We start from the raw sequence: 56892 nt of genomic DNA, 5'->3' as shown, positions 1-56892 counted from the left end.
GCTCGCCGCGTGCGGCGGCGACAGCCTGGAGTCGGACGGCGGGTCGGACAAGGGCTCGGGCTCCGACAAGAAGGGCTCCCTCGTCGTCGGCGCCGCGGCCTTCACCGAGTCCAAGGTGCTGGCCGAGCTCTACGCGCAGATCCTCGGTGACGGCGGATACGACACCTCCGTCACGACGGTGAAGAACCGCGAGCTGTACGAGCCGTCCCTGGAGAAGGGTGAGATCGACGTCGTCCCCGAATACGCGGCGACGCTCACCGAATTCCTCAACGCCAAGGTGAACGGCGCTGACGAGGCCCTGAAGAAGCCGCTCGCCTCCAGCGACACGGCCGCCACGGTCGGCGCACTGGAGAAGCTGGCGGAGCCGCTCGGCCTGAAGGTGCTCCCCGCCGGCAAGGCGGTCGACCAGAACGCCTTCGCGGTGACCAAGGAATACGCCGAGAAGAACAAGCTCAAGACGCTCTCGGATCTGGGCGCGTCGAAGCTCAAGGTGAAGATCGCCGCGGGTGACGAGTGCGAGGTGCGGCCGTTCTGCGCGCCCGGTCTCAAGGAGACGTACGGAATCGACGTCACCGGCATCGACCCGCAGGGCGTCGGTACTCCGCAGGCCAAGCAGGCGGTCAAGGACGGCAAGGACCAGCTGGTCCTCAGCACCACCACCGACGGCACGCTCGACAGCTTCGGTCTGGTGGTCCTGGAGGACGACAAGAAGCTGCAGAACGCGGACAACGTACTTCCCGTGGTCAATGCCAAGGACGCCGGTTCTCAGGAGATCGCGGACATTCTCGGCAAGCTCACCGACACCCTCACGACAGACGATCTCGCGAAGCTCAACCTGAAGGTCGACTCCGAGCGCGCGAAGCCCGCGGATGTCGCCAAGGAGTATCTGGAGTCGAAGGACCTGATCGGCAAGTAGCCGCAAGTTAGGAGGAAGCGGCGGGAAGTAGAGGGACCGGAGTGGAGTCGGCAACGGACGGGGAAAGATTGTCCGGCCGACCCCCATTCCGGGGCGACGCGCGGTAAATTTCTGGCCATGCCACGTGGACGCCACCGCCATTCCCCGCCCCTCCACAGGATTCTGCCGCCGTCGGCCGTGGCCGGGGCCGCGGCTCTGTGCGCCGCGGGTGCCTGGCTTCTCGCGGAACCCGTGGCGCTCCGCGGCCTGGTGTTCGTCACCGCGGCCACCGCCGCCACCGGCGCCTATCTGATGCGCAGTTGGGACCGGGCCGCGGGCCGGCGCGTCGCCGAGCTGCTGCACGCGCAGGCGAACGAGGAGTGGAAGAGCGAGGAGCGAATAGCCGAACTCGAAACGGATATCGACGAATCACGCGAGATCCGCACCCGCCTCGACACCAAACTGCGCGCCAAGCGGGTGGAACTCGCGAAGCTGCGCGGCGAGCACGCCGCGCTCCTGCGGCGGTACGCCACGGCGGAGACCGCGCGCGCCAGCGCGCTGGAGGGCCGGCGGCAGCTCGCCATCGAAGCGGCCACCGAGCCCAAGGCGCTGCCGCCCGCGGGCAGTACACCCACCGCGTCGGCGTACTACCGCGCCGCGCAGGCCCTTGAGGACCTGACGCGCAACGGCGTGACACAGAACACGAAGCGCATCCTCGAAGACGCCCGTCGGCGTGAACTCGCCGAGCGCGCGGCCCGCGAGGCCGCGGCGGAGGCCGAGCGGGAGAAGCAGGCCGAGAAGGCCCGCGCCGAGAAGGCCGAGCAGGAGAAGGAAGCCGGGAAGCGGCGCGCGGCGGAAGCGGCGGCGGCCACCGAGCACACCCGTCCCTCGTCCGCGCTTCCGTTGAAGTCCCGGCCGTCGATGTCCCTGCCGGCCACCCGCCCCCACCCGGGCGCCTCCGCGATCGTCCCGTACAACCGGCGGCACCGGCTGCAGCGGGGTCCCGAGGGAGGTTTCGACTTCTTCGGTACGCAGAAGGACGGGGCGTCGGCGACCGAACCGCCCGCCGCCGACGCGGAGGACGGCCCCGCCGACCCGGAGGCCACGCGGACCGAGGCCGGACAGCCCGCGCCGGCGGAGCTGGAGCGGGCACAGGGCGAGGACCTCGCCGATGTCACCGGCGACGAGGCCCTGGCGCAGCGCAGGACCGACGACCGGGCGGTGGGCCAGGTCATCGACCTGACCGAGCACGACGAGGCCGAGCCGCTGCCGCTCGGGCAACTGCGCAGCGCGATCGGCTCCTGAGGGCTGTCCCGGGGGCCTGGTCCCGGCCACACGCTCCGGGGCGCCCGTTCGCGTCCGACGGTGATGCCGCCGGATCCGGGCGCGCTCGCCGTTCTCAGCCCCGCATCCGCTGCCGGTAGCCGTCGAGGAAGGGAGCTTCCGCCGGGTCGGGGCGGTCGGCGGCGTTGATGATCCGGTGCCAGTACGGGTAGTACGCCGGGAGCTGGGTGGCCTCGTTGATACGGGCCGTCTCCTCGTCGGTCAGCCGCAGATCGGGCGCCGAGAGGTTGTCGAGCAGCTGCTGTTCGGTGCGGCCGCTGATGACCAGGCCGGTGATACCGGGCCTGGCGAGTTCCCAGGCGAGGATGAGGCGCGGGACGGAGACCTGCCGGGCGTCGGCGATCTCGGCGAGCAGATCGATGATGTCGTACGCGCGCTCCCGGTCCACCACATGCGGTTCCGGCCAGTCGGTGCCCTGCCGGGTGGTCGAGGCGACGTCCTGGCCGCGCCGGACCTTGCCGCTGAGCAGTCCCTCGCCCAGGGGACCCCAGACAAGGGTGCCGAGTCCCTGGTCGAGCGCCGCGGGGATGATCTCGTACTCGGACTCCCGGGCCTCCGGCGTGTAGTAGACCTGCTGGACGACCGGTGTGCCGAGGTGGTGCAGACGCGCCGTGTACATGGTCTTCATGATCTGCCAGCCGTTGAAGTTGGAGATCCCCAGGTAGCGCACCTTGCCGGCGGCGACGAGCCGTTCGAGAGCGGTCAGCGACTCCTCGATCGGTGTCTGACCGTCCCATTGGTGCAGGTAGAGCAGGTCCAGATGGTCGGTGTCGAGGCGGCGGAGGCTTTTCTCGACCTCGCGGACGATGTGGTACGCGGACGCCCCGCCGTCATTGGGCCCGTCGGCCAGCCGCGCACGTACCTTGGAGGCGATGAGGACGTCGTCGCGTTTGCCCCGGAGCGCCTGGCCGATGATTTCCTCGGACTGCCCGTAGGAGTACATGTTCGCCGTGTCGATCATGTTCACGCCCGCGTCCAGGGCGACATCGAAGAGTCGGCGGGCTTCATCGAGTCCCAGCCCGCCGATCTGCGTGAACTGCTTGCGGGAGCCGATGTTCATCGAACCGAGCACCAGTCGGGACACTTTCAGACCCGAATTGCCGAGAGTCCGGTATTCCACGTCTCCTCCTCGTGTAGCCAGGATTCCGACGTCCACCCCGGCGCCCCCGGGGCTCTGAATCTCCCGGCCGACGCGGGAACGCCTCGGACACCTGTCCGCGCCCCCTCATCCAGCCTCAGGCCGACGCGCGGATCTCGCACCACGGCAGCGGCACCGGCGGGATACGGGGGAGTGGCCCCTGCGGGCCCCGCTACTTGTCGATGTCGCCGACGACGAAGAAGAGCGAGCCGAGGATCGCCACCATGTCGGCGACCAGGGTGCCAGGCAGCAACTCGGTCAGCGCCTGGATGTTGTTGAAGGAGGCCGAGCGGAGCTTCAGCCGGTACGGGGTCTTCTCCCCCTTCGACACCAGGTAGTAGCCGTTGATGCCGAGCGGATTCTCGGTCCAGGCGTACGTGTGTCCCTCGGGCGCCTTGAGGACCTTGGGCAGCCGCTGGTTGATCGGACCCGGCTCCAGGTCGGCGATGCGGTCGAGGCACGCGTCCGCGAGGTCGAGCGAGTTGTGGGTCTGGCCCAGCAGGCACTCGAAGCGGGCCAGACAGTCGCCCTCCTCGCGCGTGACGACCTCCAGCGTGTCCTGGAGTTCGCCGTACGCGAGATACGGCTCGTCGCGGCGCAGGTCGAAGTCGACGCCCGAGGCCCGCGCGATCGGCCCCGAAACCCCGTACGCGTGCACGGTCTCCGCCGCCAGGACGCCCACGCCGCGTGTCCGGCCCCGGAAGATCTCGTTGCCGAGGACCAGCCTGTCGTAGACGTCCATCCGGGAACGGACCTCGGCGACCGCGTGCCTGGCGCGGTCCAGCCAGCCCGCGGGCAGGTCCTCCTTGAGACCGCCGACCCGGTTGAACATGAAGTGCATCCGGCCGCCGGAGATCTCCTCCATCACGGCCTGGAGCTCCTCGCGCTCCCGGAAGGCATGGAACACCGGGGTGATCCCGCCCAGTTCGAGGGGGTAGGAGCCGAGGAACATCAGATGGTTGAGCATCCGGTTCAGCTCGGCGAGCAGCGTCCGCGTCCAGACGGCGCGCTGCGGCACCTCCATGCCGAGCATGCGCTCGACCGCCATCACCACACCGAGCTCGTTGGCGAACGCCGACAGCCAGTCGTGACGGTTGGCGAGCATGATGATCTGGCGGTAGTCGCGCGCCTCGAACAGCTTCTCGGCGCCCCGGTGCATATAGCCGATGACCGGCTCGGCCTGCCGGATCACCTCGCCGTCGAGCACCAGACGCAGTCGGAGCACACCGTGCGTCGAAGGGTGCTGGGGCCCGATGTTGAGCACCATGTCCGTGCTCTCGGCCGCGCCGCCGATGCCGACCGTCGTGCGGGTGGTCTCCGTCATGCGGGCCAGTCTCTCAGAGCCGTGCCCACCGGAAGCATCAGCCAGCCGAAGTCCCCGAGGCCGCCCCTCGCGGTCAGTTCGGCGGCCTCGCCGGCGGTGGCGAGCGCGCGTACGTAGGAGGCGGGGTCGGTCGTGGCGAGAGAGAGCGGCGGGCGTTCGCCGCTGACGCCGAGCCGGTGCAGAGCCTCGCGCTGGCTCAGTACGAAGGCCCCGCCGCCCCGGGCGTCGCCCGGGTCTCCGGCCGCCGCGCACGCGTCCAGCGCCACATGGGAGGTGATGTCGCAGCTGCCGTCCGGCACCGGCCGCACCTCCCGGCCGTCCCGGAACCCGGTCAGCGTCCCGAACGGCGGCCGGTCGCCCCGTACGTGCGCGTAGTCGACGGCCACCGCGAGGCCCTGGTCCAGCGTCGCGACGGCGGCGGCCCACGCCTCGTCACGGGTCCGGCCGATCTCCGCCCGCGCGCCCGGCTCGGCCATCGGCCACCAGCGCGCCAGCCACTGCGCGTCCGGGCCCTCGACCGGGGCGCCGGGCCGCTCCGTCCCGTCGGGGCCCACCAGGACGTACCGCACCGTCCCGTCGGGCCCGGCCTCGGCGACGTCGACCGGCACGTTGTCCAGCCACTCGTTGGCGAACAGCAGCCCCCGGACCCCGTCCGGCGGCCTGTCGGTCCACTCGACGCGCGGATCCAGCCGGGGCGGGCGCACCGCCCGTTCGACGGCGTACGGCCGCACGGACAGCCCGTTCGGTACGGCGGCCAGGACCCCCGTCAGCAGTTCCCCGCGCCCCGCCCCCATGTCCACCAGGTCGATCTCGTCGGTCTCCAGCGCCTCGGCGGTCGCCACCAGGAGCCGGGCGACGGCCGACGCGAAGAGCGGTGAGGCGTGCACGGAGGTGCGGAAGTGCCCGGCAGGCCCCTCAGGGCGCCGGTAGAAGCCCTCCGGGCCGTACAGCGCGCTCTCCGTCGCCGCGGCCCATCCGCGGGCCTCCACGCCCCACAGGGCCTCCTCGGCCCCGTCGTGCTTACACGTCTCATCCGTCACGGGCCCAAGTCTCCACCTTGGGGAGTACGCGCCGGCCGACCGGATCGGCCCTCCGGTTGACCCTTCTACCTTTCTGGCATCCCTACGCTGGGTTACGTGCAGCGTCTCTATGACTTTCTCCGTAGACACCCGACGGGCGTCGACAGCTTCTGGGCTGTGGTGCTCTTCGGGTTTTCCATGCTGTGGGTGGTCGCGGAGGCGGGTGACGGCGGCACCGAACCGGCGATCGTGGCCGGGGTGATCGTTCTGCTGCTGTCGCTGACCGTCGCGCTGCGGCGTCGCGCTCCGGAGAAGATGCTGCTGCTCGTGGCCGGTCTGGGCGTGGTCCAGATGGTGACGGACGTACGGCCCAACCCGGCGGACTTCGCCATGCTGGCACTCATCTACACGGTCGCCGCGCGGGGCGGCCCGCGCTGGGCCACCCAGCTGGGGCTGATCGGCGGGCTGGCCGCGGCGCCGCTGGCCCAGATCCGCTGGCCCGCGAGCGAGGAGAGCGCCAGTGGGCAGTTCTTCCTCACCGTCGTGCTGGCGGTGCCCTTCGCACTCGCCTGGGTGCTCGGCGACTCCGTCCGCACCCGCCGCGCGTACTTCGCGCAGCTGGAGGAGCGCGCCACGAGGCTGGAGAAGGAGCGGGAGGCGCAGGCGAAGGTCGCGGTGGCCGCCGAGCGCGCGCGGATCGCCCGCGAGCTGCACGACGTCGTCGCGCACAACGTGTCGGTGATGGTCGTCCAGGCCGACGGCGCCGCCTATGTCCTGGACACCGCGCCCGAGCAGGCCAGGCAGGCCCTGGAGACCATCTCGGGCACCGGACGGCAGGCGCTGGCGGAGATGCGCCGGCTGCTCGGCGTGCTGCGGACCGGGGACGTCAAGGAGAGCGGCGAGTACGTGCCGCAGCCCGACGTCCAGCAGATAGAGGACCTGGTCGAGCAGGTCCGGTCGGCGGGGCTCACCGTCGACTTCAAGGTGGAGGGCACCCCCCGGTCGCTGCCGAGCGGGGTGGAACTCACCGCGTACCGGATCGTGCAGGAAGCGCTGACGAACAGCCGCAAGCACGGCGGACCCGACGTGGGAGCCAGCGTCCGTCTGGTCTACTTCGACGACGGGCTGGGACTCCTGGTCGAGGACGACGGGCGCGGCGCGGGCCATGATCTGTACGTGGACGGTGGCGCGGACGGCCGGGGGCACGGCCTCATAGGGATGCGGGAGCGCGTCGGCATGGTCGGCGGCACGCTCGACGCGGGGCCGCGGCCCGGGGGCGGTTTCCGGATCAGCGCGCTGCTTCCGTTGAAACCCGCGCACTGAACACCGGCCTCGCCACCGATGTGCCACCGACCGCCCGCCCCGACGGAGAAGGAACCCGCCGATGTCGATCCGCGTGATGCTCGTCGACGACCAGGTGCTGCTGCGCACCGGTTTTCGCATGGTGCTGGCCGCACAGCCGGACATGGAGGTCGTCGCGGAGGCGGGCGACGGCGCGGAGGCGATCGAGAATCTCCGTTCCACCACCGTGGACGTCGTCCTCATGGACGTACGCATGCCACGCCTGGACGGTGTGGAGGCGACCCGCCGTATCTGCGCGGAGCCCGGCGCGCCCAAGGTGCTCATCCTGACGACGTTCGACCTCGACGAGTACGCCTTCTCCGGGCTCAAGGCGGGCGCCAGCGGCTTCATGCTCAAGGACGTGCCGCCGTCCGAGCTGTTGAGCGCGATCCGGGCCGTGCACAGCGGCGACGCCGTCGTCGCGCCGTCCACGACGCGGCGGCTGCTCGACCGCTTCTCGGCCATGCTGCCGAGCGCCCGGGAGAACAGCGCGGCAACCGGCGCGCTGGAGCGGCTGACCGGCCGCGAGCGCGAGGTCATGCTGCTGGTCGCCCAGGGCCTGTCGAACGGCGAGATCGCCGCCCGGCTCGTCCTCTCCGAGGCGACCGTGAAGACCCACGTCGGCCGCATCCTCACCAAGCTCGGTCTGCGCGACCGGGTGCAGGTCGTGGTGCTCGCGTACGAGTCGGGACTGGTGCGTGCCGGAGGCGGCGCCGTCTGATGCTCCTGTGGATCAACGGGCCCTTCGGCGGCGGTAAGACGCAGACCGCGCACGAGATCGCGCGGCGGCTGCCGGGGAGCGTTATCTGCGATCCGGAGCGGGTCGGGTTCGGGCTGCACCGCATGATGCCCCCCGGGCTCCGGGGTGACTTCCAGGACCTTCCCGCCTGGCGGCAGGGGGTACACGACGTGCTCGATCTGGTGCTGCGTGAACACGACGGGACAGTGATCGCCCCCATGACCCTCGTCCACGACGGCTACTTCGAGGAGATCGTCGGCCGCCTGCGCGGGGAAGGGCACGACGTACACCACTTCGCGCTGCTCGCCGAGCGCGAGACCGTCCTGAAGAGGCTCACCGAACGCGGGCTCGGGACGGGACTCAAACGCGAGAGCTTCGCCGTCGCCAAGCTGGACCACTGTCTGGAGCGGCTGTCCCGCCCGGAGTTCGGCGAGCACATCCGTACGGACAGCGTGACGGTCCCCCAGGTCGCGGACACCGTCGCCGCGTCGGCGGGGCTGCGGCTCGCCCCGAACACCGACAGCGCGTTCCGTCACCGGCTGCGCCGCGCGTGGATCGGCGTCAAGCACATCCGCTTCGGCTGAGCCCCCGGCCGGGCCGGTGCGGCGAAGCGGCCCTCATCGCAGCACACCTTCGAGGAAGTCGCTGCCGAGCCGGGCCACGAGGGTGACGTCCAACTGGTGCAGCACATAGCGCCCGCGGCGGCGGGTCGTCAGCAGCCCGGCCTTTCGCATGACGCTCAGATGCCGGGACACCTCCGGGGCCGATATCCCGTACGCGTCGGCCAGCTCGCCGGTCGTGTACGGGCTCCGCGCGAGACTGCGGCACAGCCGCATCCGCATGGGGTGCGCGACGGCCTCCAGACGCAGCTTGACTGTTTCCACCGAGGGCGCGCCGCCCGAAGGTTCCGGGCTGCCGACCGGGTACTGCACGACCGGCTGCCAGCCGGGCGCGTGCAGCGCGAACAGATGTGGCCAGCCGAAGGCGGTGGGCAGGAGGGTGAGGCCCGAACCGACGGCGCTCGTGCGGCCCGACATGAGCTTGTCCACGACGACCGCCGCGCCCTGTGCCGTCTCCTGGAGGCTCACGGCGGACGAGACGGCGGCGAGGGCTTCGGCGAGGCCCTTGCGCCGCAGCAGGTCGGTCTTGTGCCGGGCGTCGGCGGCCAGCTGGACCCGGACACGCTGCCAGGTCTCGGCGAAGAACGCCTGGTCGCAGTCTTCCAGCCGCCGCCTTATCCATGCCCGGACGGCCGGCGGGTCGGCCAGCATGCGCCGTACGAAGGCGGACTGGCGCGGCCCGCGCGCCGCCGCCAGCTCCAGCGCGCGCTCACGCGACCGGTCGTCCACCAGCGGGGACGGCGCGCCCGTGTCGTACTGACTCGCGCAGGAGATCTCCAGCGCGGCCGCCACGTACTGCTCGTCGGGCATCCGGTCGAGGTCGTCCAGCTCTTCGGCCAGCGTCTCGCGGGGACAGGGCGGCAGCAGGATGTCCGAGCGGGTGGACCGCCACAGGAACTCCGCCTCGTGCAGCCGGTCGGCCAGCTCGGGCTTGAGCCCGGCCGACGTGGAGGTGACCCAGCCGTGCAGCCGCGCGTGGTGGCCCGGCTCGGACAACGCGTGGAGGGCGGCGCCGAGTTCGGCGAGCGGGGACGGTCCGAAGACGATCCGCTCGTGGGTCAGCCCGGTGATGTCGATGGTCACGCTCATGCACCCATGCTGCACGCCGCCACCCACAGCGCGGCGGACGATTGACGGCGGCGGTCAATCGGCGGGCCCGTTCCTGCCTCAGCCCGCCTGCGTCTCCGCTCCGGCCTCCGCCTTCACGCGGGCCATGAACTCCCGTACGGCCTGCCGGACGTCGTCCGCCGTCCACTCCAGCCCGGCCTGCGCGACCGTCACCTCCGTCACGGAAACACCCGGCGGGCCGGAGCCGGAGTCGAACCAGCGGCGGAAGAGGACCACACCGGTCTCCTCGGCCTGGCGCACGGCCGCCTCGTTCAGCACCCGGGCGTCGTACGGAAGCCAGACCTGGAACTGGTGGGTGTGCGGCTGCCGGGGATGCACCCGGAACCAGGGCGCGGCGGGCACGGCTCCCGATCCGCTGCCGGCTCCCGATCCGGTGCCGGCTTCGGATCCCGTCACCCGCACCGGCTGGGCGAACTCCTGCGCCAGCGCCGCCGCGACCACGCGCGCGTGGGCGACGTACGACGGCAGCCGGGGCAGCTCCCGCTCCAGCCCCAGCAGCGCGGACAGCGCCGCCGGATACTGCTGGAAGACCTGTCCTCCGTACCGATGCCGCCACACCCGCGCCTCCTCGACCAGCGTCGAGGACCCCACGAGCATCGCCCCGGACATCCCGCCGAGGGACTTGTAGAAGGACACGTACACGCTGTCCGCCAGCCCCGCGATCTCCTCCAGGGGCCGGCCGAAGTGCGTCGTGCTCTCCCACAGCCGCGCGCCGTCGAAGTGCACCACCGCGTCGCGCTCGCGCGCCGCCGCCACGACGGCGACGAGCTCGTCCCACGTCGGCAGGACGAACCCGGCGTCCCGCAGCGGCAGTTCCAGCATCAGCGTGCCGAACGGTTCGTCCGTGGCCTGGATCTCCTCGGCCGTGGGCAGCCGGGGCTCGGACGTCGGATGGATCGTCCGCAGGCCGCTCACGACCGACAGGGCGCCGCCCTCGTGCACCTCCGGGTGCGCCATCGGATGCAGGGCCACGGTCGCGTTGCCGGTGCGACCCGCCCAGCACCGCAGTGCCACCTGCTGCGCCATGGTGCCGGTCGGGAAGAACGCGGCGGCCGCGAAGCCGAGGAGGCCCGCCACCCGGCTCTCCAACTCGGCGACGACCCCGTTCCCGTACACGTCCGCCCACTCGTCGAGGTCGTGGACCGACGACGCGTCGGCCGCCAGAGCGGCCAGTTGTTCACCGAGGGGCCGGTCGGCGTGGCTGCGCCAGAGGATCCGTCCGGAGGCGTGCCAGGCGGCCAGCCGCCGCCGTCGTTCGTCCTGCTCGCTCGTGTCTGCCATGGGGCGATCATCGTCCACGGGGCGCGGTCCGCCCAGTGCTTTTACCAGGGCCGCCCACACCCTGTGGACAGTCGGGGAATGCCACGAAACGCTGGCGTAGCATGGCGAGAAATCGTCCGGTACCCGTCGCGGACTGGAACGGAAGGCCCCGCCGCGTGAACGCATCAGCAGTCCCCCTCGATCCTCGTGACCCCCGGGACAGGCCCGCCCGGCTCACGGTCGGAGTCGTCGGTTCCGGGCGGGTCGGACCGGCGCTGGCCGCGGCTCTCCGGCTCGCCGGTCACCGCCCGGTCGCCGCCTCCGGCGTCTCCGACGCCTCCGTACGGAGGGCGGCCGTCCTGCTGCCCGAGGTGCCCCTCGTGACGCCCGCCGAAGTGCTCGCCCGCGCGGAGCTGGTGCTGCTGACCGTGCCGGACGACGCGCTGCCCGGTCTGGTCGAAGGGCTCGCCGAGACCGGAGCGATCCGTCCGGGACAGCTCCTGGTGCATACGTCGGGGCGGTACGGCACGAAGGTGCTGTCGCCCGCGCTCCACGCGGGCGCGCTGCCGCTCGCGCTCCATCCCGCGATGACGTTCACGGGCACCTCCGTGGACGTCCAGCGACTGGCGGGCTGCTCCTTCGGGGTCACCGCTCCCGACGAACTGCGGCTGGCCGCGGAGGCGTTGGTCATCGAGATGGGCGGCGAGCCCGAGTGGGTCGAGGAGGACGCCCGCCCGCTCTACCACGCGGCCCTGGCGCTCGGTGCGAACCATCTGGTCACCCTCGTCGCCCAGTCGATGGAGCTGCTGGGCAAGGCGGGAGTCGAGGCGCCGGACAGGATGCTCGGCCCGCTCCTCGGCGCCGCCCTCGACAACGCGCTGCGCTCCGGCGACGCGGCGCTCACCGGCCCCGTGGCGCGCGGCGACGCGGGCACGGTCGCCGCGCACGTCGCCGAGCTGCGGGAGCACGCGCCCGCCGCCGTCCCCGGCTATCTGGCGATGGCCCGTACGACGGCCGACCGGGCGCTCGCCCACGGCCTGCTCAAGCCTGAGCTGGCCGAGGACCTGCTGGGCGTCCTCGCCGACGGCGACAGCCGGCCGGGAGGCGAGCGATGAGCCTCGAACTGGCCTCCACGCGCGCGGAGCTGGACGGGCTGCTCGCCCGGCACGGCAGCGCGCGGACAGCCGTACGGGAGCAGGCAGCCACACCGGAGGGATCCTCCTCCGCCCGTACGGCCGTCGTCATGACAATGGGCGCCCTCCACGACGGCCACGCGGCGCTCGTGCGCGCCGCCCGCCGGCACGTCGGCCCGGCCGGCTTCGTGGTCGTCACCGTCTTCGTCAACCCGCTCCAGTTCGGCGCGAACGAAGACCTGGACCGCTATCCCCGGACCCTCGAATCGGACCTGAAGACGGCGGAGGCGGCAGGCGCCGACGCCGTGTTCGCGCCGTCCGTCGACGAGGTGTACCCGGGCGGCACGCCCCAGGTACGGATCTCCGCCGGGCCCATGGGCGAGCGCCTCGAAGGCGCCGTACGGCCCGGGCACTTCGACGGCATGCTCACCGTCGTCGCGAAGCTGCTCCACCTCACCCGCCCCGACGTCGCCTTCTACGGACAGAAGGACGCCCAGCAGCTCGCGCTGATCCGGCGGATGGCCCGCGACCTGAACTTCCCGGTCGAGATCGTCGGCGTACCGACGGTCCGCGAGGACGACGGTCTCGCGCTCTCCAGCCGTAACCGCTACCTCTCCGCCCCCGAGCGCCGGACCGCGCTCGCTCTCTCCCGCGCGCTCTTCGCCGCGAGCGACCGCCTCGGCGCCCAGCACGCGCTGCGCGCACGCGCGGATTCCGCGCCCACGTCCACGGCCCGCGCGGCGGCCCTCTCGGCGCTCGGCGAGGCCCGTGCCGCCGCCGACAGCCACGCCGTCGCCCACGCGGCGTCCCGTACGCCGCGGACGGCCTGTGGCGCGCACGCCGTACGGTCCGCGGCCCGCGTCGTCCTCGACCAGGCGGTGAGGGACAGCGACTCCTTCACGCTCGACTACCTCGCCCTCGTGAACCCCGCGGACTTCACGGAGGTCCCGGACGACTACACCGGCGAGGCGATCCTCGCCGTGGCCGCGCGTGTCGGCGCGACACGGCTGATCGACAACATCCCACTGACGTTCGGAGCTTCCCAGTGACCGCCGAGTCCGTACGGGAGCCGAGGCCCGCCCGCCCGGCCGGCATCCAGCTCACCGCGCCCGTGCCCGGCTGGGCCGTCGACGCCGACGTGGTCGTGGTCGGCTCCGGTGTCGCCGGGCTCACCACGGCCCTGCGCTGCACGGCGGCCGGGCTCAGGACGGTCGTCGTCACCAAGGCCCGCCTCGACGACGGCTCCACCCGCTGGGCGCAGGGCGGCATCGCGGCCGTGCTCGGTGAGGGCGACACCCCCGAGCAGCATCTGAGCGACACACTCGTCGCGGGCGCCGGTCTCTGCGACCAGGAGGCCGTACGCACGCTGGTCACCGAAGGGCCCGACGCCGTACGCAGGCTGATCGGAACGGGGGCGCGGTTCGACACGTCGGCGGCCGGCGATCTCCAGCTGACCCGCGAGGGCGGCCACCACCGCCGCCGTATCGCCCACGCGGGAGGCGACGCGACCGGCGCGGAGATCTCCCGTGCCCTGGTCGACGCGGTGCGCGACGCCTCCCTCCGTACGGTCGAGAACGCGTTGGTCCTCGACCTCCTTACGGATGAACACGGCAACACCTCCGGCGTCACCCTCCATGTGATGGGCGAGGGCCAGCACGACGGCGTCGGCGCCGTCCACGCCCCCGCCGTCGTCCTGGCCACCGGGGGCATGGGCCAGGTCTTCTCGGCGACGACCAACCCGGCCGTCTCCACCGGTGACGGTGTCGCTCTCGCGCTGCGCGCCGGGGCGGAGGTCTCCGACCTCGAATTCGTGCAGTTCCACCCGACGGTGCTCTTCCTCGGCGCCGGGTCGGAGGGCCAGCAGCCGCTGGTGTCCGAGGCGGTACGGGGCGAGGGCGCGCATCTCGTGGACGCGGACGGTGTCCGCTTCATGCTCGACCAGCACGAACTGGCCGAGCTGGCGCCCCGCGACATCGTCGCCAAGGGCATCATGCGCCGGATGCGGGAGCAGGGCGCCGAGAACATGTATCTGGACGCCAGGCACTTCGGCGCGAGGATGTGGGCGACCCGCTTCCCCACGATCCTCGCCGCCTGCCGGTCGCACGGAATCGACCCGGTCACCGAGCCGATCCCGGTCGCGCCCGCCGCGCACTACGCGTCCGGCGGCGTCCGTACGGACCTGCGCGGCCGTACGACCGTGCCGGGCCTCTACGCCTGCGGCGAGGTGGCCTGCACGGGCGTCCACGGCGCCAACCGGCTGGCTTCCAACTCCCTCCTGGAGGGCCTCGTGTTCGCCGAGCGCATCGCGGCGGACATCGCCGAGGTCGCGGCGGCCCCCCGCCCCGCGCCGCCCGCCACGTCACCCGCCGACCGGCCCTCCCTCGCGCCCGCCCCCGCCGCGCTCCTGCCGCTCATCGCTCCCGAGGCGCGCCTGACGATCCAGCGGATCATGTCCCAGGGCGCGGGGGTCCTCAGGTCCGCAGGGAGCCTGGGCGTCGCCGCCGATGCCCTGGAGGCCGTGTATCAGGACTCCCTGCGCCCGACGGACCCGGCCGACCCGGCGAACCCCGGCAAACCCGCTCAGCCGGGCGTCGAGTCCTGGGAGACCTCCAACCTCCTCTGCGTCGCGCGCGTCCTGGTGGCCGCCGCCCTGGAGCGCGAGGAGACCCGCGGCTGTCACTGGCGCGAGGACTTCCCGGAGCGGGACGAGACCGACTGGCGACGCCACCTCGTCGTACGCCTCGGTACGGGCCGCGTCCTGGAGCTGAGCCGGACCGACACCCCCGAATTTCCCGCCGCAATCCCCGTAGATCTCTCCGTCCCCAGGGAGCCGTCACCGTGAGCACGCCCGAAGACAGTCCGCGCCCCGAGGCCGTGGACGTACCGCTCATCCAGATCGGCGCCCCGGCGTCCGCCGCGGGGGGCTGCGGCGACGGCTGCGGCTGTTCGGACGGTGAGGAATCCCTGGAGTGCGGCCTCGACCCCGCGCTCGCCGAGCTGCTGGCCGAGGCCGGACTCGACCCCGTCCAGGTCGAGGACATCGCCCACGTCGCCATCGGTGAGGATCTCGACCACGGCCTGGACGTGACGAGCGTGGCGACCATTCCCGCCGACGCCGTCGCCACCGGCGACTTCACGGCCCGCAAGAGCGGCACGGTCGCCGGACTGCGTGTCGCCGAGGCCGTCCTGTCCATCGTCTGTACGGAGGACTTCGAGGTCGAGAGGCACGTCGAGGACGGCGCCCGCGTCGAGGCCGGCGACAAGCTCCTCAGCGTCACCACCCGGACCCGTGACCTGCTGACCGGGGAGCGCAGCGCGCTCAACCTCCTGTGCAGGCTCTCCGGCATCGCGACCGCCACGCGCGCGTGGGCCGACGCACTGGAGGGCACCGGCGCGAAGGTGCGCGACACCCGTAAGACGACACCGGGGCTGCGCGCCCTGGAGAAGTACGCCGTGCGCTGCGGCGGCGGTGTCAACCACCGGATGTCGCTCTCGGACGCCGCGCTCGTCAAGGACAACCACGTGGTCGCCGCCGGCGGGGTCGCCGAGGCATTCAAGGCCGTACGGGAGCGGTTCCCCGACCTCGCGATCGAGGTGGAGACCGACACGCTGGAGCAGGTCCGCGAGGTCCTCGACGCGGGGGCCGACCTGATCCTGCTGGACAACTTCACCCCGGAGCGGACCGCGGAGGCGGTCGCTCTTGTCGCGGGCCGGGCACTGCTGGAATCGTCCGGCACGCTCTCCCTGGAGAACGCCCGCGCGTACGCCGAGACCGGCGTCGACTATCTCGCCGTCGGCGCCCTCACGCACTCCGCCCCGATCCTCGACATCGGCCTCGACCTGCGTGAGGCGGCGCTCTGATGCTGCTCACCATCGACGTCGGCAACACGCACACCGTGCTCGGTCTGTTCGACGGCGAGGAGATCGTCGAGCACTGGCGGGTCTCCACGGACGCGCGCCGTACGGCCGACGAACTGGCCGTCCTCCTTCAGGGACTGATGGGGATGCACCCGCTGCTCGGCGAGGAGCTGGGCGACGGCATCGAGGGCATCGCGATCTGCTCCACCGTGCCCTCCGTCCTGCACGAGCTGCGCGAGGTGACCCGCCGCTACTACGGAGACGTGCCCGCCGTCCTGGTCGAGCCGGGCATCAAGACCGGCGTACCGATCCTGGTGGACAACCCGAAGGAGGTCGGCGCCGACCGGATCATCAACTCGGTCGCCGCGGTCGAGCTGTACGGCGGTCCCGCGGTCGTCGTGGACTTCGGCACGGCCACGACGTTCGACGCGGTCAGCGCGCGCGGGGAGTACACGGGCGGGGTCATCGCGCCCGGCATCGAGATCTCCGTCGAGGCGCTCGGCATAAGGGGCGCCCAGCTGCGCAAGATCGAGCTGGCGAGGCCGCGCAGCGTCATCGGCAAGAACACGGTCGAGGCGATGCAGTCGGGCATCGTGTACGGGTTCGCCGGCCAGGTCGACGGGGTCGTGGCCCGGATGGCGCGAGAGCTGGCCGAGGACCCGGGCGAGGTCACCGTGATCGCGACGGGCGGTCTGGCGCCGATCATCCTCGGCGAGGCGACGGTGATCGACGAGCACGAGCCGTGGCTGACGCTGATCGGGCTGCGACTGGTGTACGAGCGCAACGTGTCGCGCATGTAGCCCGCGGCCGGTCCGTCATCGAGCGCCGGGCGGCCCGCGGGGAGCTCGTCCGGCGGTCGAGCCCCAGGTGGCGCCGGAGATCCCGGCGCGCCGCAGCCGTCGCGTTTAGACGATTTTGTGCGATTCGTGAGTATCGTCACCCCATGCCCACGCCCTACGGATCCCGCGGCGGCATGGCGTTCGGCGCAGACGAATTGCGTGTGCTCCGAGGCGCCCTCGCCGTAGCCCTCCACCCCGCCCCCCTCCCCGACGAGGACGTCCAGGCCTGCCTGCGGCTCGCCGAGTCCGTGGACGAGGCGGTCCGCGAGGCCGGCCGGCTGCGCGCGTTCCTCCTCGCCGATCTCGCCCGCTACCGCGCCGCGCTTCCCGGCTCGGCCGTCGGCTATCTGGAGCTCCTCCAGGACGCTCTGGCGGCCGGGTACGACCCACGCCCGGAGGACCTCATGGCCCTGCGCACCCTGCGCGCCGCACCCCTCGCCGCCGCGCTGCTCGAACACTGTCAGCGGGCCGCGGAAAGCTCCGTACGGGCCCGTCTCGCGGGCCGGTCGCCCGCCGCCCCCGCGCCCCGTACCCGGCTGCTCGCGCTCCAGGGAGGCCGTGCCGAGGCCGACGACCCGCAGCGGCCCAAGGAGGAGCCCGGCAAGGCTCCTGGAAAGGCGCCGGGGAAGCAGCCCGCGCAGCCCGCGCCGCCGCGCCGCCCGACGGCCCCCGGGCGCCCCTCCACGGAGCGTCCGATGCCCAAGCCGTCCGAGGTCTTTCCGCCACGCCGTAAGCCCACGCCCCCGGCGGAGCGGCGGGCCGCCGGATAGCTACTCTGTGGCCATGGACTACGTATCCGCTCTCCTGCCTCCCGTGGTGATGGCCGCATTCTTCATCGGCCTGGTCGTGACGATCGTCAAGAGCCAGGGCGGCGACAACAAGGCGAAGGAGGACGCGGCCGTGGACGCGGCGATCGCCCGCGCGGAGGCCGTGGAGCAGCAGGGCAGGCCGTCCGGCGCCTGACGGCGCCACTGCCGTGGATCAGGACGTACGACTTCCGTGAGGTCGTACGTCCTTTTGTAATGTCAATAACCGACCATTCGGACATCTCGCACTATGGTGACGATGTGCCCCGTCAATTGGGAGACCTGGAAGACGCCGTCATGAGCCGCGTCTGGGAATGGAACCGTCCGGTCACCGTCCGGGAAGTCCTGGAAGACCTTCAGCGGGAACGGTCCATCGCCTACACGACCGTCATGACCGTAATGGACAATCTCCATCAGAAGGGCTGGGTACGCAGGGAAGTCGACGGCCGCGCCTATAGATATATGGCCGTGTCCACGCGGGCCGCCTACGCGGCCGCGCTGATGAACGAAGCCTGGTCGAAGAGTGACAACCCGGCGGCCGCTCTTGTCGCCTTCTTCGGGATGATGTCGCCGGCGCAGCGCGAAGCCCTGGAGGACGCGGTCCGGATGGTGAGCGGCGACCGGGCGGACACCGCGGGCGAAGGCGCGTCCGAGGCGGCGGCGGAAGGTTCACCGGAGGCCTCGCGGGAAGCGAGCCCCGAAGTGCCGGGCGAAGTACCACCCGAAGTCACGCCCGAAGTGGCCCGCGAAGTCCCCGCCGAGGGCGCCGACCGAGAGCATCCCGCCGGGCGATAGCGTCCAGTCATGTCCTCCGAGCTTCGAGAAGTCGATGTAAATGCCATCACCGTCCGGCGGGCCAGGACGAGCGATGTGTCAGCGGTCCGTCGTCTCCTCGACCCGTACGTGAGCGAAGGCATCCTGCTCGACAAAGCGCCGGTGACTCTTTACGAGGACATCCAGGAGTTCTGGGTCGCCGAACGCGACGACGACGCGGGTGTCGTCGGATGCGGCGCACTCCATGTCATGTGGGAAGACCTCGCCGAAGTGCGCACACTCGCGGTGGATCCCCGCTTCCGGGGCGCCGGCATCGGACGCCATGTGCTCGACAAGTTGTTGCGGACGGCCCGCTGGCTCGGGGTGCGGCGCGTATTCTGTCTGACCTTCGAAGTGGACTTCTTCATCAAGCACGGCTTCGTGGAGATCGGTGAGACTCCTGTCGACGGAGATGTCTACAGTGAGCTGCTGCGTTCCTATGACGAGGGTGTCGCCGAGTTCCTCGGTCTCGAACGGGTGAAGCCGAACACCTTGGGTAACAGCCGGATGCTTCTGCACCTGTGAGGGGCGGAAGAACCCGGAACCCTATGTCCGAATCGCGCACGTTTCCCGTGTTCTTGTGCTACTGAACCTCTGCCGGGGGTTTGTGTTTTCCTGAGAAAAGCGGTTTCCTTTCGGCGTACTGCATTTTCGATGAAAGGAAAACCGGTGGCACAGAAGGTTCAGGTCCTTCTTGTTGACGACCTCGACGGTGGCGAGGCTGACGAGACCGTCACGTTCGCGCTGGACGGCAAGACCTACGAGATCGACCTCACGAACGCGAATGCGGACAAGCTTCGTGGGCTCCTCGACCCGTACACCAAGAGTGGCCGTCGCACCGGTGGCCGCGCCGCCGGTGGCCGTGGCAAGGGCCGCGCCGCCGCGGGTGGGAACAAGGACACCGCGGAAATTCGCAAGTGGGCCAAGGAGAACGGCTACAGCGTCAACGATCGCGGTCGCGTTCCGGCCGAGATCCGCGAAGCCTACGAGAAGGCCAACGGCTGAGATTTCGTACCCGTCGATTCTCCACGAAGCAATCGGGCCCGGTGGCACTCCGTCGCCGCCGTGTCCACGAGTCGAACGAGATCGGGGACACCCCCACCCCTGTCCCCGAGTCCGGCACTGCCTCCGGGTCCGTGTCCGAAATGAGTGAGAGCCGGCAGCGTCGGCTCCACCTCGCGTCCAGGCTCGGGGGGCCGCAGCCATACGGCGGCCCCCTGCTCGGCCCGCCGACGCGCGCTCCCCACCCCGTCACCGCCTCGTCGCGCGATCCCCGTCGGACCCCTGGGCCTCCGAGGACCTCTCGGCCCCGGCGCCCCTCCGGGCGGCTCCGGAGCGGTCATCCGGCCGTCGGTGCCGGTCGCGGTCAGATCGAGCGCGATGCCGCCCCATTCCAGCCAGTCGAGCAGCCCCGGCAGTTCGTCGGCACTCCCCGCGGCCACCAGCAGCCGCATCCGGCCCGCCACGAGCGCCACCGGCCCGGTCCCGGCCGCGCCGAGGCGCCGCAGCACCGCCGCGCCGGCGTCGGCGGGCAGCTCCAGAACGTCGAATCGCAGCCCGGTCAGCAGAGCGACGGGCGGGCCCGCCACCGTGGCCCAGCCCAGCTTCCGCTCGTACCAGAGGGCGCTGGCGTCTTCGGCCGGCAGCGGCGCGCGCGGGGACGGAACGGGGAGAGCCATGCTCGGACCAACTCCCCGCCCTGGCATTGAGTTACGCAGAGTCGACGTGCGCTCGCTCTATGTGCTCATCGCAGGGGCGTGCGGAAGCATTCGGGAGTGCAAGGGTGTTCGCCCGTAGCGGAGCGAACGGGGGTGCGCCGCATGGAGTGTCAGTGCTTACGGGTAAGACATTCCTAGTGGGGAGGGGCGACACGCGGTCCTGGACGTCTCACGTTCGCCATCGGCGTACCGATAGCGGGGGTATCTGTCTGGCCTGCGGGAACATCGTCTCGCACCATCAGGTTGGAGCAGGTGTCGGCTGTTCGTGAGGAAAGTTCGCCGCCGACGGCGGGGTGATCACGGCGGATGTCGGCAGTTGGAATGAGCGGTCCCCGCTTGCGGGACTAAGCTGCGGAAGGACAGGGAGGGGACCGACCCCTTTACTGCCTGACCGCTCTGAGGAGCGATTAACGATGTTCGAGAGGTTCACCGACCGCGCGCGGCGGGTTGTCGTCCTGGCTCAGGAAGAAGCCCGGATGCTCAACCACAACTACATCGGCACCGAGCACATCCTCCTGGGCCTTATCCACGAGGGTGAGGGTGTCGCCGCTAAGGCCCTGGAGAGCCTCGGGATTTCGCTCGAGGCGGTCCGCCAGCAGGTGGAGGAGATCATCGGGCAGGGCCAGCAGGCCCCGTCCGGCCACATCCCCTTCACGCCCCGTGCCAAGAAGGTCCTGGAGCTGTCGCTCCGCGAGGCCCTTCAGCTCGGCCACAACTACATCGGCACCGAGCACATCCTGCTCGGCCTGATCCGCGAGGGCGAGGGCGTCGCCGCCCAGGTCCTCGTGAAGCTGGGCGCCGATCTCAACCGGGTGCGGCAGCAGGTCATCCAGCTGCTCTCCGGCTACCAGGGCAAGGAGGCCGCCACCGCCGGCGGCCCGGCCGAGGGCACGCCCTCGACCTCCCTCGTCCTGGACCAGTTCGGCAGGAATCTCACCCAGGCAGCTCGTGAGTCCAAGCTCGACCCGGTCATCGGGCGCGAGAAGGAGATCGAGCGGGTCATGCAGGTGCTTTCCCGCCGTACGAAGAACAATCCGGTCCTCATCGGCGAGCCCGGCGTCGGCAAGACGGCGGTCGTCGAGGGACTGGCGCAGGCCATCGTCAAGGGCGAGGTGCCCGAGACCCTCAAGGACAAGCACCTCTACACCCTGGACCTCGGCGCCCTGGTCGCGGGCTCCCGCTACCGAGGTGACTTCGAGGAGCGCCTGAAGAAGGTCCTCAAGGAGATCCGCACCCGCGGCGACATCATCCTGTTCATCGACGAGCTCCACACCCTGGTGGGTGCGGGCGCCGCCGAGGGCGCGATCGACGCGGCTTCGATCCTGAAGCCCATGCTCGCCCGTGGAGAGCTCCAGACCATCGGCGCGACGACCCTCGACGAGTACCGCAAGCACCTGGAGAAGGACGCCGCGCTGGAGCGCCGCTTCCAGCCGATCCAGGTGGCCGAGCCGTCGCTGCCCCACACCATCGAGATCCTCAAGGGTCTGCGGGACCGTTACGAGGCGCACCACCGCGTGTCCATCACGGACTCCGCGCTGGTGGCGGCCGCGACGCTCGCCGACCGGTACATCTCGGACCGCTTCCTGCCGGACAAGGCGATCGACCTGATCGACGAGGCCGGCTCACGGATGCGCATCCGCCGGATGACCGCTCCGCCGGACCTCCGCGAGTTCGACGAGAAGATCGCGAACGTCCGCCGCGACAAGGAGTCGGCCATCGACTCCCAGGACTTCGAGAAGGCAGCCTCGCTCCGCGACAAGGAGAAGCAGCTGCTGGCCGCGAAGACCAAGCGGGAGAAGGAGTGGAAGGCCGGCGACATGGACGTCGTCGCCGAGGTGGACGAGGAGCTGATCGCCGAGGTCCTGGCGACCGCCACGGGCATCCCGGTCTTCAAGCTCACTGAGGAGGAGTCCTCGCGGCTGCTCCGTATGGAGGACGAGCTCCACAAGCGGGTCATCGGCCAGAAGGACGCCATCAAGGCGCTCTCGCAGGCGATCCGGCGTACGCGGGCGGGTCTGAAGGACCCCAAGCGGCCCGGTGGCTCGTTCATCTTCGCCGGCCCCTCCGGAGTCGGTAAGACCGAGCTCTCCAAGACGCTCGCCGAATTCCTCTTCGGCGACGAGGACGCGCTGATCTCCCTCGACATGTCGGAGTTCAGCGAGAAGCACACGGTTTCGCGTCTCTTCGGTTCTCCCCCCGGATACGTGGGGTACGAAGAGGGCGGCCAGCTCACCGAGAAGGTGCGCCGGAAGCCGTTCTCCGTCGTCCTCTTCGACGAGGTCGAGAAGGCCCACCCCGATATCTTCAATTCCCTTCTGCAGATCCTGGAGGACGGTCGGCTGACCGACTCCCAGGGCCGCGTCGTGGACTTCAAGAACACGGTCATCATCATGACGACCAACCTCGGGACCAGGGACATCTCCAAGGGGTTCAACCTGGGCTTCGCGGCCCAGGGCGACACGAAGTCCAACTACGAGCGGATGAAGAACAAGGTCAACGAAGAGCTCAAGCAGCACTTCCGGCCCGAGTTCCTCAACCGAGTGGACGACACCGTCGTCTTCCACCAGCTCACCGAGGAAGACATCATCCAGATCGTCGACCTCATGGTGCACAAGGTGGACGAGCGCCTGAAGGACCGGGACATGGGCCTTGAGCTCAGCCCGAGCGCCAAGGCGCTGCTCGCCAAGAAGGGTTACGACCCCGTTCTGGGCGCCCGGCCGCTGCGCCGGACGATCCAGCGCGAGATCGAGGACATCCTCTCCGAGAAGATCCTCTTCGGTGAGCTGCGCCCCGGTCACATCGTGGTCGTGGACACCGAGGGCGAGGGCGAGGAGAAGAAGTTCAGCTTCCGCGGCGAGGAGAAGTCGGCACTGCCCGACGTCCCGCCGATCGAGCAGGCGGCCGGCGGAGGCGCCGGGCCGAACCTGACGAAGGAAGCGTAGCGGGAGCTCAACCAAGGCTGAGGCGAGACTGAGCCCAGCCCGAGGGGTGGCCCGGGACCGTAACTGGTCCCGGGCCACCCTTCTGTCATGCTCCGGGGCAGCCTCCGCCGGGGGCTTCTGCCACCCTCTCCGCCACCTCCTCCGCCACCCCGATTCGCCCCTCCGACCGTCTTCCGTCGTGACAAGCCGCACACCCGTTTCCGGGCCTACGACCAGGAATAGTGGTGAAGGGGATGATTCCGGTGGGACCTTCGGAAAGGTCCGCCTCGGGACCTTGGTCCTGAGGGCCCGGGACCTGGACCCGGCCCGGGGACGCGGTGGGCATGCGCACCTCTGACGTGCGGATAAACAGTATTTAACTCGGACATTTAGGATCGGGCCAACGGGATGCTTCAGGTAGTCAAGGGGTCGAGTTACCAGTGTGACAGCTACGACGTCATGTCGTAGATGGGCGGTTTGGGCCGTGATGGGCGGTCGGGTTACCAAGGGATGGCACGCCAGCTCCCGGTGCTCCGAGCGCCGGGTCCATTGATGCCCGGAGGTTTCTCAATGTCGCAGCGCACCACGCCCCGCCAGTCCACGCTCCGTACCCGTGCCGCCATCCTGGCCGCCGGACTCGGAGTGACGACGGCGCTCGGCGCGGGGGTCGCGTTCGCCGCGAACAGCAGCGGCGACGCGGGCACCCACGCGTCGGCCGCCGCCGCCGTCGAGAAGAAGGCCCCCGGCGCCGAGAAGGCGAGCGTCACCAAGGCCGCCGACAAGGCGAAGGCCAAGAAGTCGCCCACCTGGGGCAAACCGGTCTCCAAGTACGAGCTGAGCGCCTCGTTCGGCATCGGTGGCGGCAGGTGGGCCCACAAGCACTCGGGCCAGGACTTCGCCGTCCCCGTCGGCACGAACGTCAAGGCCGCGCACGACGGCACCGTCGTGAAGGCCGGACCCAACGGTGCCGGTGACGGTCCCGCGTACGGCAACGCGATAGTCATCAAGCACGGCACCAAGAACGCGAAGTACTCGCAGTACGCGCACCTGTCCAAGGTGAAGGTTCACATCGGCCAGAAGGTCAACAAGGGCGAGAACATCGCGCTCTCCGGCAACACCGGCAATTCGAGCGGCCCGCACCTGCACTTCGAGATCCGTACGACCCCGAACTACGGCAGTGCGATCAACCCGCTGACCTTCCTGCGCGCCGCGGACGTCACTGTGTGACCCCGTGAGCCTGCACCAGCAGATCGATGGCGACCCCGAGGATGGCTTCACGCTTCTCCTCGGGGTCGCCTTCGACGTCCGTGAGGGCGAGCATGCCGGCGTGCATCGTGAAGATCGCGGTGAAGCAGCGCACGCGGTCCGACATCGAGCCGTCGGGCTTGTTGAGGAGCTCCATCAGCCGCAGCATGCGCCCCTTGAAGGTCTCTCCCACGCTCAGGTCGCGCATCGTGGCCTGGTTCTCCTGCATGAAGCGGAACAGGGGCGCGGCCGCGCCGAGCGCGTCGCTGTAGCGGCGTAGGAGCTCCTTCTTCACCTCCAGGGTCCTCGGCTGCGTCTCGCCCCAGACGATCAGGTCGTCGATCGGCCGGGCCAGATCATGGAAGAGGCTGACCACGATGTCTTCCTTGGTCTTGAAGTGGTAGTACAGCGCGGCCTTCGTCACATCCAGGTGCTCGGCGATCTCGCGCAGCGAGGTCTTCTCGTAGCCCTGCTCGGCGAAGAGTTCCAGCGCTACGTCTTGGATGCGCTGGCGGGTGTCGCCCCGACGCGGCTGCGCTGTGCTGCCCATGACTGCTCTCCCGAAAATTACTTACTTGACGACCGGCAAGTGACAGGTCTACTTTCCCCAGTGTACTTAGCTTGCCGGTCGGCAAGTAAGTAGCGGGGCAGACACAGAAACACTGAGCAGACCAGGAATCAGGGGAGTGGGGGCCATGTCGCTCGACGCGGTGGGGTCGGAACAGAAGAAGAAGGCTGAGCCACAGCCACGCAGTGTGCGAGTGGTACTGCTCGCGCTCATGATCGCGATGCTGCTCGCCATGCTGGACAACATGATCGTCGGCACCGCGATGCCGACGATCGTCGGCGAACTGGGCGGTCTGGAGCACCTCTCCTGGGTGGTCACCGCCTACACCCTCGCCACCGCGGCCTCGACTCCGATCTGGGGCAAGGTCGGCGACATGTACGGGCGGAAGAACATCTTCCTGCTCTCCATCGTCATCTTCCTCATCGGCTCCGCGCTCAGCGGCATGGCCCAGGACATGGGCCAGCTCATCGGCTTCCGTGCCATCCAGGGCCTGGGCGCCGGCGGACTCATGGTCGGCGTCATGGCGATCATCGGTGACCTCATCCCGCCCCGTGAGCGGGGCAAGTACCAGGGCATGATGGCCGGCGTGATGGCCCTCGCCATGATCGGCGGACCGCTGGTCGGCGGCACCATCACCGACCACCTCGGCTGGCGCTGGAGCTTCTACATCAACCTGCCGCTCGGCGCCGTCGCCCTCGCGATGATCGTGACCGTGCTGCACCTGCCCGCGGTGGAGCGGAAGAAGCAGAAGGTCGACTATCTCGGCGCCGCCCTGCTCACGGTCGGCATCACCTCGATCGTGCTGGTCACCACCTGGGGCGGTACGGAGTACGCCTGGAGCTCCTCGGTGATCATGGAGCTGATCGCGATCGGTGTCGTCACCCTCGTCTCGTTCGTGTACGTGCAGACCAAGGCGCCCGAGCCGATCATGCCGCTGCACATATTCCGCAACCGCAACTTCAGCCTGATGCAGGTGATCGGCTTCCTGACCGGCTTCGTCATGTTCGGAGCCGTCCTTTTCCTGCCGCTCTACCAGCAGTCCGTGCAGGGTGCCTCGGCGACCAACTCCGGGCTGCTCCTGCTGCCGTTGCTGCTGTCGATGATGGCCGTCTCGCTGTTCGCGGGCCGGGTCACCACCAACACCGGCAAGTACAAGATCTTCCCGATCGCGGGCGGCGCCCTGATGGTCGTGGGGCTCTTCCTGCTCGCGCAGATGGACACCGAGACCTCCAGGCTCACCTCCGGCCTCTACATGGCCGTTCTCGGCGCCGGTATGGGCTTCCTGATGCAGATCACCATGCTCGTGGCGCAGAACAGCGCCGAGCCCCAGGACATGGGCGTCGCCTCGTCCTCGACCACCCTCTTCCGTACGCTCGGCAGCTCCTTCGGTGTGGCCATCATGGGCGCGCTGTTCACCAGCAAGGTGCAGGAGGAGATGGCGGCGCGCGGCGGTGACGCGGTGACGCAGCAGTCCGCGCAGCTCGACGCGGCGAGCCTGGCCAAGCTGCCGGACGCGGCGCGTGAGGCGTACCAGGTCGCGGTGTCGTCCGGTACGCACGTGGCCTTCCTGCTGGCCGGTTCGGTCGCGGTGATCGGGTTCGTCGCGGCGTTCTTCGTCAAGGAGGTCCCGCTGCGGGGCGCGGGGCCCCAGAAGGCGGGCGAGTCCGGTGACGGCGCGGAAGCGTCCGAGGGCGGCAAGGTCCCGCAGTCCGCTTAGTCCCGCGGTCCGCTTGGTCGCGCGATCGGCTTGGTCGCGCGGTCGGCTTGTAGGACCGCCTTGGCGTGCTGTGGACGGCGGGGGGCCGTTGTCGGTGGGGCGTGCCAGCATCGAAGACGTGGACAGTGAACAAGCAGGTCAGCCGCCGCAGGTGCCCCTCACGCACCTGCGGCAGCTGCGTCTGGCCAAGGACGCCATGGACCGCGACTGGGCGGGCCCGCTCGACCTGGACGCGGTCGCCGCCCACGCCGGGTATTCGCGGTATCACTTCGTGCGCGCCTTCAAGGCGGTGTACGGGCAGACGCCCGGCCGCTATCTCTCCCGCAGACGCATAGAGCGCGCCGAGGAGCTGCTGCGCTCGGCGAATCTCAGCGTGACCGAGATCTGCGTCCTCGTGGGCTTCAGCAGCCTGGGCACGTTCTCCAAGCGCTTCAAGGAGCAGACGGGCAGCAGCCCGAGCGCCTATCGCGCGAAGCACGCGGGCCGCGGAGCAGCGCTCATACCGGGGTGTTACGCGCTGCTGTGGGCCGGTGGCTTCCCGCCCAGGGACACCACGGCGCCGGCGCCGGACCGGCCCGGTGACGACAGCAATTCTGGAGAAGCTCACTGAGGGTGCCGGTGCCTACGGTGGAGACGGAAGCGGGGGCCGCGGTGAGCGGCCCGTGTACGGCACATCTCTCCGAGGAGCACGTCATGATCAAGGGTCTCGCCATCTCCACCGTCTGGGTGCTCGACCAGGACCGGGCCAAGGAGTTCTACGTCGACAAGCTCGGCCTTGAGCTCCGCACCGACATGACGCTGGGCGAGGGCGGGATGCGCTGGCTGACGGTCGGCGCCAAGGACCAGCCGGACGTGGTGCTGACCCTGATGCTGCCGGGCGGGCACTCGATGGACGAGGAGTCCGCCGCCGCGATCAAGACGCTCATCAGCAAGGGCATGCTGGGCGCGGGCGTCCTCGCCACGGACGACATCCAGGGGGACTACGAGAAGCTCAAGGCGCGGGGTGTGGAGTTCCTCCAGGAGCCGCAGGAGCGGCCGTACGGCACGGAGGCGATATTCCGCGACGACTCGGGCAACTGGTTCTCGTTCACCCAGGCCAAGGAGGGCGACCTCGACCTGGAGAAGGAGTGGTCGTAGCCCTCGGGGCCCGGGAGCGGTGACCGGGGCGTGAGCGCGGTCGTGGCTTCTCGGACCGTCACTCCGGGAGTTTGATCATCGGGAAGCTGCCGGTCGTCGTCGGGGCGTGCTCGGGGAGCCAGAGGACCGCTATCGCGCCGCCTGTCTCGTCCGGGGCGGGGGTCAGACTCTCCGGCGCCGCGTTGCGGAAGGTCAGCCGTGCCCCGAGGACGCGTGCCTGACCTGCGGCGATGGTCAGACCGAGACCGTGGCCGTGGCCCGCGCGGTCGCTCGCACCCGTACGGAACCGGCTCGGCCCGTCACGCAGCAGTGCTTCCGGGAAGCCGGGGCCGTGGTCGCGGACGCGCACCACACGGCCCTCGACGGTCACCTCGACCGGGGTGCCCCCGTGCTTGGCCGCGTTGGCCAGAAGATTGCCGAGAATGCGCTCCAGCCTGCGCGGATCGGTGTTCACCCAGCTGTCGTGCACGACATGGATCCGCACATCGGGATCGAGCAGCGCCACCCTCCTGCTGACGAACTCGCCGAGTGCGATCTCCTGAAGCTCGGCGCGTTCCGACGCGCTGTCGAGCCTGGCGACTTCCAGGACGTCCTCGACCAGTGTCCGCATGGCCTGCGCGCGGTCCCTGACCAGCTCGGTCGGGCGGCCGGGTGGCAGGAGCTCGGCCGCCGTCAGCAGGCCCGTCACCGGCGTACGGAGCTCGTGCGCGATGTCGGCGGTGACCCGGCGCTCGGCCTCGATACGTTCGTGCAGCGCGTCGGTCAGGGCGTCGACCGCGCGTGCCAGCTCGTCGGTCTCGTCCCGTACGACCCCGCCCACCGCCTCCCGTACCCGCACATCCGTATTGCCCTGGGCGACCTTGCCCGCGGCGGCCGCCGCCTTGCGCAGCCGGCGCGAGAGCTGCCCGCCGATCAGCACGCCCAGCGCACAGCCCCCGACGACCACGCAGACCGAGCCGATCAGCAGGGCCCGGTCGAGATCCTTCATGATCGTCACGGAGCGGTCGGCGAACTTGCTGTGCAGGGAGAGCACACCGTTCTCCAGCGGTACCGCCGCCCAGACGTCCGGTGTCCCGGCCGCCGAGTCACGCACATACGTGGCCCGTCTGCCCTGCTGCGCCTTCTCCCGCAGGTCGTCGGGGAGCGCGGGGTCGTTCAGCTTCGTACCGAACTTCAGCTCATGGGTCGAGTCGTACATACGCTGCGCGAACAGCAGCCGCTCCAGCTGCACCTCACGCGCGTTGTCGAGCATCGAGACCTGGGCAGCGTTGTGCACGACAAGGCTCAGCGCCATCGCGGTGAGGGCGCCCACCGCCGCGATCGCGATGCTGATCTTCCACCGGACACCGGTGCGCAGGGCGAGCCGCTTCATGCCTTGAGCTTGTAGCCGAAGCCGCGGACCGTCTCGATCCGATCCTGTCCGATCTTCGTACGGAGCCGTTGCACATGGACGTCGACCACCCGCGTGTCACCGCCCCAGCCGTAGTCCCAGACGCGTTCGAGCAGCTTGTCACGGGACAGGACGGTGCCCGGCGCGGCCGAGAACTCGATCAGCAGCCGCATCTCCGTCGGGGTCAGCGCCACGGGCTCGCCCCCTTTGCGCACCTCCATGCCCTCCGTGTCGATCTCCAGATCGCCGAAGGAGCGGGCGCCGCCCTCGTCCACCCGGTCCTGCCCGCCGTGCTCCCCGGCGGGTCCGCCCGCGTGCCCGAAGCGGCGCAGCACGGCACGTATCCGGGCGACCAGTACCGCGCCGTCGAAGGGCTTGGTCACGTAGTCGTCGGCCCCCGCCTCCAGGCCCAGCACCACATCGATCGAGTCGGCGCGTGCCGACAGCATGATCACGGGCACGGTCGACTCGTCCCTGATACGGCGGCACAGACTCACACCGTCCAGGCCCGGCACCATCACGTCGAGCAGCGCGATGTCCGGCCGGTCGGCCCGGAACGCCTCCAGACCGGAGAGACCGTCCGGCATGGCCGTCACCACGAAGCCGTCGCGCTCCAGCGCGAGTTGGGTGGCCTCGCGGATGACGTCGTCGTCCTCGACGAAGAGGACATGGGTCTCCACCATCCGACAGCTCTCAGCTCTCTCAGTCGTCGTTGTCGCTGGTCGTGGACGGCGCGGGGGCGTCCACCGGGCCGTTGCCGACCGCTCCGCTGTAGTTGTTGCGCACCCGGTAGCGCTCCGCGAACCTCGTGTCCGCCCAGGTGTAGGTCACGACGTCCTCGCCGGAGGGGTACGAGACCGGGTCGCCCTTCGCGTACACCTGGCGGGTCACCACCAGCTCACCACGGTCGATCGTGGCGTATACGGCGGGTTCCTCGGCGACGAAGACGTTCTCGTACCGCCGGTCGGACTCACGGTAGACGTACGTCCCGAGCCCGACGGCGTCGTCGCAGGTCATCACGTTGATCACCACATCGGGCGCGGTGCCGCCGGTCAGATTCCCGTACGAGGTGTCCACCGGGTACGCGTCCCTGGCGCACGGCTTGAGGTCGGCCTTGACCTGCCCGCTCACCTTGGGGTCCCGCCGGAGCAGGGCCACCGGGTCGATGTCCTGGGCGGGCAGGGCGGAAGGCTCGGAGGTCGGCGGTGAGACGGGCTCGGCGGTGGCGACGGAGGCCGCGCCCTCGTCCCTGGTGCCGGTCGCGCTCGTGGAACAGCCGATGACGAACAGGCCGAAGCCGATGAGCGCGGCCAGCGCCACACCGCCGGTGGCGGTCGTCACTGTCAGCGTCACCGTCTTCGGGAACCGCTTCGGCGGGGACGCGTCAGCGGTCGCCGGGCCTGCCGCGCGCCACTCGTCGTCGGCGCGCCACTCGTCGTCCGCCCGGTCGTCGGCCGCCCGCTCGTCCGCCGCCCGGCCGGTCGTTCTCGGGGCAGGCTTGCTCTCCCCATCGCGCCTCAGGCCGCGCACCGCTCCTGCCCCCGTCCGTCGCGACGACAACCAGCACGCTGCGGAGCGCGGGCGCGCGGCGTGCGGTGCTCGGGCTGCCGGATCCCCGGCTTCGTCCGCCGCTCCGCGTCGCGGCGCTCCAGCTCCCGGGCCTCCAGCTCCTTGCGGAGTCTGGCGAGCGCCCGGTGCAGCGTGCTCTTCACGGTACCGGTAGACATCCCGAGCGCCGCCGCCGTCTCCTCCGTACTCATCTGCTCCCAGTGCCGGAGCACCACGACGCTGCGCTGCTTCGGCGCCAGGACCCCGAGGATGTCGATGAGCAGGGCGCGGTTGGCGCGCTGGTCGGCGCCGTCCTCGACGCAGGCCTCGGGCAACTGCTCGGTCGGCACCTCTTCGAGCCTTCGCGCCCGCCACCACTCGGTACGGGTGTTGATCATGACGCGGCGCAGATAGGCGTCGGCGAGCGACTTGTCGGCGATGCCGTCCCAGCGGCCGTACGTACGGGCCAGGGCGGTCTGGAGCAGATCCTGGGCGTCGACGGGATTGGGGACCAGACGCCGGGCACTGCGCAGAAGTGCCTCCTGCCGGGTCCTTACGTACTCCTCGAATTCGAGCACCTCGCCGTGCGCCATGCCAACCGCCTCCACCCCGTGAACTGCACCGTGTGCCGCGCTGCCGTGTTCTTCACTGACGTTCCAGAAGTTACGGAGGGGTTGTCACGAGGCCGTGCGCGCCAGCCGTCGGCGGGCGCACGGACATCCATCGGTTGTGTAACGGCGGGGATGGAACGGGCGAACGAGTAACGAGCGAAGTAACGAGCGAAGTAACGGACGAAGCAGCGGACGAAGCAGCGGACGAACGGCGGGACGAACGGGCGCCGGGACAGACGAACGGCCGGCCCGGAGGGGGCCGGCCGAACCGGCCGATTGGGGCGGCGCGGTCCAATCAGGTGGGGCGCGGCGGTCAGGTCAGCGGCAGCCGGTACAGATCGTCCGCCATCGGTTCGACCAGCCCGTCGGCCACGAGCCCGTCCAGCGCCCTGGCCCGCTGCACCGGTTCCTCCCACACGGCGTCGAGCACCGCGAGCGGTACCGGCGCCACCGCCTCGCGCAGCACGGCGAGCAGCTTGCCGCGCACCTGCCGGTCCGTGCCCGCGTAGGTCTGGCCGCGCCGGGCCGGCCCCTGGTGCGCGGGTTTGCCGGCCAGCCGCCAGGCGCACTGCGAGGCGATCGGGCAGCGTGCGCAGTCCTCGTTCTTCGAGGTGCAGACGAGTGCGCCGAGCTCCATGGAGGCGGCGGCCCAGCGGGCGGCCGTCGGCTCGTGGGCGGGCAGGAGCGCGCGGGCCAGTTTGCGCTCGGCGGCCGTCGTCGCGTTCGGCGGGTACTGGATACCGGCGGCCGCGCGCGCGAAGACGCGCCGCACGTTCGTGTCGAGGACGGCGTGCCGTTGCCCGTACGCGAACGAGGCCACGGCGGCCGCCGTGTACTCGCCGATCCCGGGCAGCGCGAGCAACTGGCTGTGCTCGCGCGGTACGTCGCCGCCGAACCGCTCCGTTATCGCCAGGGCCGCCCCGTGCAGCCGCAGCGCCCGGCGCGGATAGCCGAGTCTGCCCCAGGCGCGTACCGCTTCGCCGGGCGCCTCGGCGGCCAGGTCGGCAGGGCGTGGCCAGCGCGCGAGCCACTGTTCGTACACCGGGAGCACCCGGGCGACCGGGGTCTGCTGGAGCATGAACTCGCTGACCATCACGCCCCAGGCGCCCGTGTCGGGGCGGCGCCAGGGCAGGTCGCGGGCGTGCGCGTCGAACCACGCGATGACGGGGTCGTGAAGGGCGGCCGGGGCGATGGCCGGCGCCGTGGTCGCGGAAGTCGCAGGAGTCGCAGTCATGACAGAGCCGATCCTGGCACGTTCGACGGTGGGGGCGGTGCAGCCGCCCGCTGTGGGCCGGTCGTCGCGGGGTGGTGACGGGGGCGCGAAGGGGGCGCGTCGGGACTCGTACGGTACCGGCCGACCGGGGGTGAGCGGTGTGCGGACCGCACATGAACCGGGTGGGCTCAGAAGCGCGAATTGGGCCTTTCGCCCTGTCGGCCGAGCGCGCCGGGGTCTTCCGCCGCCCCGTTTCCGGGCCGGCCCGCCGCGCGGTAGTCCGCGGCGTGGCCCTGCCCCGAGCCCATTCCCTGCCCCGAGCCCGGTCCGGACCCCGAGCCCGAGCCCGGAGCGCCGGTGGCCAGTCCGGTGACCCGCGGAACACGCGGCCCCGGTCCCGCGAACCAGACCACCACTCCCGTACGGCTCATCCGCATCGTCTCGATCAGCACCCGCGCGGGTCGCGTCAGCGCCAGGACCACGAGCGTCGCGACCAGCCCGCCGAGCAGCAGCCCCACCGCCACGTCATGCGGATAGTGCACGCCGACGAAGACCCGCGAGAAGGCGGCGAAGAGCGCCAGCGGGATCGTCAGGAACGCGATCGCCCGCCAGGCGATGGCGAGCGCGATCGCCGAGGCGGCGGCGATGGTCGAGTGGTTGCTGGGGAACGACCAGTCGCCGACCGGCGGGCAGGTCGCCAACGACGCGGCGGCGCCGGAGACCGCGCGACACGGCCGCTCCTCCTGGATGGCGCTCTTGGCCAATTCGCTGCACACATAAGCGACGGCGGTCGCCAGCGGCCCAACTACCGCCCTGGCCATGGCCCGTGAGTCTGCGGAACGCGTGCGCCACCAACTGGCGAGAAACAGAACTCCCAGGATGACGATCACGGCCTCCGTCCCGATCTCGACGAAGTGCCGTACCCATGACGGCGATTGATGGGCGAGATCGGTAATGTCGCGGTAAAGGCCGCTGGTGACGGAGGGGTCCATGGGCACGGACCGTACCCTCCGACCCACCGCTCACGCATCTTGCCATCGGCGGCCGAACCCCTGACGAAAGTGATAAGTGGGGCCAGGCCGGGCGCCCTTCGCATGATGATGATCCGTAAAACTTGCGAGACGAGCGCCATGTGGGGCGGGAGTTGGCGCTGAACTCTCGTAGAGTTGCGCCGTGGGATCTATGCGCAATCCGGTCGGGCCGCTTCCCTCCTCCATCTACTGGCGACGGAGGGCAGTAGCGGCGACTCTGATCGCGCTGCTCGCGTTGCTCGTCGTATGGGTCGTCACCTCCGGTGGTGACGACGGCGGAAAGAAGCGCGACGACGGCGCGAACGGCGATACTCCCCCTCCCTCGATCACCCCCGGACCCTCCGGATCCGGACCCGCGATCAGTGAACAGCCGGGCGGGCGCGACGAGTCGGGCGAGACCGGTGGGAGCGACGGCCCCGGAAGCGGCGGTACGGACGCGGGCGCGGGCTCCGACGGCGGCGCCGGTGGCGGCAACGGCGGCGCTGGTACGGGCGGTTCGGCCGGCTCCGGCGGCGGCGCGGCGAGCGGCGGCAGCGGCGGCAGTGCCGGTGACGGCGCGAACGGCAGCACCACCGGTGAGCAGGTACCGGTCGGATCGAGTCTTCCCAACTGCGCGCCGAGTTCGCTGACCGTGAAGCTGGAGAGCCGCAAGGTCGCCTACGAGCCCGGCGAGAAGCCCTCGTTCAGGCTCGTGGCCACCAACGGGTCGGGGAAGGACTGCAAGGCGGACCTCGGGCCGAAGTCCGTGGTGCTGACCGTCACGAACTCCGAGAGCGACGAGATCTGGTCCTCCAAGGACTGTCCCAAGATCGGCCAGTTGCTGCTGAAGGTGCCGGCGGGCGGGACGGTGACGCGGACCGTGGTCTGGGACCTCACGCGGAGCGTCCCGCAGTGCGCCACACCCCCGCCCGGCAAGGCCAAGCCCGGCACGTACCTGGTCGAGGCGGCGGCGCCCGGCGCGACCGTGAAGCAGGGCCAGACGTCGATCCGGCTGGACAAGGACTGACCACTCGGCGACCCGCTGACGACAACCGCCCGCCGACGAGGCGACCCGCGTACGTGAGGAGGGCCGCACCACCGCGCATTGCGCGGTGGTGCGGCCCTCCTCACACACGCGGGCGCCTGCCCGTATGTCAGACGTACCGCTCCAGGATGGACGACTCCGCCAGCCGCGACAGGCCCTCGCGCACGCTGCGCGCCCGCGCCTCGCCCACCCCGTCCACCGTCTGGAGATCGTCGACGCTCGCCGCGAGCAGCTTCTGCAGCCCGCCGAAGTGCTCGACCAGCCGCTCGATGATCGCGCCCGGCAGCCGCGGCACCTTGGCCAGCAGCCGGTAACCGCGCGGCGAGACCGCCGAGTCGAGCGTCTCGGGCGATCCGCTGTAGCCCAACGCCCTCGCGACGACGGGCAGTTCCAGCAGCTCGGTGTGGGAGAGCGCGTCCAGCTCCGTCATCGCCTCGGCGACCGTACGAGACCGCTTCGCCGTCGGCTCGGGCACGTAGTCCCGTACGACCAGCTCGCGCTCCGGCTCGACGCCCGCGATCAACTCGTCGAGCTGGAGGGCGAGAAGCCGCCCGTCGGTGCCCAGCTCGACCACGTACTCCGCGATCTCCGTGGCGATCCTGCGCACCATCTCCAGGCGCTGCGAGACCGCCGTCACGTCCCGGACCGTCACCAGGTCCTCGATCTCCAGCGCGGAGAGCGTGCCGGCGACCTCGTCCAGCCGGAGCTTGTACCGCTCCAGGGTCGCCAGGGCCTGGTTGGCGCGCGACAGGATCGCCGCCGACTCCTCAAGGACCCGTCGCTCCCCGTCCACGTACAGCGCGATCAGCCGCATCGACTGCGAGACCGAGATGACGGGGAACCCGCACTGCTTGGACACCCGGTCCGCCGTGCGGTGGCGGGTGCCGGTCTCCTCGGTCGGGATGGAGGCGTCGGGGACGAGCTGGACACCGGCCCGCAGAATCTTGGTGATGTCTTTGTCGAGGATGAGCGCGCCGTCGAGCTTGCACAGCTCACGGAGCCTCGTAGCGGTGAATTCCACGTCCAGCACGAAGCCGCCCGTGCACATCGCCTCGACGGTCTTGTCCATGCCCAGGACGATGAGACCACCGGTGTTCCCCCGGAGGATCCGCTCCAGGCCGTCACGCAGCGCCTTGCCGGGCGCTACGGCGCTCAGTGAGGCGCGCATCAGCGCTTCGGTGCCGGATCCACCGGAGCCGGCACCGGATTTTCCGGGTGCTGCTGCCCGGTCGTTGGCTGCCACTGCACTCCTCCGGCTCGTACGGATGGGCGAGACCAGGGCAAAGTCTACCGGCGGTCCTTGCCGTCCCGTGGGGCCTCCGCGCGACCCCGGCGCGGAAGCACGCTGAGAGCCGCCCCCATGTCGGCGACTTCCGTGACCTTCATACCGGCCGGGACCTTCCCCGGATCGGTCGGGACGAGGGCGTGCGTGAAGCCCAGCCGGTGCGCCTCGGCGAGTCGGCGCTGGACGCCCGTCACCCTCCTGACCTCGCCCGCGAGGCCCACCTCGCCGATCGCGACGAGGTTCTTCGGCAGCGGGGTGTCGCTCGCCGCCGAGGCCAGGGCGAGCGCGATCGCCAGGTCAGCGGCCGGCTCCGAGAGCTTCACACCGCCGACCGTCGCGCTGTAGATGTCGCGCTTGCCGAGCGCGCTGATCCGGCCGCGCTGCTCCAGGACGGCCAGCATCATCGAGACGCGGGAGGTCTCCAGGCCCGAGGTGGTGCGCCGGGGTGAGGGGATCTGGGAGTCGACCGTCAGCGCCTGCACCTCGGCGACGAGCGGGCGGCGGCCTTCCAGGGTGACCGTGAGGCAGGTGCCGGGGACCGGCTCGTCCCGGCGGGTGAGGAAGAGGCCGGAGGGGTCGGCCAGGCCCGTGATGCCCTCGTCGTGCAGCTCGAAGCAGCCGACCTCGTCCGTCGTCCCGTATCTGTTCTTGACGCCCCGCACCAGCCGCAGCCGCGCGTGCCGGTCGCCCTCGAAGGAGAGCACGACGTCCACCAGGTGCTCCAGCAGCCGGGGACCGGCGATCGCGCCGTCCTTGGTGACATGGCCGACGAGCAGGGTGGACATGCCGCGCTCCTTGGAGACCCGGATGAGCGCGCCCGCCACTTCCCGGACCTGGGCCATGCCGCCGGCCGCCCCGTCGATCTCCGGCGATGCCACCGTCTGTACGGAGTCCAGGATCAGCAGCGACGGCTTGACCGCGTCGAGATGCCCGAGGACGGCGGAGAGGTCCGTCTCGGCCGCGAGATAGAGATGGTCGTCGATGGCCTTGATGCGGTCCGCGCGCAGCCGTACCTGGCTCGCGGACTCCTCGCCGGTGACATAGAGCGTGCGGTGCTCGGAGTCCGCCGCCTTCGCCGCGACGTCCAGCAGGAGCGTGGACTTGCCGACGCCCGGTTCACCGGCCACCAGCACGACGGCTCCGGGCACGAGGCCGCCGCCGAGGACGCGGTCCAGCTCGTCCACGCCCGTCGAGCGGGCGGTGGCCGTCCGGCTGTCGACCTGGCCGATCGGCAGGGCGGGCGTGCTGACGCGTCCGACCGCCGTGGTCCGTACGGCGGGCGCGCCGTACTCCTCGACGGTGCCCCAGGCCTGGCACTCGGGGCAGCGGCCGAGCCACTTGACCGTCGTCCAACCACAGTCGGTGCAGCGGTAGGACGGCCGGTCCTTGGCGGATTTCGTACGGGCGACAGCCATGGCGCCACCGTATAGGCGACCACTGACAACCCTTGCCGCGGTGGTCACTTCACCCGCCGACGGCTCCCGGCCGGGAGCCGTCGGTGAGGAAGATACGGGCATGGCGGACGTTTCATCCGTACGGATTAAATGTAGGCAAGCGTCGGGAAGGTTGTGCGCTCCCCTGTCTACCGTCGGCGGGTGACGAGCAGCAGACTGGAGCCCCCCGCACACACCACCGGCGCACACCGTGCGCCCCGTCGCGCGCCCCGATCGGGTTCGCACCGGTCGGGAACCCACCGGCCGGAGCCGCACAGCCCGGATACGAACGCGCCGGACACCCGCCGGCCCCCCGTGCGGTACGAGCCCTATCTGGACGGGCTGTTCACGTACTGCCTCTCCGTGCTCTGCGACCACGACGCCGCGACCGAGGTGCTGGGCCAGGTCCTGGCCATCTCCGAACGCCACTACGGGCGTTGCCCCGGGGGCGAGGGGGAGCGCAGGGCCTGGCTCTACGCACTCGCCCGGTGGGCCTGTCTGCGCCGGCTCGGTGAACAGCGTGCGAGCCGCCCGGGGGCGCACACCGGCCGTCGAGAGCCGGATCCGGCCGAGAGCAAGTCCCACGACTCCCTGCCGCCGGAGCTCGCCGCCCGCCGTCGGCGTGAACTCGCCATGCTGGCCTGGCCCGAGGCCGCCGGCACGACACCCGAACAGCGCGAAGCGCTCGAACTGGCCGTACGCCACGGGCTCAGCGCGCGCGACGTCGCCGCGGTCCTGTCCATGGAGCGGCTGCCCGCGGGCGAACTGCTCAACTCGGCCGCCTGTGAGGTCGAGCGCACCAGGGCCGCGCTCGCCGTGGTCGAGACGGGCAACTGCCCCGCCGTCGCCCAGCTCACCGGCGACGACCAGGTGCTTCTCTCGGCCGCGCTCCGCCGCGAGCTGGTCCGGCACGTGGACGACTGCCCGCGCTGCCGCCGCGCCGCCGACCGCGCCGAGGCCACGGGCCCCTGGCCCGGCTCGGCCGCCTCCAGGCGCGCCGCCCGGCCCAGCTCGTCGGGCGTGCCCTCCTGGGCCTCGTCACCCGCCGTCCTGCCGCTGGTCGAAGCCCCTCGGCAGGCGGCGTACCACGCCATGACGAACACCCCGCGCGCCCGTGCCACCACCCCGCGGTTCGGCCGCAACGGCTTCCCCATGGACCCCAAGGACCGCGCCGCCCGCCGTGACCGGCTGCGCGCGCGGGCCGTCACGACCACCGTCGTGGCGACCGTCGTCGCCGCGCCCGTGCTCGCCCTGTGGGCGGCGTACCGGGGCGCGCCGCCGACCGGGGAGGGCCACGGCGGGACATCGGTCAGCGCCGGTGACGCGGAGCGGCGCGGCGCGCAGGGCGCCGATCCGTACGACATCTACGAGAACGCGGGCAACGCCGAGACCCGCTCCGGCGGCCCCTTCGACGGTGGCAGCCAGGACCCGGACGTCTCCGTCGAGGTCATCAGCGACGGCACGGGCGGCCCGCCCGGCACGCCCGGAGCCGGTTCGGGACGGCTCGCCGTGACGGCCGAGTCGACCGGCGACCGTACGAGGATCACGCTCACCGCGACCGGCGGCGAGCCGGTCTCGTGGTCGGCCTGGACCGGCGCGTCCTGGCTGCGGCTGAGCCGTACGTCCGGCACGCTCGCCCCCGGCAGGTCGGTGACCGTCCACGTCCACGTGGACCACTCGCGCGAGCCCTCCGGCCCGTGGCGCGCCCGTATCGGGCTGAGCCCGTCGGGGTCGGCGGTCGCGATCAGCGGTTACGGTGCCAGGCCGCCGTCCTCGTGGGATCCAGGCCCGGGACCGGGTCCCGGCCGGCCGACGCATCCGACGCGCCCGCCCTCCTCACCGCCGCCGGGCACGGGCGGCCCCGGCCCGAGCGACCCGGGCGGCCCGACCGATCCGGGGCCGACCGACCCCACCGATCCGCCTCCCGGCACGGGGGATCCGACTGACCCGCCGCCCGGCACGGGCGACCCGAGCACGCCCGGAGACCCGTCCGGGCCGACCGACCCGGGCGGCCCGGACGGGGCGGACGGGTCGGACAGGGCTCCCGAGTCCACCTGAGCCGTCCGAAGCCGCGGAAGCCGTGGCCGACGACGACCGCCGTACGTATCGCGTAGCCGTCCTCGGTGCCGGGGTCGGCGCCCCGGCCCTCAAGACGGCTCTGCGTCCCTGCGGAGACCGCCGTCCTCCGCCGTCAGGCCGAGGGCGCGGTCGCGGGCGTTCCCGGGTCGGGGTCCGCCGGGTGCGGAGCGACGAGCGGCAGCGCGCTCGCCAGCCGTGCCTCACAGAGCTCGACCAGCGTGTCGTACCCCGCCTTGCCCATCAGCTCCGTCAGCTCGGGCCCGTACGTCCGGTACACCGGCTCGCCCGCCCCGTGCGCCGACGTCGCCGATGTGCACCACCAGTGCAGATCGTGCCCGCCGGGGCCCCAGCCCCGCCGGTCGTACTCGCCGATCGTCACCTGGAGCACCCGCGACTCGTCCGGCCGCTCGATCCAGTCGTACGTACGCCGGACCGGCAACTGCCAGCAGACGTCGGGCTTCGTCTCCAGCGGCTCGCGGTCCTCCCGCAGCGCCAGGATGTGCAGCGCGCAGCCCGCGCCGCCCGCGAAACCGGGCCGGTTCTGGAAGACGCAGGAGCCGTCCCAGCGGCGCGTCTTGCGGGCGCCCTCGTCGTCCGTCTCCACCCAGCCGCTTTCGGCCCCCACGTCGTGGAACTGCCACAGCTCCGGCGTGAGCCGTTTCACCTGCCCGGCGACCCGTTTCTCGTCGTCCTCGTCGGAGAAGTGCGCCCCCAGCGTGCAGCAGCCGTCGTCGGCGCGGCCCGCCTCGATGCCCTGGCAGCCGCTGCCGAAGATGCAGGTCCAGCGTGAGGTGAGCCAGGTCAGGTCGCACCGGAAGACCTGGTCGTCGTCCGCCGGATCAGGGAATTCGACCCAGGACCGCGCGAAGTCCAGCCCCTTCTCGTCGGGCGGAACCTGCTCGTGCTGCTTCTTGGCGCGTCTGGCTTTGCCCGGCTTCGCCTTGTTCGTCTTTGGCACGGGTCCAGCGTATGCGTGTCGTCGCAGTAGCGTTCGCCCATGAGACTCGGAGTTCTCGACGTCGGTTCGAACACCGTCCACCTTCTGGCGGTCGACGCGCATCGCGGCGCGCGCCCGCTGCCCGCCCATTCCCACAAGACCGAGCTGAGACTCGCCGAACTGCTCGACGCGGACGGCGCCATCGGCCCCGAGGGCGTGGACCGGCTGGTGGCCACGGTCGCCGAGGCGCTCCAGGCGGCAGAGGACAAGGGCTGCGAAGCGGTGCTGCCGTTCGCCACGTCCGCCGTGCGGGAGGCGAGCAACGCCGATCAGGTACTCGCGAGGGTCAAGGAGGAGACGGACGTTGACCTCCACGTCCTGACCGGCGACGAGGAGGCCCGGCTGACGTTCCTCGCCGCCCGGCGCTGGTTCGGCTGGTCGGCGGGGCGGCTGCTGGTCCTGGACATCGGCGGCGGCTCGCTGGAGATCGCCTACGGCATCGACGAGGAACCGGACGCCGTGGTGTCCCTGCCCCTGGGCGCCGGCCGTCTCACGGCGGGCTGGCTGCCCGGCGATCCGCCCGATCCGGCGGCCGTACGGGACCTGCGCCGCCATGTGCGGGCCGAGATCGCCCGCAGTGTCGGTGAGTTCACCCGCTTCGGCGAACCGGACCATGTCGTGGCCACCTCGAAGACCTTCCGCCAGCTGGCGCGGATCGCCGGGGCCGCCCGGTCCGCCGACGGGCTCTATGTACAGCGGGAGCTCAGCCGTAAATCGCTGGAGGAGTGGGTCCCCAAACTGGCGGTGATGCCCGCGGCGCGCCGTGCCGCGCTGCCCGGAGTGTCGGAGGGGCGGGCGCCCCAGCTGCTGGCCGGCGCGCTGGTCGCGGACGCGGCGATGGATCTCTTCGGCGTCGATGAGCTGGAGATCTGCCCCTGGGCGCTGCGCGAGGGCGTGATCCTGCGACGGCTGGACCAGCTGCCGATGACGGAGGTCGGAGCGCCGACGGTGCGCTGAGCTCCGACCGCGTCGAACCGCTCGCCCTCCTCAGGAGGGCGAGTCGTTGCACTCGTCACTTTCCCCTCCGGTGCCCGCGAAGCCGCCCGCCGCTGCCCGTACCCTGTCCCCGTGGCAGAACCAGTGGTGCGCATCCCGGATGCGAAGGTCGCGCTGTCGACAGCCTCCGTCTATCCGGAGTCCACGGCGACGGCCTTCGAGATCGCCGGGCGCCTCGGGTACGACGGCGTGGAGGTCATGGTCTGGACCGACCCCGTCAGCCAGGACATCGAGGCACTGCGCCGGCTCTCCGACCATCACCGCGTGCCGATCCTCGCCATCCACGCGCCCTGTCTGCTGATCACGCAGCGCGTCTGGTCGACCGACCCGTGGACCAAGCTCCAGCGGGCGCGGGCCGCGGCGGAGCGGCTGGGCGCCTCCACCGTCGTCGTACACCCGCCGTTCCGCTGGCAGCGCCAGTACGCGCGCGACTTCGTCACCGGCATCTGGCGCATGGCCGACGAGACGGACGTGCGCTTCGCCGTCGAGAACATGTACCCGTGGCGCTACCGGGACCGTGAGGTGCTCGCGTACGCCCCCGACTGGGACGTGACGAAGGACGACTACCGCCACTTCACCGTCGACCTGTCGCACACCGCCACCGCCCGCGCCGACGCGATGTCCATGGTCGGCCGCATGGGTGACCGGCTGGGACACATCCATCTCGCCGACGGCAACGGCTCCGCCAAGGACGAACACCTGGTGCCGGGACGCGGCAGCCAGCCCTGCGCCGAACTGCTCGAACAACTGGCGGGCTCCTCCTTCGACGGGCACGTCGTCATCGAGGTCAACACCCGGCGCGCGATGTCCTCGGCCGAACGCGAGGCCGACCTGGCGGAGGCGCTGGCCTTCACCCGGCTGCACCTGGCGTCGGCGGGAGCCGCCGCCCCTTCCGCGGGATCGCCGCCGGGATCGTCGTCGTCCCCGGACTCCCGCCCGCCGCAGCCGCGTGTGTCGTACGGCCGCCCGCGACTCCGCCGCCCATGACGAGTACGGCCCCGCGCCGCCGTGGCCGCCCCGCACGCTCGGACACGGACACCGGCCCCGGCGCGCGCGAACGGATCCTGGAGGCGGCCCGTACGGAGTTCGCCGAGCGCGGCTTCGACAAGACCTCCGTAAGAGGCATCGCGAAGGCGGCAGGCGTCGACCCCGCCCTCGTGCATCACTACTTCGGTACGAAGGAGGAGGTCTTCGGCGCTGCCATCGAGGTCTCCTTCGAGCCGGCGATGGTGCTCCCCGCGCTGCTGAGCGGGGGAAAGGACGGGATCGGCGAGCGGCTCGCGCGCTACTTCATCAGCGTGTGGGAGAACCCGGTCTCCCGGGCCCCGCTGCTCGCGATCATCCGTTCCGCCGTGACGAACGAGGCGGCGGCGGCCCTGCTGCGTAAGTTCGTACTCCGGCGGCTGCTGGAGCGGATCGCGGTGGAACTGGACGTACCGGACCCCACTCTCCGGGCCGAGCTGGCCGCCTCGCACATGATCGGGATAGCGATCCTGCGGTACGTGATCAAGGCGGAGCCGCTGGCCTCCGTGGACACGGAGGAGATCGTCCGACTCGTCGCGCCGACCCTCCAGCGGTATCTGACCGAGGCCTGACCGAGTCCGGGCGGCTCCGGCGCGAGTCCGGCGCGAGTCCGGGCGGGGAGTGCGCGGAACCTGAACAGGTGTCCCGCATTCCGGACGGACCGTCCAGATCTTGGAGCGGTGGGCGTAGGCTCGAAAAAGTCATTCCCACCGAAGGATCTGCCGAAGGAGCGAGCGACGATGCCCGAGCTGAGGTCCCGCACTGTCACCCACGGCCGCAACATGGCGGGCGCACGCGCCCTTATGCGGGCGTCGGGCGTAGCGAGCGAGGACATCGGCAAGCCGATCGTCGCCGTGGCCAACTCCTTCACCGAGTTCGTCCCCGGCCACACCCACCTCGCCCCCGTCGGCCGGATCGTCTCCGAGGCGATCAAGGCCGCCGGAGCCGTCCCGCGTGAGTTCAACACCATCGCCGTCGACGACGGCATCGCGATGGGCCACGGAGGCATGCTCTACAGCCTGCCGTCCCGCGACCTGATCGCCGACTCCGTCGAGTACATGGTCGAGGCGCACTGCGCGGACGCGCTGATCTGCATCTCGAACTGCGACAAGATCACGCCGGGCATGCTGATGGCCGCGATGCGCCTCAACATCCCCACGGTCTTCGTCTCCGGCGGTCCGATGGAGGCCGGCAAGGCCACCCTGGTCGACGGCACCGTCCGCAAGCTGGACCTGATCAACGCGATCTCGGACGCCGTGGACGAGTCGGTCTCGGACGCGGACATGCTCCGTATCGAGGAGAACGCCTGCCCGACCTGCGGCTCCTGTTCGGGCATGTTCACCGCCAACTCGATGAACTGCCTCGCGGAGGCCATCGGCCTCGCCCTGCCCGGCAACGGCTCGGTCCTCGCCACGCACACCGCGCGCAAGGCGCTGTACGAGAACGCGGGCCGCACGGTCGTCGACATCGCCCAGCGCTACTACGAAGGCGGCGACGAGACCGTCCTGCCGCGCAACATCGCCACCCGCGCGGCCTTCGACAACGCCATGGCGCTCGACATCGCCATGGGCGGTTCCACGAACACGATCCTGCACCTCCTCGCCGCCGCCCAGGAGGCCGGTCTCGACTACGGCCTGGACGAGATCGACGCCGTCTCGCGGCGCGTCCCGTGTCTGTCGAAGGTCGCGCCGAACGTCGCGCCCGGCGGCACGTACTACATGGAGGACATCCACCGGGCCGGCGGCATCCCCGCCATCCTGGGCGAGCTGTACCGGGGCGGCCTCCTCAACGAGGACGTGCACTCGGTGCACTCCGACTCGCTCGACGAGTGGCTCAAGACCTGGGACGTGCGCGGCGGTTCACCCTCCGAGGAGGCCGTCGAGCTGTGGCACGCGGCGCCCGGCTGCAAGCGCTCGGCGACCGCGTTCTCCCAGTCCGAGCGGTGGGACACGCTCGACCTGGACGCGGAGGGCGGTTGCATCCGCTCGCTGGAGCACGCGTATTCGAAGGACGGTGGACTCGCCGTGCTGAAGGGCAATCTGGCCGTCGACGGCTGTGTGGTGAAGACCGCCGGTGTGGACGAGTCGATCTGGACCTTCGAAGGCCCCGCCGTCGTCTGCGAGTCGCAGGAGGACGCCGTCGAGAAGATCCTCCGTAAGGAGATCGCGGAGGGCGACGTGATCGTCATCCGCTACGAGGGTCCGCGCGGCGGCCCCGGCATGCAGGAGATGCTCTACCCCACGTCGTATCTGAAGGGACGCGGCCTGGGCAAGGCGTGCGCGCTGGTCACCGACGGCCGCTTCTCCGGCGGTACGTCGGGCCTGTCGATCGGCCACGCCTCGCCCGAGGCGGCGTCCGGCGGGACGATCGCGCTGGTGCGGGACGGCGACCGGATCCGGATCGACATCCCGGGGCGCTCTATCGAACTGCTCGTCGGCGACGAGGAGTTGGCGGTCCGGCGGGACGCGCTGAACGGTGTGTACGAGCCGGTCGCCCGCGAGCGCAAGGTCTCCGTGGCGCTGCGCGCGTACGCGGCGATGGCGACGAGCGCGGACAAGGGCGCGGTCAGGGACGTCTCCCTGCTGGGCTGAAGCGCGAGGCCGGTGCCGAACGCGACCCCGTCACCCGGTGCGTGTCACCAGGTGGCGGGGTTCTCGCTGTCCACGGCGAAGACGGATCCGTCGGGCGCACCGGCGTAGACCCGCCCGGGTGCGGTCGCGGGGGCGGGCAGCGTCGACATGAAGGCGAGCTTGCCCGACAGCAGACGTGGCTTCGTACGCCCGACCAGCGAGCCGTTCGCCGTGTCGACGGTGATCAGCTGTCCGTCGGCGGCGGAGAAGTAGAGCCGGTCGCCGCCCGTCACGACGGGGCCGGACGAGCGGGCGACGTCGGTCTCCAACTCCCAGCGGGGCTTGGCGCTCTTCCCCTTGGGAGTGGTGTCGAGAGCCACCAGGGTCCCGCCGCGCGCCAGCAGATACGCGGTGTCGTCGCGCACGGCGAACTGCGCCTCGGCCATGGTGTAGGGCAGCGGGACCCGGCGCGCGTCGCCGCTCGCGGGGTCGTAGCGCACGACCGCGTCCGTCATCGAGTCCGGATCGAGCGACGTGAGGAACAGGACGCCGCCCTCGGTGCCCACCGGATCGAGGTTTCCCTCCAGCCGCCGCTGCCAGGCGAGATCGCCGGTCTCCGGGTCCACCGCGCTGACCAGGGTGGTGCGGCCGTCCGCCGAGGACTCGGCGGCGTAGGTGTGACCGGTCGCCGGGCTGTGGAGAGCCAGGACCGGGTCGGTGTGGCCGGGCAGCGGACGCTCCCAACGCTTCTTCCCCGTCCGGCCGTTGAGCGCCTCGACCCGGCCGTCGTTCCTCACGAGCAGGACGGTGTCGCCCGCGTGGTGGACGCCGCCCCGGTGGCCCGAGACGTCCGCGCTCCAGACCGGTGTGCCGTCGTCCTTCTCGTACGCCCGCAGCCGCGCGCTTTTCGCCGAGGTGAGAACGGTGTGCACGAGGCCGCCGGAGACGACGGGGACGGACGCCGTCCCGCCGCCCGAACCGTGCGACCAGATCACCTGTCCGTCGGCCGGGTCGAGCCGGGCGACGGCGACGCCCGCCGTGGAGCAGAGCAGGGTCGCCGAGACGCCGGAGACGCTCGGTGTGTACGAACACGCCGGTGCGGTACCGCGCTTGGCGGTCTTCCCGATGGTCGGTGCCAGCCACGGCTCGAAGGCCACGTCCGCCGTCTCCGCGGCGCCCGAGCCGCGCGGGGCGGACGAGGACGCCCGCGTATCGCCGAATCCCTGCGCGGCCCAGAGGCCGCCGTACACGAGCACCACGGCGCCGATCGCCAGCGCCGGCCACTTGACGTGCTGACGCCGGCCGCCGGCCGCGGTCTTCGGCTCGCCGGACTCGCGCCTCCCGGGCCGCTTCCCGGCGGGCCGGGAAGAAGGTTTCTGCTCGGGCGCGCTCCCCGGCGCGGACGCCGAATGCGCCCCGACGTGGGTGCGCTGCTCGCCCCCCGGCACCGCCAACGGCCGCTCCACGGAACGCCGTTGCGCCGGTATGAACGCGTCCGCCTCGTACGAGGGCGGGCGCAGCTCCGACATGATCTCGTCCGGCGTGGGACGTTCCGCCGGATCCTTGGCCAGGCAACGCCCCACCAGCGGCGCCAGATCCGCGGGCAGCCCCACCAGATCTGCCTCGTCGTGGACCACCTGGTAGGCGACGATGTACGGGCTGTCCGAGTCGAACGGCCCCCGCCCGGTCGCCGCGTGCACCAGCAGCGACCCCAGCGCGAACACGTCGGCCGCGGGCCCCACCTCACGCGGACGCTGGAACTGCTCCGGTGCCATGTACGGCGGCGAGCCGATCAACTTCCCCGTCTCGGTGCGCAGATCGCTGTCCACCGGCCGCGAGATCCCGAAGTCGATGACCCTGGGGCCGTTGTCGGTGAGGAGTACGTTGCCGGGCTTGAGGTCCCGGTGGACGACACCGGCCCGGTGGATGTCCCGCAGCGCCTCGGCGAGCCCTGCCGTCAGCCGGCGCAACTCGGCGGGAGCCATGGGCCCGTTGCTCCTCACCTGCTCGGCGAGGGTCGGACCCGGGATGTATGAGGTGGCCATCCAGGGACGCTCGGCATCCGGGTCCGCGTCGACGACGGGCGCGGTGAACGCACCGCTGACCCGGCGGGCGGCGGCGACCTCCTGACGGAAGCGGGCGCGGAACTCCGGGTCCGCCGCGTACTGCTGGTGCACCACCTTCACGGCGAGGCGCAGTCCGGACGCGGAACGTGCGAGATGTACGACGCCCATCCCGCCGGAGCCGAGGCAGGCCTCCAGGCGGTAACTGCCGGCGTATTCCATGTGTGATTCCCCCGTGTCGCTTTCAGCGAGCGCGACTCACCGAGCCTAGTCGATGGTGCGGCTGTGGCTGAAGGGTGTTGCTAGCCTGCGCGTCGCGGAGAGTGAACATTCAACAAGATCAACAAGGGGGAGGTCAGCGATGGCTGTTGACGAGGCAGGGGAAGTGGCGGAGCTCGCGCGGACGGACGCGGACACCGATGCCGGGGGCGCCGACGCCGAGGCGGTGGCACTCGCCGCGGCGGTCGTCAGATACCCGATCGCGCCGGGCTACCGCGTCAATGTGCGCTCTGGTCCGGGCACGCACTACTCGGTGGTCCGCACCCTTCCGTACAACGTGAAGGTTCCCGTCTACTGCCAGAAGCCCGGCACGTCGGTGAACGGGCCGTACGGGACGTCGAATCTCTGGGACAACATCGCCAACGGCGAGTTCGTCTCGGACGCGTACGTGAAGACAGGCAGTGACGGGTACGTCGCCCCGCGCTGCGCCTGAGGGGCCGAGCCGGCCCCTCGGCCCGTGCGACGGCTCGCGGGGATAATCGTCCTGTGAGCCGGAGAAAGAGTGTGAGCCCGAACCAGGGCGGCGAAGCCGCCGAGACCACCGCCGCCGCGGCGGCGGCGCCGTCCACGGGCGGCGGCCACGACGTCGGTGGTCCCGGCGGTCCCCGGCCCGAGCCGATCCGCTTCTTCGGCACGACCTGGGTCGCCCACGACTCCGGGTACGCGGCACGCCGCGTCGGCGTCGCCGCCGGATCGCTCGTCGCCGCCGTGGGCGCGTGCTTCCTGCTGCGCTTCGCCTACCAGGGCCTGGAGATCGCGAACGCCAGTCCGTTCGTCGGCGTACTCGTCATCGTGATGTTCTCGGTGTGCGGCGCGATCGCGTTCCGCAAGACCTGGGAAGGGTTCTCGAAGCGCCCGGTCGACGCCGCCCGCGAGGAGGCGCTGCGCAGTCTCATGGGCATCGGCTTCATCGGCTCGCTGATCGCGTACTTCCTGCGTTCGCTCGCCGAGGCGCCGGGGGAGGGGCTGCGGCGTACCGAGTACGAGACGGCCGTCACGCGGTACGAGCGCCGCCGCACCGCCCGCACGCGCAACCCCGCCGCCCGCGGGAGCGGACGTGCCAGGCGCAAGTGACCCGGGGCGGTCCGGACGCCTGAGGACACGGCACCCGTACACTCGCCCATCCTTGTCAGGATGGGACGCATGACCGATCGCGCGCTGTCCTTCGATGTCGTCGCCGGCCAGTACGACGCCGCCCGGCCCGGCTATCCGCCCGCGCTCCTCGACGCCGTCGAGGAACTGTCCGGCCGTTCCCTCCGAGGCTCCCGCGTCGTCGACGTCGGCGCCGGGACCGGCATCGCCACCCGTCTGCTGCGTGCGCGCGGTGCCGAGGTCATCGCGGTGGAGCCGGGGCCGGGCATGGCCGCCCAGCTGCGCCGGGGGCTGCCCGACACCCCGCTGGTCAGGGGGCTCGGCGACGCCCTGCCGATCGCGGACGCGTCTGTCGACCTGGTGACGTACGCCCAGTCCTGGCACTGGACCGACCCGGCCCGCTCCGTGCCCGAGGCGCTGCGGGTGCTGCGGCCGGGCGGCGCGCTCGCCCTGTGGTGGAACGTCGCCGACTCCACCGTGCCGTGGGTCGCCGCGCAGGAGGAACGGCTCCACCGGCTCGCGGGCGCGGGCGGGGGCTCCCACGGCTCGGGGGGCCGCCGCTCCGAGAGGCTGCCCGCGGACCTGCCGCGCGTACAGCGCGAGCTGCGCTGGACCCGCACCGTCCCGCTCGACACCCACCTCGCCAATCTCGGCAGCCACTCCCTCTTCCGTGTCCTCGGTGAGGAAGCCACGGCCGCGTGCCTCGCCGAGGAACGCGCCGAACTGCTCAAGGTCTTTCCGACCGGCCAGGTCGACGAGGCGTACTCGGTCGAGCTGACTGTCACATTTCGCGACTCCGCGTCGTCTGTCCTTCGAGGCCCGTTGTCCGACGCCTGACGGCGGGGTGTGCACACCGACCGGGCATGACACCGGCACAGGGGAGAGGAGCGCCGACGCATGGCCGATCTGGCGGCTTTCGAGCACGAGCGCAAGAGGCTGTGGGGCATCGCGTACCGCATCACCGGATCGGTCGCCGACGCGGAGGACGCGGTCCAGGAGACCTGGCTGCGCTGGCAGAGGCTGCCCGACGACGAGGCGGACGACCCCCGGTCGTATCTGACGACAGTCGTCAGCCGGCTCTGTTACGACCAGCTCGGCTCCGCGCGCGCCCGCCGTGAGTCGTACGTCGGGCCGTGGCTGCCCGAGCCGGTGGTCACCGACAGCGGGCCCGAGGACCGGGTCACGCTGGACGAGTCCGTCGGGCTCGCCATGCTGACCGTGCTGGAGCGGCTGACACCGGCGGAGCGCACCGCGTTCATCCTGCACGACGTCTTCGCCGTGCCGTTCAAGGAGATCGCGGAGGTCGTGGGGCGTACGCCGGACTCCGTACGGCAGCTGGCCTCCCGCGCGCGCCGCCGGGTGCGGGCCGACGCGCCCCGCCGCTCCGTCGACCGGGGCGAGCACCGGCGGGCCGTCGAGGCGTTCCTTTCGGCCGTGCTGGGCGGGGACTTCGACGGGCTGCTGGAGATCCTCGACCCCGAGGTGGTCTGGCGCTCGGACGGCGGCGGCAAGGTCACGGCGGCCAGGCTCCCCGTCATCGGCGACGAGAAGGTCGTCCGTTTCGCGCGGCGTCTCATGCGCGACTTCGACCCCGAGCAGATGCACGCCTTCGTACGGGAGGTGAACGGCGCCCCCGGCCTGGTCGTCACCGACCCCGTCGGCGACCGCGGCATGGTGTTCGCCTTCAGCGTGCACGGCGGGGTGATCACCGAGATCGACGCCGTGATCAACCCGGAGAAGCTGCGCCACCTCGACCTCGGGAGTCTGTGATCACGCTCACCGTCACATGCGGGGGTGCTACGTCGTCCCCCTTGTATGACACCCACCAACACGCACCCCTTGCCCTCGGAGAAGCCGCAGGTCGTCGTGGTCGGCGCGGGCTACGCGGGGATGATGTCCGCACTGCGTCTCGCTCCGCACGCCCACGTCACCCTCGTCGACCCGGCCGACCGGTTCACCGAACGCGTCCGGCTGCACGAACGCGCGGCCGGACGCCCCGACGTCACGCACCCCCTCGGCTCGTTCCTCCGCCCGACCGGCATCGTCCATGTCGCCGCCCGCGCCACGGAGATCGACACCGCGGGCCGTGAGGTCCGTACCGACGACGGCCGTGTCCTGCCCTACGACCGGCTCATCCACGCCCTCGGCAGCCGGACCCGGTCCGTCGCCCCCGGTGACCGGGACCGCGCGTACACGGTCGAGTCGGCCACCGAACTGCACAAGCGCCTCCAGGACGGCCCCGGCTCCCTCACGGTCGTGGGCGGCGGCCTCACCGGTATCGAACTGGCCACCGAACTCGCCGAGACCCATCCCGGTTGGCGGGTCGGCCTTCTCACGGAGGGCGTCGTGGGGCCGGGACTCTCCGAGAAGGGCCGCGCTCATGTCCGTTCGGTACTGACCGCACGCGGCGTACGTATCGAGGAGGGCCGCCGCCTCGCGGGCCCGGACGACATCGACACCGACGTCGTCGTCTGGGCCGCCTCCATGACCCCTAACACCGAACTGGCGCGCGCCGCCGGGATCGCCACCGACGCCGCAGGACGCGTCGAGGTCGACGCGGCGCTGCGGTCGGTGTCCCACCCGGAGGTGTACGGGGTGGGCGACTCGGCCGCCGGGTACACCGCCGCGGCGGGTTCGCTGCGCATGGGTTGCGCGGCCGCGCTTCCCTGCGGCTCGCAGGCCGCGAGCGCGATCATCGCCGAGCTGCGCGGCCAGGAGCCGGAACCCCTGGACTTCTCCTACCACCTCCAGTGTCTGAGCCTGGGCCGCCACGACGGGCTGGTCCAGTTCGTACGGCCCGACGACTCGCCCCGCGAACGAGTCCTCACCGGCCGCCCGGCGGCGTTCGTGAAGGAGGGCATCGTCCGCGCCACGGTCCGCTCGCTGAAGCTGGCGTCCCGTCAGCCGGCCCTGCTCGCCCACATTCCGGGCTTCGGCTGAGCTCCCCGGCCTTGACGGTGCGGCGCGGACGGGAGCATTATTCATCAGGTGATGAATAAAGCAGAGGCTGCCATCCGCGCCCACGGGCTGCGCGTAGTGCGGGGCGAGCGCACCGTGCTGCGCGACCTCGACTTCGCCGTACCGCCCGGTCGGATCACCGGCCTCCTCGGCCCCTCGGGCTGCGGCAAATCCACCCTGATGCGCGCCGTCGTCGGCACCCAGGCCAAGGTCACCGGCACCCTGGATGTCCTCGGCCGCCCGGCCGGCGACGCCACGCTCCGCGCCCGGATCGGCTACGTCACCCAGGCGCCCTCGGTCTACGACGACTTGACGGTCCGTCAGAACTTGGACTACTTCGCGGCCGTCCTCGACCCCGGACGCTCCCACCGCGACGCCCGCGAAGAGACCGTCCACCGCGCCATCGCTGACGTCGACCTCACGCCCCACGCCGACGCCCTCGCCGGGAGGCTCTCCGGCGGCCAGCGCAACCGTGTCTCGCTCGCCGTCGCCCTCCTGGGCGCGCCCGAACTCCTCGTCCTCGACGAACCGACGGTCGGCCTCGACCCCGTCCTGCGCCGCGACCTCTGGGAGCTCTTCCACCGCATCGCCGCCGACCGCGCGGCCACGCTCCTCGTCTCCTCCCATGTGATGGACGAGGCCGAACGCTGCCACCGCCTCCTCCTGATGCGCGACGGCGACATCCTCGCCGACGACACCCCCGACGCCCTGCGCACCCGCACCGGCCGCGAAACGGTCGAGGACGCCTTCCTCCACCTGGTCGACGAGGCCAACGCCCACGCACTCCAGGAGACCCCGCGATGACCACCTCGACCCAGACCCCGGCCCCCACCCCGACCCGGAGCTCGGCCCACCCGCCGCGCGCCTTCTCCGGCGCCCGCACCCTGGCCACCGCCGCCCGCGTCCTGCGTCAACTCCGCCATGACCCCCGGTCCATCGCGCTGATGATCCTCGTCCCCTGCGTGATGCTCTTCCTCCTCCGTTACGTCTTCGACGCCGACGCCCGCACCTTCGACGCCATCGGCGCCTCACTGCTCGGCATCTTCCCGCTGATCACGATGTTCCTGGTCACCTCCATCGCCACCCTCCGCGAACGCACCTCCGGCACCCTGGAACGCCTGCTCGCCCTGCCCCTCGGCAAGGCCGACCTCATCGCCGGCTACGCCCTCGCCTTCGGCGCCCTCGCGGTCGTCCAGTCCCTGCTCGCCACGGGGCTCGCCGTCTGGGGCCTCGGCCTGGATGTCGTCGGCTCACCCTGGCTGCTCCTGCTCGTCGCACTCCTCGACGCGCTGCTCGGCACGGCACTCGGACTCTTCGTCTCCGCCTTCGCCTCCTCCGAATTCCAGGCGGTCCAGTTCATGCCGGCGGTGATCTTCCCCCAACTGCTGCTCTGCGGACTGTTCACCGCACGCGAGAACATGCACCCGGTACTCGAAGCGTTCTCGAACGTCCTGCCCATGTCCTACGCCGTCGACGGCATGAGCGAGGTCCTGCGCCACTCCGACGTCACCGGTGACTTCGTCCGCGACATCCTGATCGTCGCCGGCTGCGCGATCCTGGTCCTCGGCCTGGGCGCCGCCACCCTCCGCCGCCGCACCGCCTAGACCTCCCCGGACCCGCCCGCCGTTCCGCCACGCGGACAGGGCAGGCCCGCCCTCGCCGCCGGTGCGAGGATGGTCACGGATGTTCCGTACGACCGCTCGACCACCCCACCGGCGAGGTGCCCCCGCATGACCAAGACCATCGCAGTCCTCGGTACCGGCAAGATCGGCGAAGCGCTCCTCAGTGGCATGATCCGCGCCGGCTGGCGCCCCGCCGACCTCCTGGTCACCACCCGCCGCGCCGAGCGCGCCGCACAGCTCCGGGACCGCTACGGCGTCGAACCCGTCACCAACGCCGAAGCCGCCAAGCGCGCCGACACGCTCATCCTCGCCGTGAAGCCGCAGGACATGGGCAAGCTCCTCGACGAACTCGCCCCCCACGTCTCCGCCGACCGCCTGGTCATCAGCGCCGCCGCGGGTATCCCCACATCCTTCATCGAGGAACGCCTCACCACCGGTATCTCCGTCGTACGCGTCATGCCCAACACTCCCGTCCTTGTCGATGAAGGCATGTCCGTCATCTCCGGCGGCAGCCACGCCACCCCCGCCGACCTCAACCACACCGAGGAGATCTTCGGCGGCGTCGGCAAGACCGCCCGCGTCCCCGAGTCCCAGCAGGACGCGGCGACCGCCCTCTCCGGCTCGGGCCCGGCGTACTTCTACTTCCTGGTCGAGGCCATGACCGACGCCGGCATCCTCCTCGGCCTGCCCCGCGCCCAGGCCCACGACCTCATCGTCCAGGCCGCCATCGGCGCCGCGGTGATGCTGCGCGACAGCGGCGAACACCCGGTGAAGCTCCGCGAGGCCGTGACCTCCCCGGCCGGCACCACTATCAGCGCCATCCGCGAGCTGGAGAACCACGGCGTACGGGCCGCCCTGATCGCCGCCATCGAAGCCGCCCGCGACCGCAGCCGCGAACTGGCCTCCGGCAACGGCTGACCGACCCGCCTCACCGTCGCCGCCCGGTCAGACGGACGCGGCCTTCACCACCTCGTCCGTCGTCACGACCTTCGCGAAGCCACCCCCGTGCAGCGACACCGCGGTCGCCCGCGCCAGCTCCTGCGCGGTCAACTCCCAGCCCCAGGGCCCCTTCTGACCGAAGGTGTACGTCGCGTCGAACGGGACGAGCACGTCGTACCCGAGATTCCCGGCCATGCGCGACGTCGTCTCCACGCACATGTTGGTCTGGATCCCCGCCATCACCAGCTGCCCGATCCCCGCGGCCTTCAGCCACGCACCCAGATCCGGGGTGCCGTAGAAGGCGGAGTTCACGCTTTTCACCACCAGCAGCTCCGACTCGGCCGCGCCCGTCCCCCGCCGCCGCTCGACGTACTCCTTGAACCCGTTCCCCTCATACCCCGGACGCAGAGGCGAATCAGGGGTCACCGAGTCGTGCCGTGTGAACACGACCGGCCGCCCGCTCGCCTGCCACGCGTCGATCAGCGCGGCGATGTTCTCGTCCGCCTCCGGGTTGTTCCGCACACCCCAGTACTCCACCTCCTCGAATCCCTGCTGCACATCGATGACCACCAGCGCCGCGTTCTCCGCTATCTCCATTGCCATGGACACCATGCTCCCGCCCGGCACCGACCCCCTCCAGAGGCGCAGAAGCCAACGACCGATGGTTTACTGCCACGCATGGCGGACGCACCCACCCCCACCCCCCAACGCATCGCACTACTCTCCTTCCCCGGCATCCGAGCCTTCGACGTCTCGGTCATCACCGAGGTCTGGGGTGTCGACCGCACCGACCGCGGCGTACCCGCCTTCGACCTCCACCGCCCGGCCGCCGACCCCGCGCCCATTCCCCTGCGCGGCGGGCTCACCCTCACCCCCGACCGCACCCTCGCCTGGCTCACCCGCGCCGACCTGATCGTCGTCCCCGGCCTGGACGACCACCTCACCCCGGCCCCCGCGCCCGTACTCGACGCCCTGCGACGCGCCCACGCCCGAGGCACATCCATCGCCGCGCTCTGCGGCGGCGCCTTCACCCTCGCCCAGGCAGGCCTCCTCGACGGCCGCACCGCCGTCACCCACTGGAACCTCACCCCCCTCCTCCGCGAGCACCACCCGCGGGTCACCGTCGTCCCCGACGCCCTCTTCCTCCACGACAACAACATCTGGACCTCCGCCGGCACAGCAGCCGGCATCGACCTCTGCCTCCATCTCGTGCGAACCGTCCACGGGGCGGAGACCGCGGCCACCATCGCGCGCTCGATGGTCACGGCGCCCTACCGCACCGGCACCCAGGCCCAGTTCATCGAACGCCCCACCCCCCGCGCCGACCGGGACGAGGACGCCCTCGCCTCCGTACGTGAATACGCCCTGCACCATCTCGACCAGCCACTCACCATCACCGACCTCGCCGCCCACGCGGGAATGTCCCCCCGCTCCTTCGCCCGCCACTTCCAGGCCACCACCGGCACCACCCCTCTCCGCTGGCTCATCGCGCAGCGCCTCGCCGCGGCCCAGAAACTCCTCGAACGCACCGACCTCCCCATGGTCGAAGTCGCGGGCCGCACGGGCTTCGGCAGCGAGGTGACCATGCGCCAGCACTTCGCCGGCCACCTCGGCACCAGCCCGCGCGACTACCGCGCCGCCTTCCGTCAGCCCGCCGGCAGCAGCCCGACCGCCTCGTAGGCCGCATCCACCACCGGCCGGGCCATCTCCCTGGCCCGCTCCGCACCCTCCTTCAGAACCTTGTCCACATGACCGGGGTCCGCCGCGAGCTCCGCATGCCGCGCCCGGACCGGCCGCAACAACTCGACGACGGCCTCGGCCGTGTCTTGCTTGAGTGAGCCGTACGACTCGTATACACCGGCCAGCTCACTTGGGTTCCCGCCTCCGCACGCCGAGAGGATCTCCAGCAGATTGGCCACCCCGGGCTTGGCGACCGGGTCGTACTCGACCTCGCGCCCGCTGTCCGTGACGGCCCGCATCACCTTCCTGCGCACCACGTCCATCTCGTCGAGCAGATAGATGATCCCGGCGCCCGACTCGTGCGACTTCCCCATCTTCGAGCTCGGATCCTGCAGATCCATGACCCGCGCGGCGACCGGCGGATTCGTCGCCCTCGGCACGGTGAACGTCGGCCCGTAGCGAAGGTTGAACCGCTCCGCCAGGTCGCGCGTCAGCTCCACGTGCTGCGTCTGGTCGTCACCGACCGGCACCTCGTCGGTCCGGTACGCGAGGATGTCCGCCGCCATCAGCGCCGGATAGGTCAACAGCGACACCCGCACGCTCTGCCCGGCGGCCTTCGCCCGCACGGACTTCTCCTTGTACTGGATCATGCGCCGCAGCTCGCCGTCCGTGGCAGTGCACTCCAATAGATAGGAGAGCCGGGTGTGCGCGCCGACATGACTCTGCACGAAGACGGTGCACCGAGCGGGGTCGAGCCCCGCGGCGAGCATGAGCGTCGCCGCCTGCCGGCTGAGTCTGCGCACACGGGCCGGATCGTGTTCGACGGTCAGCGCGTGCAGGTCGACGATGCTGAACAGGGCGTCGGCCCGGTGCTGATCCACCTCGGCCCACCTGCGTACGGCTCCGAGGTAGTTCCCCAACGTCAGATGGCCCGTCGGCTTGATTCCACTGAAGATCCGCGTCATCTCACTCGTCCTCCTGGTCGGAGCCGCCGCCCGGGGGCCGGGCTCTCGGACCTCGGAGAGGGGAGAAACGCGAACGGCCGCCAGAGCGGCGGCCGTTGGTCACATACGTGTCAGCAGGCCGCCGTCAGACGGCCCGCCAGCTGAAAGTGCACGCATGCGTAGTCACGGGAGCCAGAGTACGCGCCCCCTACCCCGATGACCCGAAGTTGACACGTCCAAGTCGTGAACGTAATGTTCTCCGGGCTGTCCGACGTGAGCATCGACCCCGGTCGATCCCCGGACGGTCATTCCGCAAGACCACTGCAAACGTGCGACATCCGGTCGCTTGCTTTTGCGCGCGCTTTTGCGAAATGAGGAATCCGCGTTCGAAACGGGACGCGAAACCCCGATTAGCGTCGGGGGAACGGTTCCGCTAAGGTCTCACTTGTCGGAACGGCCGCAGGGCCGGAAAGACAAACCCGCTGACTGGGAATCAGGCGCCGAAAGGTTCTGATAGAGTCGGAAACGCAAGACAGCAGGACCGAAGGGAAG

At 71.1% G+C, this 56892-nt stretch carries 54 protein-coding genes (1 of these 54 only partly in view); 35 read left to right on the top strand and 19 right to left on the bottom strand.

Translation table 11 applies throughout. The features are described 5' to 3' along the window. Together IEY79_RS19465 and IEY79_RS19460 are read left to right on the top strand one after the other, a co-directional pair. Positions 1–916, top strand: partial view of an ABC transporter substrate-binding protein gene (locus IEY79_RS19465; RefSeq protein WP_189108808.1) — the 3' portion only. It extends 59 nt beyond the left edge of the window; 916 of the gene's 975 nt are visible here — the last part of the coding sequence; the start codon falls outside the window, past its left edge; it ends in the stop codon at positions 914–916. 117 nt (positions 917–1033) lie between these two features. Beyond that, positions 1034–2200: a coiled-coil domain-containing protein gene (locus IEY79_RS19460; protein ID WP_189108807.1), complete on the top strand. Its 1167-nt coding sequence runs from the start codon at positions 1034–1036 to the stop codon at positions 2198–2200. A gap of 94 nt (positions 2201–2294) precedes the next feature. On the opposite strand, the gene IEY79_RS19455 is transcribed toward IEY79_RS19460, so the two are convergent. The 3 genes from IEY79_RS19455 to IEY79_RS19445 all read right to left on the bottom strand — a co-directional run bounded on the left by IEY79_RS19455 (position 2295) and on the right by IEY79_RS19445 (position 5741). Then, on the bottom strand, positions 2295–3359 hold the full coding sequence (locus tag IEY79_RS19455; RefSeq protein ID WP_189108806.1) for an aldo/keto reductase: 1065 nt from the start codon (positions 3357–3359) through the stop codon (positions 2295–2297). A gap of 190 nt (positions 3360–3549) precedes the next feature. Next, positions 3550–4701, bottom strand: coding sequence for an NADH-quinone oxidoreductase subunit D (locus IEY79_RS19450; RefSeq protein WP_189108805.1), 1152 nt, complete (start codon positions 4699–4701; stop codon positions 3550–3552). Next, positions 4698–5741 (bottom strand): SAM-dependent methyltransferase, encoded by a 1044-nt coding sequence (locus tag IEY79_RS19445; protein WP_373292582.1) that lies wholly within the window; start codon positions 5739–5741, stop codon positions 4698–4700. Before IEY79_RS19445 ends, IEY79_RS19450 begins: the two co-directional genes overlap by 4 nt. A 96-nt stretch (positions 5742–5837) precedes the next feature. Here IEY79_RS19445 and IEY79_RS19440 point away from each other — a divergent pair, with 96 nt between their 5' ends. From IEY79_RS19440 to IEY79_RS19430, 3 genes are all read left to right on the top strand, one after another. Continuing rightward, complete coding sequence (locus tag IEY79_RS19440) at positions 5838–7043, top strand: sensor histidine kinase (protein ID WP_189108804.1); 1206 nt, start codon at positions 5838–5840, stop codon at positions 7041–7043. Between the two features lie 61 nt (positions 7044–7104). After that, a complete protein-coding gene (locus IEY79_RS19435; protein ID WP_189108803.1) occupies positions 7105–7782 on the top strand; it encodes a response regulator transcription factor in 678 nt (225 codons plus the stop codon). Further along, on the top strand, positions 7782–8384 hold the full coding sequence (locus IEY79_RS19430) for an AAA family ATPase (protein WP_189108802.1): 603 nt from the start codon (positions 7782–7784) through the stop codon (positions 8382–8384). The genes IEY79_RS19435 and IEY79_RS19430 overlap by 1 nt, the downstream gene beginning before the upstream one ends. A 33-nt stretch (positions 8385–8417) precedes the next feature. Here IEY79_RS19430 and IEY79_RS19425 read toward each other — a convergent pair whose 3' ends face one another. Continuing rightward, the gene (locus IEY79_RS19425; protein WP_189108801.1) at positions 8418–9509 is read right to left on the bottom strand and encodes a DUF5937 family protein; all 1092 of its coding nucleotides are present in this window, start codon (positions 9507–9509) and stop codon (positions 8418–8420) included. 78 nt (positions 9510–9587) lie between these two features. Further along, positions 9588–10829 (bottom strand): threonine aldolase family protein, encoded by a 1242-nt coding sequence (locus tag IEY79_RS19420; RefSeq protein ID WP_189108800.1) that lies wholly within the window; start codon positions 10827–10829, stop codon positions 9588–9590. A gap of 155 nt (positions 10830–10984) precedes the next feature. Between IEY79_RS19420 and IEY79_RS19415 the strand changes: the two genes are divergently transcribed. The 10 genes from IEY79_RS19415 (at position 10985) to IEY79_RS19370 (ending at position 19262) form a co-directional block, all read left to right on the top strand. Next, entirely contained in the window at positions 10985–11923 is a 939-nt protein-coding gene (locus tag IEY79_RS19415) for a Rossmann-like and DUF2520 domain-containing protein (protein WP_189108799.1), read from the top strand. Then, entirely contained in the window at positions 11920–12990 is a 1071-nt protein-coding gene (panC, locus tag IEY79_RS19410; protein WP_189108798.1) for a pantoate--beta-alanine ligase, read from the top strand. Before IEY79_RS19415 ends, panC begins: the two co-directional genes overlap by 4 nt. Continuing rightward, positions 12987–14783, top strand: a complete 1797-nt coding sequence (locus IEY79_RS19405; protein WP_189108797.1) for an L-aspartate oxidase — start codon at positions 12987–12989, stop codon at positions 14781–14783. Before panC ends, IEY79_RS19405 begins: the two co-directional genes overlap by 4 nt. Continuing rightward, positions 14780–15802 (top strand): carboxylating nicotinate-nucleotide diphosphorylase, encoded by a 1023-nt coding sequence (gene nadC, locus IEY79_RS19400; RefSeq protein WP_189108796.1) that lies wholly within the window; start codon positions 14780–14782, stop codon positions 15800–15802. Before IEY79_RS19405 ends, nadC begins: the two co-directional genes overlap by 4 nt. After that, positions 15802–16599 (top strand): type III pantothenate kinase, encoded by a 798-nt coding sequence (locus IEY79_RS19395; RefSeq protein WP_189108795.1) that lies wholly within the window; start codon positions 15802–15804, stop codon positions 16597–16599. Before nadC ends, IEY79_RS19395 begins: the two co-directional genes overlap by 1 nt. Positions 16600–16772: 173 nt before the next feature. Then, positions 16773–17408 (top strand): hypothetical protein, encoded by a 636-nt coding sequence (locus tag IEY79_RS19390; protein WP_189108938.1) that lies wholly within the window; start codon positions 16773–16775, stop codon positions 17406–17408. A gap of 13 nt (positions 17409–17421) precedes the next feature. After that, the gene (locus IEY79_RS19385) at positions 17422–17601 is read left to right on the top strand and encodes a hypothetical protein (protein WP_189108794.1); all 180 of its coding nucleotides are present in this window, start codon (positions 17422–17424) and stop codon (positions 17599–17601) included. Positions 17602–17705: 104 nt separating this feature from the next. Then, on the top strand, positions 17706–18239 hold the full coding sequence (locus IEY79_RS19380) for a BlaI/MecI/CopY family transcriptional regulator (protein WP_229700968.1): 534 nt from the start codon (positions 17706–17708) through the stop codon (positions 18237–18239). Positions 18240–18248: 9 nt separating this feature from the next. After that, positions 18249–18782: an amino-acid N-acetyltransferase gene (locus IEY79_RS19375; RefSeq protein ID WP_189108793.1), complete on the top strand. Its 534-nt coding sequence runs from the start codon at positions 18249–18251 to the stop codon at positions 18780–18782. Between the two features lie 144 nt (positions 18783–18926). Further along, entirely contained in the window at positions 18927–19262 is a 336-nt protein-coding gene (locus tag IEY79_RS19370) for a histone-like nucleoid-structuring protein Lsr2 (protein WP_023539576.1), read from the top strand. On the opposite strand, the gene IEY79_RS19365 is transcribed toward IEY79_RS19370, so the two are convergent. After that, the gene (locus IEY79_RS19365) at positions 19241–19936 is read right to left on the bottom strand and encodes an SCO3374 family protein (RefSeq protein ID WP_189108792.1); all 696 of its coding nucleotides are present in this window, start codon (positions 19934–19936) and stop codon (positions 19241–19243) included. The genes IEY79_RS19370 and IEY79_RS19365 overlap by 22 nt on opposite strands. A 452-nt stretch (positions 19937–20388) precedes the next feature. On the opposite strand from IEY79_RS19365, the gene IEY79_RS19360 reads away from it, so the two are divergent. Then, positions 20389–22917, top strand: coding sequence for an ATP-dependent Clp protease ATP-binding subunit (locus IEY79_RS19360; RefSeq protein WP_189108791.1), 2529 nt, complete (start codon positions 20389–20391; stop codon positions 22915–22917). Positions 22918–23466: 549 nt separating this feature from the next. After that, the gene (locus IEY79_RS19355; protein ID WP_189108790.1) at positions 23467–24123 is read left to right on the top strand and encodes a M23 family metallopeptidase; all 657 of its coding nucleotides are present in this window, start codon (positions 23467–23469) and stop codon (positions 24121–24123) included. On the opposite strand, the gene IEY79_RS19350 is transcribed toward IEY79_RS19355, so the two are convergent. Then, complete coding sequence (locus tag IEY79_RS19350; RefSeq protein WP_189108789.1) at positions 24113–24691, bottom strand: TetR/AcrR family transcriptional regulator; 579 nt, start codon at positions 24689–24691, stop codon at positions 24113–24115. The two genes, IEY79_RS19355 and IEY79_RS19350, sit on opposite strands and share 11 nt — an antisense overlap. A gap of 145 nt (positions 24692–24836) precedes the next feature. Here IEY79_RS19350 and IEY79_RS19345 point away from each other — a divergent pair, with 145 nt between their 5' ends. The 3 genes from IEY79_RS19345 to IEY79_RS19335 all read left to right on the top strand — a co-directional run bounded on the left by IEY79_RS19345 (position 24837) and on the right by IEY79_RS19335 (position 27563). Beyond that, positions 24837–26426 carry an MDR family MFS transporter gene (locus IEY79_RS19345; protein WP_189108788.1) on the top strand — a complete coding sequence of 530 codons (1590 nt, stop codon included), beginning with the start codon at positions 24837–24839 and terminating at the stop codon, positions 26424–26426. A 196-nt stretch (positions 26427–26622) separates the two neighbouring features. After that, complete coding sequence (locus IEY79_RS19340) at positions 26623–27036, top strand: helix-turn-helix transcriptional regulator (RefSeq protein ID WP_189108937.1); 414 nt, start codon at positions 26623–26625, stop codon at positions 27034–27036. 83 nt (positions 27037–27119) lie between these two features. Beyond that, the gene (locus tag IEY79_RS19335; protein WP_189108787.1) at positions 27120–27563 is read left to right on the top strand and encodes a VOC family protein; all 444 of its coding nucleotides are present in this window, start codon (positions 27120–27122) and stop codon (positions 27561–27563) included. Between the two features lie 58 nt (positions 27564–27621). Here IEY79_RS19335 and cseC read toward each other — a convergent pair whose 3' ends face one another. The 6 genes from cseC to IEY79_RS19305 form a co-directional block, all read right to left on the bottom strand. Next, positions 27622–28935, bottom strand: coding sequence for a two-component system sensor histidine kinase CseC (gene cseC / locus IEY79_RS19330; RefSeq protein ID WP_189108786.1), 1314 nt, complete (start codon positions 28933–28935; stop codon positions 27622–27624). After that, positions 28932–29636: a two-component system response regulator CseB gene (gene cseB / locus IEY79_RS19325; protein ID WP_189108785.1), complete on the bottom strand. Its 705-nt coding sequence runs from the start codon at positions 29634–29636 to the stop codon at positions 28932–28934. Before cseB ends, cseC begins: the two co-directional genes overlap by 4 nt. A gap of 19 nt (positions 29637–29655) precedes the next feature. Further along, positions 29656–30306, bottom strand: coding sequence for a hypothetical protein (locus IEY79_RS19320; RefSeq protein ID WP_373292584.1), 651 nt, complete (start codon positions 30304–30306; stop codon positions 29656–29658). Between the two features lie 164 nt (positions 30307–30470). Then, positions 30471–31094, bottom strand: a complete 624-nt coding sequence (locus IEY79_RS19315; RefSeq protein WP_189108783.1) for a SigE family RNA polymerase sigma factor — start codon at positions 31092–31094, stop codon at positions 30471–30473. 331 nt (positions 31095–31425) lie between these two features. Further along, positions 31426–32346, bottom strand: a complete 921-nt coding sequence (locus IEY79_RS19310; RefSeq protein ID WP_189108782.1) for an HhH-GPD family protein — start codon at positions 32344–32346, stop codon at positions 31426–31428. A 167-nt stretch (positions 32347–32513) separates the two neighbouring features. After that, positions 32514–33317: a phosphatase PAP2 family protein gene (locus IEY79_RS19305; RefSeq protein WP_308426680.1), complete on the bottom strand. Its 804-nt coding sequence runs from the start codon at positions 33315–33317 to the stop codon at positions 32514–32516. A 181-nt stretch (positions 33318–33498) separates the two neighbouring features. Between IEY79_RS19305 and IEY79_RS19300 the strand changes: the two genes are divergently transcribed. Continuing rightward, complete coding sequence (locus IEY79_RS19300) at positions 33499–34362, top strand: hypothetical protein (protein ID WP_189108781.1); 864 nt, start codon at positions 33499–33501, stop codon at positions 34360–34362. 127 nt (positions 34363–34489) lie between these two features. On the opposite strand, the gene disA is transcribed toward IEY79_RS19300, so the two are convergent. Beyond that, positions 34490–35623, bottom strand: coding sequence for a DNA integrity scanning diadenylate cyclase DisA (gene disA, locus IEY79_RS19295; protein ID WP_189108780.1), 1134 nt, complete (start codon positions 35621–35623; stop codon positions 34490–34492). A 44-nt stretch (positions 35624–35667) separates the two neighbouring features. Beyond that, positions 35668–37080: a DNA repair protein RadA gene (radA, locus tag IEY79_RS19290; RefSeq protein ID WP_189108779.1), complete on the bottom strand. Its 1413-nt coding sequence runs from the start codon at positions 37078–37080 to the stop codon at positions 35668–35670. 180 nt (positions 37081–37260) lie between these two features. On the opposite strand from radA, the gene IEY79_RS19285 reads away from it, so the two are divergent. Beyond that, the gene (locus IEY79_RS19285) at positions 37261–39156 is read left to right on the top strand and encodes a BACON domain-containing protein (protein ID WP_189108778.1); all 1896 of its coding nucleotides are present in this window, start codon (positions 37261–37263) and stop codon (positions 39154–39156) included. A gap of 133 nt (positions 39157–39289) precedes the next feature. On the opposite strand, the gene IEY79_RS19280 is transcribed toward IEY79_RS19285, so the two are convergent. Then, positions 39290–40135, bottom strand: coding sequence for a DUF3109 family protein (locus tag IEY79_RS19280; RefSeq protein ID WP_189108777.1), 846 nt, complete (start codon positions 40133–40135; stop codon positions 39290–39292). A gap of 39 nt (positions 40136–40174) precedes the next feature. Here IEY79_RS19280 and IEY79_RS19275 point away from each other — a divergent pair, with 39 nt between their 5' ends. The 4 genes from IEY79_RS19275 to ilvD all read left to right on the top strand — a co-directional run bounded on the left by IEY79_RS19275 (position 40175) and on the right by ilvD (position 44784). Continuing rightward, positions 40175–41131: a Ppx/GppA family phosphatase gene (locus tag IEY79_RS19275; RefSeq protein WP_189108776.1), complete on the top strand. Its 957-nt coding sequence runs from the start codon at positions 40175–40177 to the stop codon at positions 41129–41131. Positions 41132–41242: 111 nt separating this feature from the next. Continuing rightward, positions 41243–42157, top strand: coding sequence for a sugar phosphate isomerase/epimerase family protein (locus tag IEY79_RS19270; protein ID WP_229700967.1), 915 nt, complete (start codon positions 41243–41245; stop codon positions 42155–42157). Further along, a complete protein-coding gene (locus IEY79_RS19265) occupies positions 42154–42765 on the top strand; it encodes a TetR/AcrR family transcriptional regulator (RefSeq protein ID WP_189108775.1) in 612 nt (203 codons plus the stop codon). Before IEY79_RS19270 ends, IEY79_RS19265 begins: the two co-directional genes overlap by 4 nt. Before the next feature lie 168 nt (positions 42766–42933). Beyond that, positions 42934–44784, top strand: a complete 1851-nt coding sequence (gene ilvD / locus IEY79_RS19260) for a dihydroxy-acid dehydratase (RefSeq protein WP_189108774.1) — start codon at positions 42934–42936, stop codon at positions 44782–44784. Positions 44785–44828: 44 nt separating this feature from the next. Here ilvD and IEY79_RS19255 read toward each other — a convergent pair whose 3' ends face one another. After that, complete coding sequence (locus tag IEY79_RS19255) at positions 44829–47048, bottom strand: serine/threonine-protein kinase (protein WP_189108773.1); 2220 nt, start codon at positions 47046–47048, stop codon at positions 44829–44831. A 139-nt stretch (positions 47049–47187) separates the two neighbouring features. On the opposite strand from IEY79_RS19255, the gene IEY79_RS19250 reads away from it, so the two are divergent. The 8 genes from IEY79_RS19250 (at position 47188) to proC (ending at position 53695) form a co-directional block, all read left to right on the top strand. After that, positions 47188–47538, top strand: coding sequence for an SH3 domain-containing protein (locus IEY79_RS19250; RefSeq protein WP_229700966.1), 351 nt, complete (start codon positions 47188–47190; stop codon positions 47536–47538). 71 nt (positions 47539–47609) lie between these two features. Continuing rightward, positions 47610–48179: a hypothetical protein gene (locus IEY79_RS19245; protein WP_373292581.1), complete on the top strand. Its 570-nt coding sequence runs from the start codon at positions 47610–47612 to the stop codon at positions 48177–48179. A 60-nt stretch (positions 48180–48239) separates the two neighbouring features. Continuing rightward, on the top strand, positions 48240–49034 hold the full coding sequence (locus IEY79_RS19240; RefSeq protein ID WP_189108772.1) for a class I SAM-dependent methyltransferase: 795 nt from the start codon (positions 48240–48242) through the stop codon (positions 49032–49034). 60 nt (positions 49035–49094) lie between these two features. Beyond that, positions 49095–49967, top strand: a complete 873-nt coding sequence (sigJ, locus tag IEY79_RS19235; RefSeq protein WP_189108771.1) for an RNA polymerase sigma factor SigJ — start codon at positions 49095–49097, stop codon at positions 49965–49967. A gap of 45 nt (positions 49968–50012) precedes the next feature. Further along, a complete protein-coding gene (locus IEY79_RS19230) occupies positions 50013–51137 on the top strand; it encodes an NAD(P)/FAD-dependent oxidoreductase (protein ID WP_189108770.1) in 1125 nt (374 codons plus the stop codon). A gap of 51 nt (positions 51138–51188) precedes the next feature. Then, positions 51189–51959, top strand: a complete 771-nt coding sequence (locus IEY79_RS19225) for an ABC transporter ATP-binding protein (RefSeq protein WP_189108769.1) — start codon at positions 51189–51191, stop codon at positions 51957–51959. Then, positions 51956–52759, top strand: a complete 804-nt coding sequence (locus IEY79_RS19220; protein ID WP_189108768.1) for an ABC transporter permease — start codon at positions 51956–51958, stop codon at positions 52757–52759. Before IEY79_RS19225 ends, IEY79_RS19220 begins: the two co-directional genes overlap by 4 nt. Before the next feature lie 126 nt (positions 52760–52885). Continuing rightward, positions 52886–53695, top strand: coding sequence for a pyrroline-5-carboxylate reductase (gene proC, locus IEY79_RS19215; protein ID WP_229700964.1), 810 nt, complete (start codon positions 52886–52888; stop codon positions 53693–53695). 27 nt (positions 53696–53722) lie between these two features. On the opposite strand, the gene IEY79_RS19210 is transcribed toward proC, so the two are convergent. Beyond that, positions 53723–54313 carry a cysteine hydrolase family protein gene (locus IEY79_RS19210; protein WP_189108933.1) on the bottom strand — a complete coding sequence of 197 codons (591 nt, stop codon included), beginning with the start codon at positions 54311–54313 and terminating at the stop codon, positions 53723–53725. A gap of 81 nt (positions 54314–54394) precedes the next feature. On the opposite strand from IEY79_RS19210, the gene IEY79_RS19205 reads away from it, so the two are divergent. After that, positions 54395–55396, top strand: coding sequence for a GlxA family transcriptional regulator (locus IEY79_RS19205; RefSeq protein WP_189108766.1), 1002 nt, complete (start codon positions 54395–54397; stop codon positions 55394–55396). Here the strand turns inward: IEY79_RS19205 and trpS are convergent. Then, positions 55363–56361, bottom strand: a complete 999-nt coding sequence (gene trpS, locus IEY79_RS19200) for a tryptophan--tRNA ligase (protein ID WP_189108765.1) — start codon at positions 56359–56361, stop codon at positions 55363–55365. The two genes, IEY79_RS19205 and trpS, sit on opposite strands and share 34 nt — an antisense overlap. Between the last annotated feature and the right edge of the window lie 531 nt (positions 56362–56892).

The sequence above is a fragment of the Streptomyces camponoticapitis genome, assembly GCF_014646115.1.
Classification (GTDB): Bacteria; Actinomycetota; Actinomycetes; order Streptomycetales; family Streptomycetaceae; genus Streptomyces; species Streptomyces camponoticapitis.
Note: the sequence above shows the minus strand (reverse complement) of the source record. Positions and strands in the feature narration are given on the sequence as shown.

Coding starts and splice junctions, on each gene's coding strand:
- IEY79_RS19225 (WP_189108769.1), top strand. CDS start 51,189: ATGAATAAAGCAGAGGCTGCCATCCGCGCCCACGGGCTGCGCGTAGTG.
- IEY79_RS19365 (WP_189108792.1), bottom strand. CDS start 19,936: ATGGCTCTCCCCGTTCCGTCCCCGCGCGCGCCGCTGCCGGCCGAAGAC.
- IEY79_RS19395 (WP_189108795.1), top strand. CDS start 15,802: ATGCTGCTCACCATCGACGTCGGCAACACGCACACCGTGCTCGGTCTG.
- IEY79_RS19310 (WP_189108782.1), bottom strand. CDS start 32,346: ATGACTGCGACTCCTGCGACTTCCGCGACCACGGCGCCGGCCATCGCC.
- IEY79_RS19210 (WP_189108933.1), bottom strand. CDS start 54,313: ATGGAGATAGCGGAGAACGCGGCGCTGGTGGTCATCGATGTGCAGCAG.
- IEY79_RS19340 (WP_189108937.1), top strand. CDS start 26,623: ATGGACCGCGACTGGGCGGGCCCGCTCGACCTGGACGCGGTCGCCGCC.
- proC (WP_229700964.1), top strand. CDS start 52,886: ATGACCAAGACCATCGCAGTCCTCGGTACCGGCAAGATCGGCGAAGCG.
- IEY79_RS19205 (WP_189108766.1), top strand. CDS start 54,395: ATGGCGGACGCACCCACCCCCACCCCCCAACGCATCGCACTACTCTCC.
- IEY79_RS19425 (WP_189108801.1), bottom strand. CDS start 9,509: ATGAGCGTGACCATCGACATCACCGGGCTGACCCACGAGCGGATCGTC.
- IEY79_RS19375 (WP_189108793.1), top strand. CDS start 18,249: ATGTCCTCCGAGCTTCGAGAAGTCGATGTAAATGCCATCACCGTCCGG.
- sigJ (WP_189108771.1), top strand. CDS start 49,095: ATGGCCGATCTGGCGGCTTTCGAGCACGAGCGCAAGAGGCTGTGGGGC.
- IEY79_RS19430 (WP_189108802.1), top strand. CDS start 7,782: ATGCTCCTGTGGATCAACGGGCCCTTCGGCGGCGGTAAGACGCAGACC.
- radA (WP_189108779.1), bottom strand. CDS start 37,080: ATGGCTGTCGCCCGTACGAAATCCGCCAAGGACCGGCCGTCCTACCGC.
- IEY79_RS19265 (WP_189108775.1), top strand. CDS start 42,154: ATGACGAGTACGGCCCCGCGCCGCCGTGGCCGCCCCGCACGCTCGGAC.
- ilvD (WP_189108774.1), top strand. CDS start 42,934: ATGCCCGAGCTGAGGTCCCGCACTGTCACCCACGGCCGCAACATGGCG.
- IEY79_RS19435 (WP_189108803.1), top strand. CDS start 7,105: ATGTCGATCCGCGTGATGCTCGTCGACGACCAGGTGCTGCTGCGCACC.
- IEY79_RS19420 (WP_189108800.1), bottom strand. CDS start 10,829: ATGGCAGACACGAGCGAGCAGGACGAACGACGGCGGCGGCTGGCCGCC.
- cseC (WP_189108786.1), bottom strand. CDS start 28,935: ATGAAGCGGCTCGCCCTGCGCACCGGTGTCCGGTGGAAGATCAGCATC.
- IEY79_RS19315 (WP_189108783.1), bottom strand. CDS start 31,094: ATGGCGCACGGCGAGGTGCTCGAATTCGAGGAGTACGTAAGGACCCGG.
- IEY79_RS19275 (WP_189108776.1), top strand. CDS start 40,175: ATGAGACTCGGAGTTCTCGACGTCGGTTCGAACACCGTCCACCTTCTG.
- IEY79_RS19355 (WP_189108790.1), top strand. CDS start 23,467: ATGTCGCAGCGCACCACGCCCCGCCAGTCCACGCTCCGTACCCGTGCC.
- IEY79_RS19255 (WP_189108773.1), bottom strand. CDS start 47,048: ATGGAATACGCCGGCAGTTACCGCCTGGAGGCCTGCCTCGGCTCCGGC.
- IEY79_RS19385 (WP_189108794.1), top strand. CDS start 17,422: ATGGACTACGTATCCGCTCTCCTGCCTCCCGTGGTGATGGCCGCATTC.
- IEY79_RS19450 (WP_189108805.1), bottom strand. CDS start 4,701: ATGACGGAGACCACCCGCACGACGGTCGGCATCGGCGGCGCGGCCGAG.
- IEY79_RS19345 (WP_189108788.1), top strand. CDS start 24,837: ATGTCGCTCGACGCGGTGGGGTCGGAACAGAAGAAGAAGGCTGAGCCA.
- IEY79_RS19240 (WP_189108772.1), top strand. CDS start 48,240: ATGGGACGCATGACCGATCGCGCGCTGTCCTTCGATGTCGTCGCCGGC.
- IEY79_RS19335 (WP_189108787.1), top strand. CDS start 27,120: ATGATCAAGGGTCTCGCCATCTCCACCGTCTGGGTGCTCGACCAGGAC.
- panC (WP_189108798.1), top strand. CDS start 11,920: ATGAGCCTCGAACTGGCCTCCACGCGCGCGGAGCTGGACGGGCTGCTC.
- IEY79_RS19360 (WP_189108791.1), top strand. CDS start 20,389: ATGTTCGAGAGGTTCACCGACCGCGCGCGGCGGGTTGTCGTCCTGGCT.
- trpS (WP_189108765.1), bottom strand. CDS start 56,361: ATGACGCGGATCTTCAGTGGAATCAAGCCGACGGGCCATCTGACGTTG.
- IEY79_RS19390 (WP_189108938.1), top strand. CDS start 16,773: ATGGCGTTCGGCGCAGACGAATTGCGTGTGCTCCGAGGCGCCCTCGCC.
- IEY79_RS19250 (WP_229700966.1), top strand. CDS start 47,188: ATGGCTGTTGACGAGGCAGGGGAAGTGGCGGAGCTCGCGCGGACGGAC.
- cseB (WP_189108785.1), bottom strand. CDS start 29,636: ATGGTGGAGACCCATGTCCTCTTCGTCGAGGACGACGACGTCATCCGC.
- IEY79_RS19460 (WP_189108807.1), top strand. CDS start 1,034: ATGCCACGTGGACGCCACCGCCATTCCCCGCCCCTCCACAGGATTCTG.
- IEY79_RS19305 (WP_308426680.1), bottom strand. CDS start 33,317: ATGGACCCCTCCGTCACCAGCGGCCTTTACCGCGACATTACCGATCTC.
- IEY79_RS19350 (WP_189108789.1), bottom strand. CDS start 24,691: ATGGGCAGCACAGCGCAGCCGCGTCGGGGCGACACCCGCCAGCGCATC.
- IEY79_RS19230 (WP_189108770.1), top strand. CDS start 50,013: ATGACACCCACCAACACGCACCCCTTGCCCTCGGAGAAGCCGCAGGTC.
- IEY79_RS19220 (WP_189108768.1), top strand. CDS start 51,956: ATGACCACCTCGACCCAGACCCCGGCCCCCACCCCGACCCGGAGCTCG.